The sequence below is a fragment of the Neorhizobium sp. T6_25 genome, from assembly GCF_002968555.1.
GTDB lineage: Bacteria > Pseudomonadota > Alphaproteobacteria > Rhizobiales > Rhizobiaceae > Neorhizobium.
The window spans coordinates 226,504-283,287 of sequence record NZ_PVBL01000005.1 but is presented as its reverse complement, the minus strand read 5'-3'; the positions used below and the strand labels follow the sequence as shown (position 1 = coordinate 283,287).

Below are 56,784 nucleotides of genomic sequence, written 5' to 3'. Positions count from 1 at the left end.
CGCCGCATCCTTGACCTTGCCCTTGGCCTGCTGCGCATGGCCCTTGGCTTCCTGGCCCGCACCCTTTGCCTTGAGCTTGGGATTGTCGGTCATGTCGCCGGCCGCCTGCTTGACCTTGCCGGTCATTTCGTTGGCCTTGCCGGCCATCTTGTCGCTGGTGCTGCCCATAGTGCTTCTCCTCGGTGAGGACGCCTATCGTCCTGCTGGGAAAAGAACTCCGGGCTGCAGGCTTCGTTCCGGAAATCTTTTAAAATTGGACGATCAGGCGTGGCCGGCTTCGCTGGAGAGCATTTCCGGGCTGACGCCGAGAAGCGCCAGGGCGCGTTCGTATTTGCCTTCCAGCGCGCGGTCGAAGACCAGCGCGTCGCTGGCAGGGCAGTTCAGCCAGCCGTTGTTGGCGATCTCGAGTTCCAGCTGGCCGGCGCCCCAGCCGGCGTAACCGAGCAGCATCGTGGCACGCGCCGGTCCCCGCCCGTCGCAGATGGCGCGGATGATATCCAGCGTGGCGGTGAGCGAGATGTCGTCACTCACCGGAATGGAGGACTCGCTGACGAAATCGTCTGAATGCAGCACGAAACCGCGGCCTGTCTCGACCGGACCGCCGGAAAGGATCGGCAGATCACGGGTCTGCGCCGGCAGCATGATCGCATCGGCCTGATCCATGATCTTCAGGTGGAGGAGAACGTCCGTGAACGAAATCTGCTGCGCGCGGTTGATGATGAAGCCCATCGCGCCAGCCGGCGAATGGGCGCAGATATAAACGACGGCGCGCGTGAAATTGCTGTCCTGCATGCCCGGCATGGCAATCAGGAACTGCCCGTCCAGGAAGCCCCGTTCGCTCTTGTCCCCAAGGGTCGAGAAAGACATGATGCCTCCAGCCTGCCTTCCGGCCCGGCCAAACGGGCAGGAGAGCGTCAATTGCAATTCCATCAAGATGGGGCAGTCGTCCGGATCAATCAACCGAAAATGATCAGTTTGCGTGGGCTCGTGACTGGTTCGGGCAAGGCCAATCGGATAAACGCTTGGTCGATGAAGAGAATTTTGCCGAGCAGCATTCCGTCCCGCGCGCCCGTAGCGCTCGCCGCCTGCATCACTGCAGGCGCAGTCCTGGGCATTGCCACGATGAGCTGCGCCGAGACCACGCCTTGGGCGAGCAACGAGGGCGGCCGGATGCGGGTGGTGGCGATGCCGCCCGAGCCCGACGGCACGGTGCGCGGCGCGCTGCAGATCGAACCGAAGGCCGGCTGGATCACCTATTGGAAGGAGCCGGGCGATGCAGGCATTCCGCCGCAGATGGTGTTTTCCAAGGCAAGCGGCGTGACGCTCAACAGCATGAGCTATCCCGTGCCGAAGCGGATCGACAACGGCAAGCTGCGCGATATTGGCTACGACCATGCGGTCACCCTGCCCTTCGAGCTGAAGATGGAGGATCCCGGCAAGCCGCTGAACCTCGGCGCTTCCGCCTTCGTCGGCCTATGCCGCAATATCTGCATTCCGTTCCAGGCGGAATTCTCGCTGCAGCTCGGTGCCAACAAGGGCACGCCCGTCGAAGAGGCGATGATCCTCAACGCCGCGGCCTCGAAACTCCCGGAACCGCCTTCAGACGATTTCGCCGTCACCTACTACGCGATGACGCAGGGGCGCGACAAGCTGGCCCTGAAGCTGAAATTGCCACCCGAGGCCTCGGCACCGCCGCAGGTGATCGTCACCGGTCCGCAGGGCCACGTGCTCTTCGACGGCGTCAACGGCCGGCGCGACGGCGACGCTTACGCGCTCGACATGCCGGTCGGCAAATTGCCGAAGAATTACGACATCAAGGGCAAGCGCTGGGGCATCCTGGTGATCGCCGGCAACCGCGCCATGGAAACCTCGCTCGCCTTCGAGTGACGTCACGTCCTGTTGATCGGACCTGCCTCCGGCGGCGTGTTGCATTGCGGCCTTTCCCTTGTCTTGCGCCAAGTGCGCTCTATAGTGCGCCGCGAATGGCGGGCCTGAAACAGGCGCTCGCCCAACCGAGGAGAGCCCCATGACGATTGCCATCGGCGACAAACTTCCCCCAGCCAAGTTCAAGGAAAAGACCGCGGACGGTCCGGTGGAGATCACCACCGAACAGCTGTTCGACGGCAAGAAGGTGGTTGTCTTCGCCGTGCCGGGCGCCTTTACGCCCACCTGCACGCTGAACCACCTGCCGGGATATCTCGAAAACCGCGACGCGATCCTCTCCAAGGGGGTCGACGACATTGCCGTTCTCGCCGTCAACGACTGGCACGTGATGGGTGCCTGGGCGACCCAGACCGGCGGCCTCGGCAAGATTCACTTCCTGGCCGACTGGGACGGCGCCTTCACCAAGGCGCTCGGCCTCGACGCCGACCTTTCGGCCGGCGGCCTCGGCATGCGCTCGAAGCGTTATTCGATGCTGGTCGAAAACGGCGTCGTCAAATCGCTCAACGTCGAGGAAAGCCCCGGCCAGGCCACCGTCTCCGGCGCCGCCGCGATGCTGGAACAGCTCTGAGCCATCATTGATTTTGCTTCCAAAGGACGCCTGCGGGCGTCCTTTTTGTTTGCGGCAAAGTTCGGAACTTCGAGCAGGTCTTCCGGTTACGCTCTTGAATAACATCGAGAGGATATCGCAATGGAAAACGCCATGTGGTTATTCGTCGTTGCGGGCGGCGCGACAATTCTGGGACTGGCCCTCGCCTTCGGGATCATCAAGCAGAACCCGGCCAGGGGGATCGGCGCGATCGCCGGCGCATTCATCGTCGCGATTGGCGCTGTGGGACTGGGATATCTGGTTTCCAGCCAGACCGAGACCGCACCGTCCAAACCATCGGATGCGCAAGGCAGCCAATATGAAGCTCCCGCAAGACCTTCCGATCAGAACGCGCTACCGGGGTTGAACCAGCAGAACCGCTGACATTCTCAATCGCGGCCGACGACACCGCGCCTATCCGGCGGTTTGATGGGGGCCTGCACGGCGACGGAGCGCTTTGCTCGGGGGCCCTCCGGCGATCACTGAATATAGACACCCGCCCTCTTTCCGCCATATTCGTTATAACATAACGGTAATGTTATTACATAAATGGCGACAACGATGGCACGACTTCCTCACTCCTCCAGCCTGATCGGCAGTTCGGCCCTTGGCCGCCTCGTCCACGTCGCGCTGCTCCTTGGCCTTCTCTGGCTGGCAATCGCCTGGGCGGCGATGCTTCGGTGAACGCCCTCCTCACGCTCGATAACCTGACGGTCACCTACGACCGCCATCCCGCCGTCCATCACGTCTCGGGTTTCTTCCGGGCAGGCAGCCTGACCGCGATTGCCGGGCCGAACGGCGCCGGCAAATCGACGCTGATGAAGGCGATCATGGGCGAATTGAGGCCGGCGGAAGGGCGGCTGCAACATCAGCTCGTCCGCAGCGATTTCGGCTATCTGCCGCAGGCGGCGGACATCAACCGGCGTTTCCCGATTTCGGTCCTCGATACGGTGCTGCTCGGCGCGTGGCGGCATACGGGAGCCTTCAGGGCGAACGGAGCGAAGGAACATGCCCGAGCGGCCGGGACGCTCGCCGCCGTCGGCCTCCGCGGGTTCGAACGGCGGCCGATCGGCTCGCTATCGGCCGGCCAGTTCCAGCGGGTGCTGTTTGCGCGCCTCCTGCTTCAGAATGCGAAAGTCATCCTGCTCGACGAGCCCTTCACCGCAATCGACGCCCGCACGACACAGGATCTGCTCGACATCGTCGCGCAGTGGCATGGCGAGGGTCGCACCGTGATCGCCGTGCTGCACGACCTCGAGCAGGTTCGGACGCACTTTCCCGAGACCTTGCTTCTCGCCCGCGAATGCATCGCCTGGGGACCGACGGCGGAGGTGATGTCGGCCGGCAATCTGCTCAAGGCGCGGATGATGGCTGAGCGATGGGACGACGACGCAGGGATTTGCGAGAGCCCAAGCGGAAAGGCCCCGAGCAACGGGATTGTCGCATGAGCGCCTATGATGTGCTGATCGCGCCGTTTGCCGATTACGGCTTCATGCGCCGGGCGCTGGTCGCCTGCCTGTGCCTGGCGCTCGGCTCCGGACCGATCGGCGTCTTCCTGATGCTGCGGCGCATGAGCCTGATGGGCGACGCGATGAGCCATGCGGTGTTGCCCGGTGCGGCGATCGGTTATCTCGTCGCCGGCTCGCTGTCGCTGACGGCCATGGGGATCGGCGGGCTGGTTGCGGGACTTTCCGTGGCGCTGCTCTCCGGCATCGTCAGCCGGGCCACAGTGCTGCAGGAAGATGCGAGCTTTGCAAGCTTCTACCTGACCTCGCTGGCCCTGGGCGTGCTGATCGTCTCGCTGCGCGGATCCAATATCGACCTGCTGCACGTGCTGTTCGGCACCATTCTCGCAATCGACGGCCCCGCACTCGTCCTCATCGGCTCGATCACGTCGGTAACGCTCATCGCCCTCGCCCTGGTCTACCGGCCGCTGGTGGCGGAGTGTTTCGATCCGGGCTTCCTGCGCACCGTCGGTGGTCGCGGGCCGGTCTATCACGCGCTGTTCCTGCTGCTCGTGGTGCTGAACATGGTCGCCAGCTTCCAGGCGCTCGGTACGCTGATGGCGGTCGGGCTGATGATGCTGCCGGCGGCGGTGGCGCAGCTCTGGGGCCGCAGCCTGACCGCGATGATAGCTCTTGCCGCCGGCACGGCGGCCGTCTCCGGCTATGTCGGGCTGGTCGCCTCCTATCACCTCGAACTCGCCTCCGGCCCGACGATCATCATGACGGCGGCGGTGATCTACGGCCTTTCCATTCTCTTCTCGCCGTCGGGCTTTGCCCGGCGGCTGTTTCCCAGCCCACATCTGAAGGGCTGATACCGCCGGTCAATCTCAAGGAGACCTCGATGATATCCCGCAGACTGCTTCTCTCCGCCGCCATTCCCGCCCTCATGGCCTTTTCCGCCGTGCCGGCCCTCGCCGACACGCTCAAGGTCGTCGCCTCGTTCACGGTGCTCGGCGATGTCGTCTCCCAAGTGGGCGGCAAACATGTGAAGGTGACGAACCTCGTCGGCCCGAGCGGCGATCCCCATGAATTCGAGCCATCGCCGACGGACGCCCGGAACCTCAAGGCGGCGCAGGTGGCCTTCGTCAGCGGCGAAGGCCTGGAAGGCTGGATGGACCGGCTGATCACCGCCTCGGGCTACAAGGGCAAGCCGGTCGTGGTATCTGAAGGGGTGAACACGCGCACCATGGACGAAGACGGCAAGACGGTGACCGATCCGCATGTCTGGAACAGCCCGGTCAATGTGAAGGTCTGGGTCGCCAATATCGAAAAGGCGCTGTCGGAGGCAGATCCGGTCGATGCGGGCGCCTTCAAGGCAAATGCCGAAGCCTATCTCCAGAAGCTCGACGCGATGAATGCCTACGCGCATTCCAAGTTCGACGCGGTGCCGGCCGACCGCCGCAAGGTGCTGACCAGCCACGATGCCTTCGGTTATTTCGGCCGCGAATACAATGTCAGCTTCCTGGCGCCGCTCGGCCTCTCGACCGAGACCGAAGCCTCAGCCGCCGACGTCGCAAAGCTGATCCAGCAGATCAAGGCGGAAGGCGTAAAGACCTACTTCCTTGAAAACTCCAACGATCCGCGGCTGGTCAAGCAGATCGCCAAGGCGACCGCTGCCCAGCCAGGCGGCGAGCTTTATGTCGAAGCGCTCTCGGATGCCAAGGGGCCGGCGCCGACGTATGAAAAGATGTTCCGCTACAATGTCGACCAGATCGCCGCGGCGATGGCGAAGTCGAGCTGACCCCGCAATAGTAGGCTGCGGGCAAACGCCCGCGGCCTTTGCTCAAACAGCCATGTCGAAAACCAGAAGCCCCGACAGACCGCCGTCCGCAGAGCCGATGATCCGGTCGCCGACAGCTATATGGTCCGGATGGACGAGATAGGCGTCGCGCGCCTCGGGGCTCTCGAAGGTCACGATGAAACCGTCAAGAAAGCCGCCGTTCAGGCCTTCCGGCGAAACGTTCTGGCCGAATTTCACGTCGAGGATGCCGGGCGTGACATCCTTCAGCGCGGCGACAGCATCGTAGATCGACTGCTTGTCGGCCTGCTGGATGGCCGCCTTGAACCGAACGAATACGCAATGCAGGATCATGAGCGGACCTCCACGGGTTGTTGGCGGCAGAATAGTGACTGACGCTGCGAGCGCAACAGCGGCTCACGCGATTTCCAGAAGAAGCGCGCGGTGGTCGGAAACTTCCGGCTCGGCGACCACATCAAAGTTCTCGACCTTCACATCCGGCGTCACCAGCAGATAATCCGCATAACGGCTGTCCTTCGGATACCAGGAGGTGCGGGTGTCGGTGAAGCCGCGGGTGGTGACGAGATCGGTGAGGCCGAGTTTTCCGATAATGGCGAAGGTTTCGCTGCCGGGCAGAAGATTGAGATCGCCGCAGACGACCAGCGGCTCACCCGGCTGCCAGGCCTTTTGGATCAGCGCGACGAGAGCATGGGCTTGAGCCAGCCGGGCCGGCGTATCGCCCTTGCCGGCAAGATCCCGCAGCCCGTGCATCTGCACGATGGTCACCGCCGAGCCTATCTCGTAGCGATGGATACGGACGGCGTGGGCGTTGCGCGAGCGCGGATGCTCGCCCCAGCCGCCGGCCGAAAACTCTCCATGCACGAAACCAAGCTGCTGGCCGATGATGGGCAAAGAACCGCGCACGAACGTGGCAAGGCCGAATTCGGAGCCTACCTCCCGCTCACCCTCGAACAGCGTGCCACGGGCGACCGGAGCGTACATCGCCTCATGGCCGGGCAGAACCGCCTTCACATCCTCATAGAGGCTGGCGCGCTGCGGCAGTTCGAAAGCGCCGTCGCGGTAGACCAGCCAGTCGGCGGCCGCATCCGGCGTGCGGGTGACTTCCTGCAGGCAGAGCACGTCCGGGTCAGCCGTCTTGAGATACTGCATCAGCGGCGCGTGGACTCGGCCGCCCCAGGCGTTGAGGGAGATCAGGCGCAAGGTCATCGCTCGGCGCTCCGGTTATCTCTTCTTGAACGGCGCCATGCCGAGGCGTGCGAGCTCGTCGGCGCGCTCGTTTTCCGGATGGCCGGCATGGCCCTTCACCCAGTGGAGCGTCACCTTGTGCTTGTTGCGCGCTTCCTCAAGCTGCTGCCAGAGCTCGGCATTCTTCACCGGCTTCTTGTCGGCGGTCTTCCAGCCGTTCTTCTTCCAGCCGAAGATCCACTTGGAAATGCCGTCCACCACATATTTGCTGTCGGTGTGAAGGTTGACTTCGCACGGAGTTTTCAGCGCGTTCAGCGCGGAGATCGCCGCCATCAGCTCCATGCGGTTGTTGGTCGTCTCGGCCTCGCCGCCGAACATTTCCTTTTCCGTGTCGCCATAACGCAGGATGGCGCCCCAGCCACCCGGACCGGGATTGCCGGAACAGGCGCCGTCGGTGAAAATCTCTACCTGCTTCATGATGCGGACAGTCTTTCTTCAGTCAGCCCGTATTCGGTGGCCGATGTAATTTGGCGGTGGAAGCGCAGCTTGCGCAGGTATTCGAGCGGGTCCTTCTTGACAACCAGCGCGCCGGCCGGCGTCGTCAGCCAGTCGTAAAGCCGGGTCAGGAAGAACCGCAGCGCCGAACCGCGGGCGAGGATCGGCAGGGCCTCGATTTCGGGCCTCTCGAGGGGGCGGACGCTCTGGTAACCTTCGAGCAGCGCCTGGCCCTTGGTGAGGTTGTAGGCGCCGTCCTTTTCGAAACACCAGGCATTCAGGCAGATCGAGACATCATAGGCGAGCAGGTCGTTGCAGGCGAAATAGAAGTCGATCAGGCCGGACAGCTCGTCGCCGAGGAAGAAGACATTGTCCTGGAAGAGATCCGCGTGGATGACGCCGGCGGCCAGATCCTTCGGCCAGTTCCGGTCCAGGTGACCGAGTTCCGAGGAGATTTCGTCCTGCAGGCCGATTTCGACTTCGTCGGCGCGCTCGGCGGATTTTTCCCAAAGCGTCTTCCAGCCCTCCACGGAAAGCGAGTTCGGGCGTGTCAGCTCGAAATCCTGGCCGGAGAGGTGCATCCGGGCGAGCGCCTTGCCCACCTCGCGGCAATGTTTCGCCTCCGGCTTCCTCAGCCACATGCCTTCGAGGAAGGAGATGAGGGCGGCGGGCCGGCCGGACAGGGTGCCGTAGAGATTTCCGTCGTTGCGCGGCAGGGGCAGCGGGCAGGACAGGCCGCCGGCCGCCAGATGCTGCATCAGGCCGAGGAAAAACGGCAGATCACGCTCGTCCGTCCGCTTTTCGTAGAGCGTCAGGATCAGCGGATCGCGGGTCGTGTGCAACAGGAAGTTCGAATTCTCGACGCCCTCGGCAATCCCCTTGTAGGAGGTCAGCTCGCCGACATCGTATTCCGTCAGGAACTGCTTCAGGTCGTCTTCGGTGATGTCGGTGTAAACGGCCAAGGTGTCATCCCGCTTGATTCTGCCGCGCAGATAGGTGATGGGGCTTTCCTAGCGGCTCGCCCGGCCCTTCGCTAGAGGCCGGGGCGTCCGAACCCGAAATCGGACCACTCTATCGATTTTTCCGGCTTCGCCGGATGGCTCCTCACCCGTTCACCCATGCCATGTCCTCAACCGTCAAAGGCACGCCGCGCAGCTCGCGGTTGACGAGGAAGTTTTCGGTTTCTTCCGCGGTGATCGCGAGCTCGATCTCGGCCTCGAAACGCTCCTTGAAGGCGGCGATGATCTCGTCGACGATGACTTCCGGGGCGGAGGCGCCGGCGGAAAGGCCGAGCGTGCCGATGCGACCGATCTCGTCCCAGTTCAATTCGGAGGCGCGCTGCACCAGGAGGGAGCGCTTGGCCCCTGCTCTCAGCGCCACTTCGACAAGCCGCTTGGAATTCGACGAATTCGGAGCACCGACGACGATGAAAAGGTCGCAGCCGGGCGCGGCTTCCTTGACCGCTTCCTGACGGTTGGTGGTGGCGTAGCAGATGCTGTCGGCGGAAGGCGCCGTGAGGTTCGGGAAACGCTCCTGCAGCTTGGCGATGACGCCTGCGGTGTCGTCCACCGAGAGCGTCGTCTGGGTGACGTAGCCGAGATTGTCCGGATCTTCGGGGACATAGGCTTCCGCGTCGGCGATCGTGTCGATGAGCGACACCGTGCCTGGCGGCAGCTGGCCCATCGTACCGATCACTTCCGGATGGCCGGCATGGCCGATCAGCACCACATGGCGGCCGAGGCGCTGGTGGCGCATCGCCTGCTTGTGGACTTTCGACACCAGCGGGCAGGTCGCGTCGAGATAGAAGAGATTGCGGGCCTCGGCATCCTCGGGCACGGATTTCGGTACGCCATGTGCGGAGAAGACTACCGGCTGCTCGCGATGTTCGGCCGGGATCTCGTCCAGTTCCTCGACGAAAACGGCGCCCTTCGCTTCGAGACCCTCGACCACATAGCGGTTGTGGACGATCTCGTGGCGGACATAGACCGGCGCGCCATAGGCTTTCAGCGCCAGCACGACGATCTGGATCGCCCTGTCGACGCCGGCGCAGAAACCGCGCGGGCCGCAGAGACGAATCTTGAGTGGGCTTTTTTCAGGTATGGATGATGCCATCAAATCAGGACGCCAGGACTGTCAGCACGAGAGCGAAAATGGCCGGACCGCCCTGGATGAACAGGATGCGCGGCTTGACCGACCACGCGCCATATATAGCGGCAATGGTCACGCACACAAGAAAGAAGAGCTTCAATCGGAAGGCCAAGGCGGGATCGCGGCGCCGGCCGTGTCGTCGAAGCGCACGGGAAATCACGCCTGCCCTCCAGGCCTTTAGAGCTCCGAGCGTCTCTTTAAGACATTACGGAAGCGCGTCGTAGCCCGGGCCGAAGCCGGTGAGTTCGATCGGAATGCCGACCCGGTCCTGATCTGCGGATTCGCGCAGAGCAAAGACGGCAGCCTTGCCGGCGCGCAAGATGCGCATCAGTTCCTCGTCGATCTCCACTTCCACATAACAGCCCTCGGAGAAGCAGCGGGTGAAATAGGCGCGGCCGATATTGTTGTTGTCGACATAGAGTTCCATGCCGTCCTTCAGGAGCACGCCGAGCGGCGCGAGGATGCGCAGGATGCGTGCCTTTCGGTCGGCGGTCTTCAGCACCACCACCGACAGGCCGACTTCCGGCCGGTCCTCGGCGATGACGTTCTGCATCAGCGCGCACTGGTCGGCGGAAGCGCCGGCCGGCCGGTCGCAGATGATCGACCATGCGCCATGGTTCTCGCGCACGTTGCCGGGGGGCTGCGCCTGCTGCCCCGGAGGCTGCTGGGCCTGCCCGCCGTTCGGCGCCGGCCGGGGTGCCTGCGGTCCCGGCTTGGCGCCCTGTGCCGGAACGGGGGCCGGCTGGGGTGCAGCGGGCCGCGGGCCGGGTTGCGGCTGCTGCGCGAACGCGGGAAGCGAAACGGCGGCTGCAAGCATCACGGCTAGACCGGCGCAGATCAGGGAGGGACGACCCATGGAAACCTCTGGAAGACGAATCAGTGCGGCTATTCTTGTCGTTCACTAGACGAAATGAAAAGCCCTGACCTCTTTCCAGTGGAGTACGGCGAAAGTGGGACCCGCCAGGCCGCGTGGCCCAGCCGTCACTTTTATCAGGAAAAAGCCGGATTTTGGCCGTCGTACGGTCTATAATGACGCGGCCGGAGGTGTGGAAGGCCTTTGAAATAAGACCTCGGCCCGGTCGAAAAAGCCGGTTACAGCCCCTGATTATCGCGGGATTCCAAGCTTATCCCCGAGGCGCAAAATGCCGCACGGGCTTTTCCCGCCAGATATTGCGGCGGCAGGCAAACTGTGATTGAAGCAGACCATATAGCTTGGATTCTGCGTTCGGTTTGATCGAGATCAGACGCATGGGGAGATATGTAGTGATGAACAGGGCTTTTGCAGTGATGACGGCGCTCATCTGTCTGCTCTTTGCTTCCGCAGGTTTTGCGGACCAGCCGCATCCGTGGCAGATTGACTTCCAGGCGGCAGCAACGCCGATCATGCACCAGATCCGCTGGTTCAACCACTATACGCTGTGGTTCATCGTGCCGACCACGCTTTTGGTTCTGGCCCTGCTGGTCGTCGTCGTCGTGAAGTTCCGCGCCAGCGCCAATCCGGTGCCGTCGCGGACCAGCCACAATACGGCGATCGAGATCATCTGGACGCTTGGCCCGGTTCTCATCCTCTTCTTCCTCGCCATTCCCTCCTTCAATCTCCTGAATGCCCAGCTCGAAATTCCGGAATCGGACATGACGGTCAAGGCCACCGCCACCCAGTGGCAGTGGAACTATGAATATGAAGGCACGCCGGCGCCGGTGGCCTTCGACAGCTTCATGCTGAAGGAACAGGACCGCGCCGCCGCCGGCAAGACAGATCCTGCCGTCTATCCGCGTCTTCTGGCCGTCGACAACGAAATGATCATCCCGGTCAACAAGACCGTGCGCGTGCTGGTGACCGCCGCTCCGTCCGACGTCATCCACGCCTTCGCAATGCCGGCTTTCGGGCTCAAGATCGACGCCGTTCCGGGCCGCCTGAACGAGACCTGGTTCAAGGCAGAGAAGGAAGGCCTCTATTACGGTCAGTGCTCCGAACTGTGCGGCAAGGACCACGCGTACATGCCGATCGCCATCCGCGTCGTCTCGGAAGACAAGTACAAGACCTGGCTCGCAGCTGCTGCGACCGACCTGCCGGGGGCCTACAAGGCTCTCGTGGCTGCGGTCGACAAGCCTGCCGGCAATTTTGCCGTCGCGGCAAATGAATCCAAGTAATACAGAGGAGTGAGGACAATGGCTGGACATTCCGCTCACGACGATCACGCTCATGCTCGCACCTCTCACGATGATGCGCATGCCCACGACGATCATCATGATCATTCGCACACGCCGACCTTTGCTCAGCGTTGGCTGTTTTCGACCAACCACAAGGACATCGGCACGCTCTACCTGATCTTCGCGATCTTCGCGGGCATCGTCGGCGGGCTTCTCTCCGTCGCCATGCGCATGGAGCTGCAGGAACCGGGCATTCAGATCTTCCATGGTCTGGCCTCGATGGTCTACGGCTTCCAGGGCGACGCCGCGATCGACGGCGGCAAGCACATGTTCAACGTGTTCACCACCGGCCACGCGCTTATCATGATCTTCTTCATGGTCATGCCGGCGATGATCGGCGGTTTCGCCAACTGGATGGTGCCGATCATGATCGGCGCGCCGGACATGGCCTTCCCGCGCCTGAACAACATCTCCTTCTGGCTGATCGTGCCGGCCTTCCTGCTTCTGCTGCTTTCGATGTTCGTCGAAGGTCCTGCGGGCGCTTACGGTGTCGGCGGTGGCTGGACCATGTATCCGCCGCTCGCGACCATGGGGCATCCGGGTCCGGCCGTCGACCTGGCGATCTTCTCGCTGCACGTCGCCGGCGCATCCTCGATCCTCGGTGCGATCAACTTCATCACCACGATCCTCAACATGCGCGCTCCGGGCATGACGCTGCACAAGATGCCGCTGTTTGCCTGGGCCGTGCTGGTCACCGCCTTCCTGCTGCTGCTCTCGCTGCCGGTTCTGGCGGGCGCTATCACCATGCTTCTGACCGACCGCAACTTCGGCACTACCTTCTTCTCGCCGGAAGGCGGCGGTGACCCGATCCTCTACCAGCACCTGTTCTGGTTCTTCGGCCACCCGGAAGTGTACATTCTGATCCTGCCCGGTTTCGGCATCGTCAGCCACATCGTCTCGACCTTCTCCAAGAAGCCGGTCTTCGGTTATCTCGGCATGGCTTACGCCATGGTCGCGATCGGCGCCGTCGGCTTCATCGTCTGGGCCCACCATATGTACACGGTCGGCATGTCGCTTGATGCGCAGCGTTACTTCGTCTTCGCGACGATGGTCATCGCGGTCCCGACAGGCATCAAGATCTTCTCCTGGATCGCCACGATGTGGGGCGGGTCGCTGACCTTCTCGACGCCGATGATCTGGGCGATCGGTTTCATCTTCCTGTTCACCGTCGGCGGCGTCACGGGCGTCCAGCTCGCCAATGCCGGCCTCGACCGCTCGCTGCATGACACCTATTACGTCGTGGCCCACTTCCACTACGTTCTGTCGCTCGGCGCGGTCTTCGCCATCTTCGCGGCCTGGTACTACTGGTTCCCGAAAATGTTCGGCTACATGTACAGCCAGCGGATCGGCAACCTGCATTTCTGGGTCATGTTCATCGGCGTCAACCTGGTGTTCTTCCCCCAGCACTTCCTGGGTCTCGCCGGCATGCCGCGCCGTTACATCGACTATCCGGATGCGTTTGCCGGCTGGAACTATGTTTCCTCCATCGGCTCCTACATCTCCTTCGTCGGCGTTCTGATCTTCCTCTATGGCGTCTGGGAAGCCTTCGCAAAGAAGCGCATCGCCGGCGACAATCCGTGGGGCGAAGGTGCGACCACGCTGGAATGGCAGCTTTCTTCGCCGCCGCCGTACCACCAGTGGGAACAGCTACCGCGCATCAAGTAAGCGCTCGATCCTTGAAAAAGGGCATCGCGGCAACGCGATGCCTTGAAATACCAAGCAGGACGGTTCAATGACGGTTATGGACAATCACGACGCTCTCGGCACCGATGGAGGCTCACGCCTCTCGGAAGCGAGTGCGCGCGATTTCTTCGAGCTCCTGAAGCCGCGGGTGATGTCGCTCGTGGTCTTCACCGCATTCGCCGGTCTCATCCTGGCGCCAGGGCAGATCAATCCGGTCCTCGGCGTGATTTCCATTCTCTGCATCGCCGTCGGCGCCGGTGCCTCCGGGGCGCTGAACATGTGGTATGACGCCGATATCGATGCCGTCATGACCCGCACCGCCAAACGCCCGATCCCGGCCGGTCGCATCCTGCCCCAGGAAGCGCTCGCCTTCGGCTTGACGCTCTCGGTCTTTTCGGTCGTCATCCTCGGTCTTGCGGTCAACTGGTTCTCGGCCGGCCTGCTCGCCTTCACCATCTTTTTCTATGCCGTTGTCTACACGATGTGGCTGAAGCGCTCGACGCCGCAGAACATCGTCATCGGCGGCGCTTCCGGTGCCTTCCCCCCGATGATCGGCTGGGCCTGCGTCACGGGCGGCGTATCGCTCGACAGCATCCTGCTTTTCCTGATCATCTTCCTGTGGACGCCGGCGCATTTCTGGGCACTCGCGCTCTTCAAGATGCGCGATTACGGCTCGGTCGGCGTGCCGATGATGCCGAATGTCGCAGGCGAGGCCTCGACCAAGAACCAGATCATCGTCTATGCGGTCCTGACTGCGCTGATCGCGGTCACCCCCACCCTCACCGGACTTGCCGGCCTCGGTTACGGCATCTTCGCCGCCTTGCTCGGTGCGATCTTCGTCATCTGTTCCATCGCCGTCCGGCGTATGCCCGACGGCGATGAGAAGATGATGCCGGCGAAGAAGATGTTCGCCTATTCGATTTTCTATCTCTTTGCGATCTTCTCGGCCCTGCTGGCCGACCGGCTGCTCGCGGGACTGCCGCACCTCGTGGGAGGTCTGCTGTGAGGGAAAAAATCACGCTCAGCGAAGCCCAGAGGAAGTCCCGCCGCAACCGCAATGTCGCGCTCGGCATCGTTCTCGCCGGGCTCGTGGTCCTCTTCTACATCATGACGCTGGTGAAAATCGGCGGAGTCGGGAACTAGGGTGGAGCGATGACGGACGTCAATCAGAGCGGTCAGGCAAAGCGGGTCAGCAACAGCGCGATCTTCGCCGGCTGCGCCGTTTTCGTGGCCGGCATGGTCGGCGCCGCCTATGCTTCCGTGCCGCTCTACCGGCTGTTCTGCCAGGTCACCGGCTATAACGGCACCACCCAGCGCGTCGAGCAGTATTCCGACAAGATCCTGAACAAGCCTATCCAGGTGACGTTCGACGCCAACATCTCGCCGGGCCTGAACTGGGAGTTCAAGCCCGCCAAGTCGGTCAGTCCGAAGATTGGGGAGACCGTGCAGATCGAATACACTGCGACCAACCGGTCGTCCAAGCCGACGACTGGCAGTGCCGTGTTCAACGTGACACCGATGGAAGCGGGCGCCTATTTCAACAAGGTCGAGTGCTTCTGCTTTACCGAGCAGACGCTGCAGCCTGGCCAGTCGGTTCAGATGCCGGTGGTGTTCTTCGTTGACCCGGAGCTCGCCACGGCCCAAGAGACCAAGAACATCAAGACGATCACCCTGTCCTACACCTTCTATCCGAGCGAGCCGGGCAAACCGGTTGCGGCTCTGCCGGAAGGCCCGAAGGCAGGCGCCCCGAAGACGGGCGCCCAGAACGCAGGCGTGGGGAAACTTTAAGAGGGTTCGCCGGTTTTCCGGCGGAGCAGGCATTCATCCGGGGATTCTGACATGGCCGACGCGCATCAGAAAAATCACGACTACCACATCATCGATCCGAGCCCGTGGCCGATCCTGGCTTCGCTCGGCGCCTTCGTCATGACCTTCGGCGGCGTCGCCTACATGCGCTATCTGAAGGGCGGCGAGTTCCATCTTTTCGGCCTTAACTGGGCGAGCCCATGGTGGTTCTACGGCGGCCTGGCGATCATCATCTACACGATGATCGGCTGGTGGACGGACACGGTCAAGGAAGGCAATTCGGGCGCCCATACGCGCGTCGTCTCGCTGCATCTGCGCTACGGCATGATCATGTTCATCGCTTCGGAAGTGATGTTCTTTGTCGCCTGGTTCTGGGCCTTTTTCGATGCCAGCCTCTACGCCAACGAGGCGATCCAGGCGACCCGCGTCGAGTTCCTCGGCGGTCAGTGGCCGCCGAAGGGCGTCGAGGTGCTCGACCCCTGGCACCTGCCGATCTACAACACGGTCATCCTGCTTCTGTCCGGCACCTGCGTCACCTGGGCTCACCATGCGCTGCTGCACGGCGACCGCAAGGGCCTGATCAGCGGCCTGGCGCTCACCGTCGCACTCGGCATCCTGTTCTCCTGCGTCCAGGCTTACGAGTATATCCACGCTCCGTTCGCGTTCTCGAACTCGATCTACGGCGCGACCTTCTTCATGGCGACCGGCTTCCACGGTTTCCACGTCCTGGTCGGCACGATCTTCCTGGCTGTCTGCCTGCTGCGCGCCATCAACGGCGGTTTCACGCCCACCCAGCATTTCGGCTTCGAAGCCGCCGCCTGGTACTGGCATTTCGTCGACGTGGTGTGGCTGTTCCTGTTCTTCGCCATCTACATCTGGGGTGGCTGGGGCGCACCGCTCGCCCATTGAGCGAGGGGACATGAATTCCGGGAGGGCGGCGACAAGCCGCCCTTCTGCTTTTTGAGGACTGGAACGAATGGCAACCAAGGCTCCCTCGCAAACCGCATCGGATAAAACGCCCGCCCGCGGACGTGGCCGGGTGATCGCGACCGTCGTCGTGGTGCTGGCGGCGCTCGCCATCCTGCTGTCGCTCGGCACCTGGCAGGTGGAGCGGCTGCATTGGAAGGAACGCCTGCTCGCCGATATCGCCCAGCGGCGGGCGGCGGCACCTGTCGCGCTTTCCGATATCGAGGCGATCCGGAAATCCGGCGGCGATATCGAATACCGCCGAGTATCGGTCACCGGCACGTTCGACCATGCCAGGGAGCGACATTTCTTCGCGACCTTCGGAGGCCAGACCGGCTTTTACGTCTACACCCCGATGACGCTTGCCGACGGCCGCATCCTGTTCGTCAACCGCGGTTTCGTGCCCTATGAGATGAAGGACCCGAAAACCCGTACCGCCGGGGAGGTTGCCGACCAGCAGACCGTCATCGGTTATGCGCGGGTACGGCTTGGCGAAAAACCGTCCTCGATCGTCCCGGACAACGATCTCGCCAAGAACATCTTCTACTGGAAGGATCTCGACGCCATGGCCTCGACCACCGGTATCGATGCGTCGAAGGTCGTGCAGTTCTTCGTGGATGCCGATGGCTCGATCGTCAATCCGGGCGGCTGGCCCAAAGGCGGCGTCACCCAGTTCGACCTTCCGAACAGCCACCTCCAATATGCCGTGACCTGGTACGGCCTGGCCGTGGCCCTCGTTGCCGTGGTCGTCGGCATGATCTTCCGCCGCAAACACGCCTGAGCCCGCAGGATAGGCTTGCTTCGGCCCCTCCCCGGACCTACATCGGTTGGAACAGAGCGCGCGTCTTCATAGGGCAGCGCCGAAGGAGCACCCATGAACACCGACCTTCTCAACCTTTTCGACTGCGACGAGACCAAGCTGCGCTCGATCCTCTCAGAGGTGCTTACCGGCGCCGATGACGGCGAGCTTTTCGTGGAACATGCCCAGGCGGAATCGCTGACCTTCGACAACGGCCGCCTGAAGGGCGGTTCGTTCAACACCGACCAAGGGTTCGGGCTGCGCTCGGTCGCCGGCGAAGCGGTTGGTTATGCCCATGCAGGCGAGCTTTCGGCAGCGGCGCTGTCCCGTGCTTCGGATGCGGTGCGTGCCGTCACCGCTGGTTATTCCGGTTCCTACGCTGCCGCTCCCCAGCGCACCAACAAGAAATATTACGGTGACGAGAACCCGATCGGCAGCCCCAGCTTCGAGGAGAAGGTCAAGCTGCTCACCGATATCGACGCCTATCTGCGCTCCAAGGACGACAAGGTACGGCAGGTAACGGCAACGGTGTCCGCAAGCTGGCAGGTGGTCGACATCCTGCGCGCTGATGGCCACCGGGTGCAGGACATCCGCCCGATGACGCGCATCAACATTTCCGTCGTCGTCGGTGACGGCGACCGGCAGGAGAGCGGTTCGTTCGGCACTGGCGGCCGTATCGGCTTCGGCGATTTCGTGACGGAAGGCAACTGGCAGACCGGCGCCGACGAGGCGCTGCGCCAGGCGCTCGTCAACCTGACCGCCATCGACGCTCCGGCCGGCACGATGGATGTCGTGCTCGGCTCCGGCTGGCCGGGCGTGATGCTGCATGAGGCGGTCGGCCACGGGCTGGAAGGCGATTTCAACCGCAAAAAGACCTCGGCCTTTGCCGGACTTCTCGGCGAGATGGTCGCCGCCCCCGGCGTCACGGTCGTCGACGACGGCACGATCGACAACCGCCGCGGCTCGCTCACCATAGACGACGAAGGCACGCCGTCGGCCTACAACGTGCTGATCGAGAACGGCAAACTGGTCGGTTACATGCAGGATCGCCAGAACGCCCGGCTGATGGGCGTCCAACCGACCGGCAACGGCCGCCGCCAGGGTTATGCCTATACGCCGATGCCGCGGATGACCAATACCTACATGCTCGGCGGCGACAAATCGCCCGAAGAAATCATCGCCTCGGTCAAGAAAGGCATCTACGCCGTCTCCTTCGGCGGCGGCCAGGTGGACATCACCTCGGGCAAATTCGTGTTCGGCTGCACCGAAGCCTACATGATCGAGAACGGCAAAATCGGCCCCGCCATCAAGGGCGCCATGCTGATCGGCAACGGCCCGGATGCGATGCGCCGCGTCTCGATGGTCGGCAACGACATGAAGCTCGACACCGGCATCGGCAATTGCGGCAAGGGCGGCCAATGGGTCCCCGTCGGCGTCGGCCAGCCGCATCTGCGAATGGACCAGGTGACGGTGGGCGGGACGAAGGCGTAAAGCGGAGCAATTTGCCTGACGATAGGAGGATCCTTCCCTGCTCGCCTGCCTCGATGTCTACACGCCAAATTGATATCGAACGGAGAGAAATAACCAGTGATTGACGACCTTATGATAACTGTGGCCGTCCTTTATGCTTTGGTGGCCGGGGAAACAGATGGTCGATAGTGCCAGCTCGGAGCATGCCGAGTTCGAATTCTTTCATTCGGTGCGCGTGTTTTATGTTCTCGCCGTCGCCTGCGGCATCGCCTTGTGTTATTGTCTGTTTCAGCTGGTGGAGATCTTTTTTGCTGGCCGTGAGGGTCTCGCACCGCTCACCCGAGCCGCCATCCTCATCCCACTTGTGGTCGGTTGCAGCAGCTTGGCGATGTTTTGCGTGTCCCGGATGAACCTCCAAAAGGCGGTCCTTATTATATCTCCGGCTGGAATCTGGATGCCCGCCACGATGCCGCAATTATTGCCTTGGACGTCGGTCTCGCAAATCATGCTTTTTGGGGAATATGGCTCCCCCAAAAATATCGCGGTGATTTTACGCGACAGCCTCGACCCCGGGACACATCCCCAGGTCACAAAAGTGAGCCCCGGACGCTCAGGCCCTCAGAGCTTGGTACTATCTCCCGCTTTGCTGAGGAATACCAAAACCGACGATCTATTGGTGCTGATGAAACGCTACCACAAAAAGTTTGGCAGGACGCCGGATGCGGATTCAGGCGCCCCAGACCAACCCACTTTTCATTCCTCGGGCTGGACCGGTATCGAGGAATAAGCTGTGCGTCTGGCCATCGTCGCCGGACCCAGCCTTGACACCCTCATCCAAATCCCGGCAGGTGCGGGCTACTCGATCCCATCTGCATACGGCATTTTCCATGGATTCCGCCAACCCGATTTCCGCTTTGCTGGATGCATGGATTCCGGGTCACGGGCCGGCCCAGCTCGTCTTTCTTTTCCTCTCGGCGCTGATCGCCGGGCTGGCGCGCGGGTTTTCCGGGTTTGGCGGCGCGCTGATCTTCGTTCCGCTCGCCGGTGCCGCCGTCGGGCCGAAGATCGCCCCTGCCCTGCTGCTCGTCATCGACGGGGTGACGACGCTCGGCATGGTGCCGGACGGCTGGAAGCGCGCCAACCGCCGCGAGGTGGGCACGATGCTGATCGGGACACTGATCGGCGTGCCGGCCGGAACGACGCTGCTGGCGGTGATCGATCCGACGGCGCTGCGCTGGCTGATCTCGGTCGTTGTGCTCTTTCTGCTGGTCTTCCTGATTTCCGGTTGGCGTTACCATGGCAAACCGAAGACGACGCTGACGATCGGCGTCGGCGCGCTTGCCGGCCTGTTCGGCGGTGCCGCACAACTCTCCGGTCCGCCGGTCGTCGCCTACTGGCTCGGCGGCGCCATCCCGCCGCTCACCGTGCGCGCCAATCTCATCCTCTATTTCGCGCTTGCGACGGTGATCTCCGCCACCGCCTATATCGTCGGTCACCTTTTGACCCTCGACGTCCTTGCACTCGCACTGATCGCCGGGCCGGGTTACGGCCTCGGTGTGCTCGCCGGTTCGAAACTGTTCGGCTTTGCCTCCGAAGGCACCTTTCGGCGCATCTGCTTCACGCTGATCGCCATGGCGGCGATCGTCAGCCTGCCGCTTTTCGACGCGCTGCGGCCCTGAGCAGGATTCAGCACAGCATTATTCAGCAAGGCTTAACCCGTACGGCAGTAGGGTCGCGCACTACGAAGTAACGTGGGCGTGATCGCGGTGGGGAATACCAGGGAGAGGTTTCAGGCGCTTTGGCGCCGGGATGTCAAACGCCGGCTTGTCGCCGGTGGCCTCGACATGGCTGCCGCACTTGCGCGTGCCGGAATGATGCCCAATGCGCGTGGCCACGGCGCCATATTCACGCTCCACCATGTGCGACCGAAACAGAGCCGGTCGCTGCAGCCGAGCGGTCATCTGGAAGTGACGCCGGACTTCCTCGGCGAAGCGATCGAGCGGCTTTCGGCCGAAGGTTACGAATTCATCCCCTTGAGCAACGTGCCGGCACGGCTTGCCGCGCCGACCAAGCAGCCGTTCGCGACCTTCACGCTCGATGACGGCTACCGCAACAATGCCGAATACGCGTTGCCCGTGTTTGCCCGCTACGGCGTGCCCTTCACCATTTTCGTCACCCGCGGATTTGCCGAGCGGACCCATTCGCTCTGGTGGGAGACGGTTGCCGAGCTGCTCGGCCGCGAACGGGAAGTGACGTTCGATTTCGGCGGCGGGTCCGAGGTTCTCGATCTCACTTCCGAGGCCCGCAAGTTCGACGCCTTTGACCGGTTTTCCAGCTATGTCCTGGAGGTCGAGGAATCCACCGCCGTCTCGCGGATCGATGCGCTGGCGAAAAAACATGGCGTTGATCCGCTGAAGATCACCGCCGACCTGACCATGAATGCCGAGGAGCTCCGCTCGGTCGCTGCCCATCCGCTGGCTTCGCTCGGCGCCCACACGACCAGCCACCGGGCCGTCGCCCGGCTTTCGGCGGAAGACGCCGGGGCGGAAATGAAGCAGTCCGCCGACTGGATCGAGGCTTTGACCGGCGAACGGCCGGCCACGATCGCCTATCCCTATGGCAGCCGCGCCGCGGTCTCCGAGCGCGACTGCGCGATTGCCAAGGAACTCGGCTTTTCGGTCGCGGTGACGACGCAGCCCGGCACGCTCTGCGCCAAATCCATGAACCGGCTCACCGGCCTGCCGCGCATCTCGCTCAATGGCTATTACCAGCAGCCGCGCTACGTCTCGGCCCTTGCCTCAGGCATCCCGTTCGCGATCGGGCGGTGAAAGCCACCTCCCCTTTACGGATACATCCGCACCTTTTCCCACGGCCCGTCTGCGACGGCGCGGCGGAATTCGATGCGGTCGTGCAGGCGGAACGGGCGGTCGTGCCAGAACTCGATCGACAGCGGCTTGATGCGGAACCCGGACCAGTGGGGCGGGCGCGGAATGTCGCCGATCGCGTAGCGGGCGGTGTACTCGGCCACCGATTTTTCGAGCGCGAAGCGGGTTTCGAGCGGGCGGGACTGTTTCGACGCCCAGGCGCCGATACGGCTGCCGCGGGGGCGCGAGGCGTAGTAGGCGTCCGCCTCGGCGTCGCTCACAACCTCCACCTCGCCGCGCAGACGAACCTGGCGACGCAGCGATTTCCAATGGAAGCACATCGCCGCCTTTTTCTGACCGAGGATCTCGCGGCCCTTCTGGCTTTCGAAATTGGTATAGAAGACGAAACCGTTTTCGTCATACCCCTTCAACAGGACCATGCGAACGTTCGGCATGCCGTTTTCGTCGACGGTCGCAACCGCAACGGCATTCGGATCGTTGGGTTCTGAGCTCTCGGCATCCTTCAGCCAGGAACCGAAAAGCGCGAAAGGTTCGTTCTCGGCGGTGAAGTCACCAGTTGTTAACCCGCTCTCAGACATATTGAATAAAATACTCCCAATCTTTTGAAAAATGCCCGAGTTTTTCAGTCGGACAGGACGCACGGTGGTAGTGATAGCAAAGTCGAAGAGCCGCACAAAGAGGTCGTTTCTCCTCGGCAGACGGGCAGCCGCCCTCTGCCTTGCAGGGCTTTCGCTTGCCGGTTGTACCAGCAGCCTCGATCTCTTCGGAAGCGCGCCCAAGGTCGACCGCTCGATCGCGACCGGCACCGTGCCTAGCGCGTCTCAGCCTACCGGTGCGACGCTTTCCGACGAGGCGACGGTGCGTAACGCCGTCTCCTCGGCCGATCTTGCCAAGGTCGGAGCGGCCTCGGTTCCGTGGGCGAATACCACGACCGGCAGCGCCGGCGTCGTCTCGCAAATCCGCGAGGCCCGCAACGGCGAGCAGATCTGCCGCGCCTTCACCACCACGCGGCATTCCTACGAGGGTATCGCCATGTTCTCCGGCCAGACCTGCCTGACCGGCAGCGGCGACTGGATGCTGACAGCCTTCGACCGCCAGTAGTCGCGGTCGTCCCTCCCCCAAAGCCGACCCTGCAAAATCCGTTTCGGGCGTTTTCGTGAAATCGCGCCGGAAACCATTCGTTTACCTTAATGACCACGACTGGCGGCCGCGTAACCACTGATTCACAAGTCCTAACATAGGCTCGCCTGATGTAAGCAGTAATCTGCCCGGAACATGAGGAACCGGCCGATGGCTGTCGGAGTTGTGACGAGTATCGGGGGTCCAATGATCAAGCGGGGGCCTGCCGTTTCAAGTAACCGGTGGTCCCACAATGCGTGATCCCTATTCTCTTCTCGGCGTGAAGCGCAATGCCGAGCCCGACGAAATCAAGGCAGCCTGGCGCGCCAAGGCCAAGACCGTTCATCCCGACCAGAACCAGGACGATCCGTCTGCGACGAGCCGTTTCGCAGAGATCGGCCAGGCCTACGAGGTCCTGAAGGATCCCGAGCGCCGCAAGCGATACGACAGGGCCGCCGAGATGCACCAGACCATCATGCAGCAGCGCAATGCCGCCCGCGAAGCCGCTGAGCGCGCCAAGGCCGCAAAGGCCAACGCCGAAAAGGTCATGGAAGAACTCGCCAAGACCAATGCGGAAAGCGCCAAAGCACAGGCGCAGGCTCGCGGCCAATCCCAATCCCAGGCTCATCCTCAGAACCAGTCCGGCCCGGCAGGCGAAACGCCTGAGGACATGATCGAGCGTATCTTCGGCGCCACGGCAGCCGACCAGGCAAAACCTCACACTGGCGGCTCGGCGCAGGCGAGCGGCGATTCGGCGGAAACGACCAAGGCAGATGTATCCGGCGGCGAAAGACCGCCCCTGCCCGCCCTTGCCATCGACCTGATCGCCTCCATCGTGCGCCGCTTCCGCGGCACGACGCCTGCTCCCGAAAAGGCTCCGGATATTTCCGTCGAGGCAACGGTGACCTTGGAGGACCTCCTGAAACTCAACGCGGTCACGCTGAAGATGGCCGACGACCGCGAAGTCCGCCTTGTGCTGGAAAAAGGCATGACGGAAGGCCATGTGGCGCGGCTGAAGGGCCAGGGCCTCAAGCTCGCCGGCATGAAATCCGGCGATCTTCTCGCCTCGATCAAAGTTTCCCGCGACAGCCGCTTCCGCGTCGAAGGTTTCGATCTTCACACGACCTTGTCGATTTCGCTCGAAGACGCGGTGCTTGGCGGCGACGCGTCGGTCGAGACGCCGGAAGGCAACCGCAACATCAGCATTCCGGCATGGTCCGGCTCCGACCAGACGGTCCGGCTGAACGGCCTTGGCCTTCATGACGATGCCGGAGGCCGCGGCGATCTCGTCGTCGAACTGCGCGTCGTCCTGTGGGAAAAACCGAACGAAAAGGTCACCGACCTGATGCGGCACATGCGTCACGGGCTGTATGTCTGACGGCATCGTCTAGTATGACGGTTTTGCGTCGGTATTCACCGCTAAGCACCCTTTGTTACGGCTACTAACACGAGATGATCCAAGTCTGCTTGAACCCTTGAGCTGCCTATGTCATAGGCAGCGTTCATCTAAGGTATCAGGGGACTATGAATGGTTCAGGCTTCCGGCCTCATGGCAGGCAAACGCGGTCTCATCATGGGCGTTGCCAACAATCGTTCGATCGCGTGGGGCATTGCCAAGGCCATCCACCAGCATGGCGGGGAAGTTGCATTCACCTACCAAGGCGACGCACTCAAGAAGCGGGTTGAGCCGCTGGCCGCAGAACTGGGCGCCTACATGGCCGGCCATTGCGACGTCGGCGACGAATCGACCATCGATGAAGTCTTCGCCAATCTCGAAAAGCACTGGGGCAAGATCGACTTCCTCGTGCATGCGATTGGCTTTTCCGACAAGGACGAGCTGACCGGCCGTTACGTCGACACCTCGGCTGACAATTTCGCCAAGACGATGCAGATCTCGGTCTATTCCTTTACGTCGGTAGCAAGGCGGGCGGAAAAGCTGATGACCGACGGCGGTTCGATGCTGACCCTCACCTATTACGGTGCCGAAAAGGTCATGCCGAACTACAACGTCATGGGCGTTGCCAAGGCGGCACTCGAAGCCAGCGTCAAATATCTCGCCGTCGATCTGGGTCCGAAGAACATCCGCGTCAACGCGATCTCGGCCGGGCCGATCAAGACGCTTGCCGCTTCCGGCATCGGCGACTTCCGCTACATCCTCAAATGGAACGAATACAATGCGCCGCTGCGCCGTACCGTCACCATCGAGGAAGTGGGCGATGTCGGCCTCTACATGCTGTCCGACCTGTCGCGCTCCGTCACCGGCGAAACCCATCACGCCGATAGCGGTTACCATGTCGTCGGCATGAAGGCTGTCGATGCGCCGGACATTTCGGTCATCAAGGACTGATGCTGTTCCAGGGACGTCTGCCGTGCTCATCTACATGATCCGCCACGGGCAGACGGACTGGAATGCGGAAGGCCGGCTGCAGGGCCAGCAGGACATTCCGCTCAATGCGCTCGGCCGTTCTCAGGCAACGCGGAACGGCGAGCGGCTGCGCGAGATGATCGGCGCGGCGGACGGATTCCGCTTCATCGCCAGCCCCCTGTCGCGTACCCGCGAAACCATGGAACGGCTGCGCACCGCCATGGGCCTCGATCCCGTTGCCTACGGAACCGACGAACGGCTGATCGAAGTCTCCTTCGGCGACTGGGAGGGCCGTACGCTCGAGGAAATCAGCCATGTTTCTCCGGAGCGATTGAGAGCGCGCGCCGAGCAGAAGTGGAGTTTCATCCCGCCGGGGGCGTCTGCCGAGAGCTATGAGATTCTCTGCTGGCGGATCGGCGCCTGGCTGCAATCCCTCGACGGTCCGACCGTCTGCGTCAGCCATGGCGGGGTGATCCGCTCGCTCTTCCGGCTGATCGGCAACCTCGACGAAGACGAGGCCGCCACCGTCCCGACCCCGCAGGATCGCATCCTCGAGGTCGACACCCGCGACAACCGGATACAATGGCTCTGATCTGCGCTAACCCCGCGCATCGGATATTCTAAATTATACTTCGCTGAATCTTCAGTCTTACTGGACGATCTGGAGGTCGTCGACGACGCGGTTGCCGTCGACAACCGTGTAGAAGACCAGCACTTTGACGCCTGCCTTCAAGCCCTCGAAATTGAATTCCTCGGGCACCTTGTAGGTCTTTCCGTCGTCCAGCGTGAAGTTGAGCGCCTTGGCATCCACGGCCTTGATCGTGGCTTCGACGTCGGCACTTTGCGCCCAGCTGTTGAGGGGCGAAAAGACGCTGGCCGTGGCAAGCAGAGCAGCAATCAGGATGCGCATGGTCGGAAGCCTTGATGAGGTCGATGATGTCTCGTTTCGACGCACAGATAGCCTGCCGATTGTGGCGAAAATCGCCCGGCACCATGACATTTTCCGTATAAGTAATGAGCTGATAGTTAACGCTTTTCGAGAACCGGAGGCCGCCTTGCGGCCGAGCCGGTCACGCCCGCGAAATTGTTCAAAGTATTCGTACAATAAATCGCGCCAAAGTTTGTAGGGTGGGATGAAAGCGTAAATTAACCCCCGCCCCATAGGCTGTTCCGTCATGCCACAGGGGTTAATAAGAAGGTTCGCGCGCGTGAAATTCTGGCCGTCGTCCGGTTCCAAGTCACTGCGCCTGGCGCGCAGCACCAAGACCCCGACGGCAATCGCGTTCATTATCGCCCTTACGGTGATCTCGACCGCCGTGATCGTCGACCAGCGTTACACCGAGGGTTTTCGCAGTGATCTTCGGGCGACGACGGAAAACGTTGCCAGCCTGTTGGCACGGCGCCTCATTGCACGCGTGGAGACCGACACCGCCGCCGCTGCCCATCTGGCTCACGCCCTGAGGGAGGACGCCGAGGGCTCGGTTGATGAGTTCAAACATTACGTCGACAGGGAACTTGGCGAGACGACGCATTTTTCCGGCGTCGCGGTCGCGCCCAATTTCGAGTTTCCCCAGGTCATCACGCGCGACGGCATTGCCGGCGGTACGCCACGCAAGATCGGCAAGATCGATGTGCCGCGCCTTGCAGACGACCTGAAATCCGTCAGCGGCCGGAACCGTGTGTCGCTGCTCAGCGGCAGCCAGGAGGGACACCTGACCCTGGTCGTGCCGGTGCCGAAGGAAGAGGACGGCACCGACCTGTGGGGCGCCATCGCAGTGCTGATCGACAAGCAGGGCCTGATGGAGGCTTCCGGCGTCACCTTCTCCCCCGCCACGGCGACGAAACCGAACCTGATCAACCTCGAGTGGCTGAACGTCGTGCTGCGGGACGTGGACCGGCCGGAATATTTCGCCTTTTTCGGCAATGATTCCATTGAAGACCAGTCTCCGATGAAATGGACGGTGCCGATCAGCGGTGCGAACTGGACGCTCCTTGCCGCCCCTCGTTCCGGCTGGGACATCGTGCCGCCCAATCAGCTTGGGATCCGCCTCGCTCTCGTGATTGCCGCACTCGCGGTGATCGTGCCGATCTTCATCGCCACCTCGCTGATCTCGGAACGCAACCGTAACATCGACGCGCTGAAGGCGCGTGAACTCAATCTCATCGAGCTGTCGCAGCGCTTCAACCTTGCCATGGAAGCCTCCAATATCGGCATCTGGGAGGTGACCGGTAACAGCAACAGTCTCTTCTGGGACAACCGAGCCGCAGGGTTGCACGACAAGCCGGCAGCCAGCGAAGGCAATCGTCTCTACGACTGGCTCGGATCGATCTATCCGCCCGATCGGACGGCGGCGGAGACACATTTCCTCAACTGCGCCTCCAGCAACACGCCTTGCAGCGAGACCTATCGGGTGCAGTTGCCGGACGGCACATTGCGATACCTGAGGTCGGCGGGTGCGAACTATCGCAATGCCGACGGTACACTGCGCACCACCGGGATTGTCTGGGACGTCACCGGCGACGTCGTGATGACCCAGACGCTGCGCAACGCCAAGGAAAACACCGACATCAAGAACGCCGAACTGGAGCTGGCGCTCGATGAACTGTCGAACCGCGAGCAGGACCTGGAAGAGCTGTCGACCAAGCTCGATCTCGCACTCGACTCCTATAATTGCGGCATCTGGGAATCGAACCCGGCAACCCGGGTCGATACCTGGGATGCCCGCATGTGCCAGCTGCACGGCATCCCCTTCACCGACGGCTTCGTCCGGGTCGATGACTGGATCGAGCTCATCCATCCCGACGACCGGGAACTCGCCAAGCTCAGCTCCTATCATTTCACGGAGAACTTCCGGCCGGATCCGCTGGTCGTGCGCGTGCCCCAGCCGGATGGCTCGATCCGCTACATCCGCTCCATCGGCAAGATGCATCAGACGCGCGACGGATCCAAGAAGGTGGTGGGCATCGCCTTCGACGTCACCCAGGACGCCATCCTGACTAGGGAACTCAAGGCTGCCAAGGACGAGGCCGACGCGAAGAACGCAGAACTCGAACTCGCCAAAAGCCGGATCGAGCACAACTCCCTGCACGACCCGCTGACACTGCTGGCCAACCGCCGCAAGCTCGACATGGAACTCGACCGGCTGTCGCGCTCCAGCCATACCGAGCGCCAGAAATTCTCGATCCTGCATCTCGATCTCGACCGCTTCAAGCAGATCAACGACACGCTCGGCCATGCGGCGGGCGACGCGATGCTCGTGCACGCCTCGCGCATCCTGTCGCGCAACGTCCGCGGCAGCGATATCGTCGCACGTATCGGCGGCGACGAATTCGTGATCCTCGCCACCGGCAATTCCAGTGCCGAAGAGATGGGCCAGCTCGCCCAGCGCATCATCGCCGAATTTCACCAGCCGATCGATTTCGAAGGTTTCGCCTGCCGCTGCGGCGTATCCATCGGCATCGCCCAGGCAAGCGGCATGAACGTCGATGCGCGCCGTACTCTCGTCAATGCCGATATCGCGCTCTACCGGGCGAAGGGCATGGGCCGCAACCGATATGAATTCTTCACGCAGAACCTGCAGGCCGAGATCGTCAGCCACAAGCGTACCGCCGACGAGGTGCTGGCGGGCATCGACAACGACGAATTCATCGCCTTCTACCAGCCGCAGTTCGATGCCCGTACCAACCAGCTGACCGGTGTCGAGGCGCTGATCCGCTGGAACCATCCGCATCACGGGATTCTTGCGCCGGACCGGTTCCTGAAGATTGCCGAGGATTTGAACGTTTCGGCAGCGCTCGACCACATCGTGCTCCAGACGGTCTTGAAGGACAAGATGCGCTGGGCCGCGCTCGGCATCCGGATACCGAAGGTTTCCGTCAACGTCTCTTCGAAGCGGCTGCATGACGAGGCACTGATCGACACGCTGCAGACGCTGGCGATCGTGCCCGGCGAGATCTCATTCGAACTGGTGGAATCGATCTTCCTCGACGAGAGCGAAGCATCGGCGGCCGGCAATCTCCAGCGGATCAAGGAGCTCGGCATCGATATCGAGATCGACGATTTCGGCACCGGCCATACGTCGATCGTCAGCCTTCTGAAGCTGAAGCCGAAGCGGCTGAAGATCGACCGCCAGCTCGTCATGCCGATCCTGACCTCGCCTCAGGAACGGGCGCTGGTGCGCTCGATCATCGACATCGCCCGTTCGCTCGGCGTCGAAACGGTGGCGGAGGGGGTCGAGACCATGCAACATGCGAGCCTTCTGCGCGAACTCGGCTGCGACCTGCTCCAGGGTTATGCCTTCGCCCGGCCGCTTTCGTTCGACGATTTCACCGCAGCCGCGCATGCGGGCTGGCGCAAGGCCGCGGCCTAGAGCCACCATTGTTCACCAATGCCGCCACGACTGTTCTGCCAAGAAACACTTGTCGCCCGGCAACCTTTTCCATATGACAACCGCGTCAGAAGTTGGCGGAAGGCCAGCTCCGCCACAGCTGGTCCTGTAACGCCATGTCGCACAACACTTTCGGTCACCTTTTCCGCGTCACCACCTGGGGTGAAAGTCATGGCCCGGCACTCGGCTGCGTGGTCGACGGCTGCCCGCCCGGCATCCGCTTCACGCTTGCGGAAATCCAGGCCTGGATGGACAAGCGCAAGCCCGGACAGTCGCGCTTCGTGACGCAACGGCGCGAGGACGACATCGTCAAGGTGCTCTCCGGCGTGATGCTGGACGCTGATGGCGAGACGATGATCTCGACCGGCACACCGATCTCCATGCTGATCGAGAATACAGACCAGCGCTCCAAGGACTACGGCGAGATCGCCCGCCGCTACCGTCCCGGCCATGCGGACTATACCTATGACGTGAAATACGGCATCCGCGACTATCGCGGCGGCGGCCGTTCTTCGGCCCGCGAGACGGCAGCCCGCGTTGCCGCCGGCGCGCTCGCCCGCAGGATCGTGCCAGGCGTCCAAGTCCGCGCCGCGCTGATCCAGATCGGCAAGCACAGAATAGACCGCGCCAACTGGGACTGGGATCAGGTCGGCCAGAACCCGTTCTTCTGCCCAGATGCAGCGATGGTGCCCGTCTGGGAAGACTATCTGGACGGCATCCGCAAAGCGGGTTCCTCGATCGGCGCCGTGGTGGAGGTGATCGCCGAAGGCGTGCCCGCCGGTCTCGGCGCTCCGGTCTATGGCAAGCTCGATCAGGATATCGCCAGCCTTCTGATGTCGATCAACGCCGTCAAGGGCGTCGAAATCGGCGACGGTTTCGGCGTCGCAGAACTTTCCGGCGAGGAAGACGCCGACGAGATGCGCATGGGCAATGACGGCAAGCCCATCTTCCTCTCCAACCATGCAGGCGGCATTCTCGGCGGCATCTCGACCGGCGAGGCGGTGGTCGCCCGCTTCGCGATCAAGCCGACCTCCTCCATTCTCACCGAGCAGCGCTCGATCGACGTCGACGGCAACAATGTCGAGGTCCGTACCAAGGGCCGCCACGACCCCTGCGTCGGCATCCGCGCCGTGCCGATCGGCGAGGCGATGGTTGCATGCGCGATTGCCGATCACTATCTCCGCGACCGGGCCCAGACGGGGCGAAATCTGTAGGAAACAACACCCATGGCCTATGATCAGAAGCACGTCGTCGACGCCCTCCGCGCATTCGAGGCCGGCGAAATCGTCGTCGTCACCGATGACGACGATCGCGAGAACGAAGGCGATCTCATCGTCGCCGCAGTCCACTGCACGCCCGACAAGATGGCCTTCATCGTGCGCCACACGTCGGGCATCGTCTGCGCCCCGATGCCGCGCGAGGAGGCCAAGCGACTCAACCTCAACGCCATGGTGGCGGAAAACGACAGCGCCCATACGACCGCCTTCACCGTCACCGTGGACTTCAAGCACGGCACGACGACCGGCATTTCCGCCGACGACCGGACGCTGACCGTGCGCAACCTTGCTAATCCGAATGCCGGACCTGCCGATTTCGTTCGGCCCGGCCATATCTTCCCGCTGATCGCCCGCGAAGGCGGCGTGCTGATGCGCTCCGGTCATACGGAAGCAGCCGTCGACCTCTGCAGGCTCGCCGGCCTTCCGCCGATCGGTGTCATCAGCGAACTCGTCAACGACGACGGCACCGTGACGCGAGGCCAGCAGGTGAGCGACTTTGCCGTCAAACACGGATTGAAGCAGGTTTCCGTCGCCGACCTGATCGCCTATCGCCAGCGCAAGGAAACGCTGATCGAACTGCAGACCTCGTTCGATGTCGAGACGCCGCACGGCAAGGCGAAGGCGCATGCCTATTCGCTGCCTTGGGACCCGATGCAGCATGTGGCTGTGGTCTTCGGCGACATTCGCGACGGCGTCGATATTCCGGTCCGCCTGCATCTCGAAAACGTCACCCGTGACGTGTTCGGCACGCAGCGCTCGGTCGATCGTTACATGGCGAAAATCGAGGAAGAGGGTCGCGGCGTGATCATCTACCTGCGCGAGGGTTCGGTCGGTGTCGGCCAGAAGGATCATGGCCGCAAGCTGCGCCAGGACCAGGAGGGCCATGCCGAAGCCCAGGCTCGCGAGAGCGAATGGCTGGAAATCGGCCTCGGCGCCCAAATCCTCAAGGATCTCGGCGTCACCTCGATCAAGCTGCTCACCCGCAGCGAGCGCCACTATGTCGGCCTCGAAGGTTTCGGCATCAAGATCGCCGAAACGGTGATCTGCTGATCGCCCTCAATCCTTAGGGTTGCAAAAGGTTTCGCACCGTTCCATCGTCGCTCGTTGTCGGGCGGCGATTTTTCGTGTACGGTTAATAGTTGAAGATCATTTGGGACGAGACGAAGCGGATAGTGAATCTCGAGAAGCACGGTCTCGATTTCGCTGATCTTTATTTCGAATTTTTCGCCACGGCGGTTACCACGCCCGCCAGAAAGGCGAGATCCAAAGCTGTTGGCCGCCTCAAGGATGGAACGATCGTCGTGATATTCCTGGCGCTTGGCTCGGAAGCAATCTCGGTCATTTCGATGCGCCCTGCCCGGAAAGATGAGAGGAGCATGATCGAATGAACATCAAGCACGAAAAACAGAAAGAATTTCGCCCTGGTCGCGGATACACCAAAGAGGACTGGGACGCTGTCGACAGTCCGCCACTGACCGCCGAAGAGATGGCGAGCATGCGGCCCTTCAGGGAAGTGTTTCCCGAGATGGCCGCAAAAATGGAACAGGCGATCGCCGCTCGCGGCCGGCCGAAGGTCGAGGCGCCGAAGGTGGCCGTCACGCTGAGGCTCGACCCGGACGTGCTCGAAAAATTCAAGACGTCCGGCAAAGACTGGCGCGCCAAAATGGCCGAGGAACTGCGCAAGGCAGCCGGTCTCTGAGGCGGTCTATCGGCCGGCAGCCAGGATCTGCTCGATGAAGTGGTGCGCCTTGAGCGCATCTTCGCCGGTGACCCGCAGAGGGGCGCCGTTGCGGATGGCATCGATGAAATTCCCGATCAGAGCCCGGTGCATCTCGTGGCCGAAGGCCATCGGGTTGGCCCCTGCCCCGCTGCCGGAATTCTGGCCGCCCTCGGTGACGCTGGTGCCGTCCATGAAGGCCGCCTTCAGCGTATCGCCGCTGAAAACGGCCGAACCTTTGGTGCCGAGCAGCTCGATGCGTTCCGGCAGGCCGGGATAGGCACAGGTGGTGGCGTTCAGCGTCCCGATCGCACCGTTTTCGAACGCGAAGGTCGCCGTCACCAGATCCTCGGTTTCCATCGCATGGATAGGGCTGGTGCGGACGAAGGACGAGACGTCTTTCGGGGTACCCGCAAAGCTCAGCAGCAGGTCGATCGTGTGGATGCCCTGGGTCAGCAGCACGCCGCCGCCATCACGTGCCATCGTCCCGCGGCCTTCGACGTCATAATAACTCTGCGGGCGCCAGTTACGGATCGCAACGGAGGCCTCGATCAGTTGCCCCAACCGCTCGGACTTGACGATCTCGTCGAGTTTCAGCGCCGCAGCGCGGAACCGGTTTTGCAACACCATGGCCAGCAGCACGCCCGCTTGCTCCGCAGCCCGGACGATCGCTTCCGAGCGCTCGAACGAGATATCGAGCGGCTTTTCCAGCAGGATATGCTTTTTCGCCGCTACGCAGCGCTCTACGAGTTCCAGGTGGCTGCTCGGCGGGGTGAGGATCAGCACCGCCTCGATCGTCTTGTCCGCGAAGATCGCATCGAGATCGCCGGTCGTCCGGATCGGGTATTGGGCGGCAAATGCTTCACGCCGGGCTGCCGTCTGGCTGAAAGCCGCAACGCATTCGATCCTGTCGGATAAATCGAGCAGGGCGCGGGCATGGTGCCCCGCCGCCATGCCGAGCCCGATCATCGCCACTTTCAGTTTGGTCATCGTCCCTCCTCCTCAAGATCCGTTTCAGCCGAGAACTTCAAGCGTGCGCATGATGCCGCGCAATTCCGCCAGGCCTTTCAGTCGGCCGATGCAGGAATAGCCGGGATTGACGCGTCTGCCTATGTCGTCGACGATCGCGTGGCCATGGTCGGGTCGCATCGGGATCTGCCAATCCGCCCTGCCTTCGGCCTTGCGGCGCTTTTCCTCGGCCATCAGGGCCATCACGACACGCACCATGTCCGTATCCCCCTCCAGGTGCTCGGCCTCATGGAAGGAGCCATCGCCTTCCTTGGCCACGTTGCGCAGGTGGGCGAAATGAATGTCGCTCGCGAACTCCTTGGTCATCGCCACCAGATCGTTTTCCGGATTGGCGCCGTAGGAACCAGTGCAGAGCGTGATGCCGTTCGACGGTGACTTGATCGCGGCGAGCAGAGCGCGGGCATCGGAAGCCCTGCAGATGACGCGCGGCAGGCCGAACAGCGGGAACGGCGGATCGTCCGGATGGATCGCCATCCTGACGCCCGCCTCTTCGGCGACGGGGATGATCTCGTTCAGGAACGTGAAGAGGTTTTCACGGAAACCAGTCTCCGACAGTTCCTTGTAGATATCCAGCATGCGGTTGAGGCTCTGCCGGTCATAGACGAATTCGCGGGCCGGCACCCATTCGATCAGGTTGCGTTCCAGCCGGGCGAGATCGCTTTCGCTTGCGGTTTTCAGCCAGGCTTGAGCCTTGGCGACGCGCTCGGCGGGATGATCGACCTCGGCGCCGGGGCGTTTCAGGATGAAGACGTCATAGGCACAGAATTCGACGATATCGAAACGCAGCGCCGTGCCGCCATGCGGCATCTCGTATTCGAGATCGGTGCGCGTCCAGTCGGTGATCGCCATGAAATTGTAGCAGACCGTCTTGATGCCGGCCTTGGCGACGGCGCGGATCGAGGCCTTGTAGTTGTCGATCAGCTCGCGATAACGGCCGGTGCGGGTCTTGATGTCCTCGTGGACGATGATGCTTTCCACCGCCGACCAGGTGAGCCCTGCCTCCTCGATGATCGCCTTGCGCCTGGCAATCTCGTCGTCGGGCCAGATGCGGCCGTCGTTGAGGTGATGCAGCGCACTGACGATGCCTGTCGCGCCGGCCTGTTTCACATGCGAAAGCTTAACCGTGTCATCCGGCCCAAACCAGCGCCAAGTCTGTTCCATCCCATTTTACCTTATGCTTGTCAGCCGAGCCGCATGCCGGTGGCGGCGTCGAAGATGTGGCTGTTGGTGGGCGCGAGCGCCAGATTGAGCACTTCGCCGGTCTTGATGAAAAGCCGCTCGCGCAGCTGCGCCGAGAATTTCTGGCCGTCGACCGTGCCCTGCACGAAGGTTTCCGAACCGGTCGGCTCGATATTCGTCACGGTCATCGGAATGCCCTCGTTCCCGGCGGCTATGGCGAGATGTTCGGGGCGGATGCCGTAGGTGACAGCGGTGCCGGAGGAAGCGGAAGCCTCCGGTCCAAGCCGCAGGCGAACGCCGTTTCCGGTCAGCACGGACTTACCGTCATCAGTCACCGTGCCGGAGAGGAAATTCATCGAGGGCGAGCCGATGAAGCTCGCGACGAACATGTTGACCGGCTTGTCGTAAAGCTCCAGCGGCGCGCCGACCTGCTCGACAATGCCGTCCCTCATCACCACGATCCGGTCGGCCATGGTCATCGCCTCGATCTGGTCGTGGGTCACGTAGACGGTGGTGGTCTTGATGCGGGCGTGGATGTCCTTGAGCTCCGCGCGCATCTGCACGCGCAGCTTGGCATCGAGGTTGGAGAGAGGTTCGTCGAACAGGAAGACCTTGGGGTTGCGGACGATGGCCCGGCCCATGGCGACGCGCTGGCGTTGGCCGCCGGAGAGCTGTTTCGGGTAACGCTTGAGGTAATCGGTAAGTCCAAGGATACGCGCGGCATCGTTGACCCGCTCAGCGATCTCTTCCCTGGATTTCTTGGCGAGCCGCAGCGAGAAGCCCATGTTCTCGGCAATCGTCATATGCGGATAGAGCGCATAGTTCTGGAAGACCATGGCGATATCGCGGTTCTTCGGCTCGACCTCGTTGATGACGCGACCGTCGATACGGATCGTACCGCCGGAGATGTCTTCAAGCCCGGCGATCATCCGCAGCAGCGTGGACTTGCCGCAGCCTGAGGGGCCGACAAGGACGACGAAGGCGCCATCCGGCACATCGACCGACACGCCCTTGATGGTCTCGAAGTCGCCATAGGCCTTGCGGACGTTCTGGATTTCAACGGAAGCCATGTACTTATCCTGAAACTGTTCGGGTTCGGGGCTTCAGCCGATCTGCGGCGCGGATGGCTGCGAGCAGGCTGAGGCCGGTGTGGTAGCCCGGATCGAGATCCGGCGTGGCGGGCACGAAATCGACGGGGCCGTCCCTGGTCATCGTCTGGTAGGCGATCGGCGGCGTGCCGCGCCAGTAGCGCTCGAAGAACGCGGCGTGGGCGACCTTCCCGACATCGAGGCTCTCGGCACTGCCGGTGCGTTCATGAACAAGGGCGGCGGAACGGATGGTCTCCGGCAGCGACCACCAGGGACAATAGGGGCTCTGCGCCTCGCCGTTCTTGATGGAGACGGCGAGCGTGATGCCCGGCCCGACGAAGCCCTTGCGGAAGGACGAGACGAGGATGCGTTCCAGGGTTTCGATCAGCGCCGGATCGGCGGTGTCGTCGAGATAGTCGAGCGCGAAGCCGACGAACTCGATCCCGTGGCCGACATTGCATAGATCCTCGCCCGGCACGTTGCGCAACAAGCCGGTCGCGGCATCGTAATGCCTGTCGATGACGTGGGTGATGAACCGGTCGGCAAAGGTGAGATGTGCCGTGTGGCCGGCGCGCTTCAGCGGGCCTGCGGCACCGAGCAGGATCATCCGTGGGCCGAAATCATCGGCCTGTGCGGCAAGGCTGTCGAGCGAGAGCGGCCGGCGTTCGTCCATCTGGAAACGGCCGGTTTCAACGGCGGTTATCACACGGTCGAAATAGGCGAGGTGACCGGCGATATCCGGCAGGCCGTAGCGGCTTGCGGCTGCCACCAGTCCCTTGGCCACGAAGGCGTCCGAATAGGTGTAGATCAGCGCCGGCTTTTCCTGAGCGTGGAGCACGTCGGACTGATCCGCATAGACGGCCTGCATATCGCGGTCGTAGCAGAAATAGGCGTGACCATTCGGCTTGTGCAGGGCAGCCAGAAGCTCGTAGAGGCGGCGGCCGGCGGTATCGAGCTTTTTCGCGAGGGGCAGCAGCTCGTCTTCGAAGAACTCCGCATGTCCGACCAAGGCTTCCAGCCCCCGCCCCTGGATCCAGCCGTAGGTGTAGTCCGGGCCACGGATGCCATCCTCCGAACCGTAATCCTTCAGCGTCAGGCTGTTCTGCTTGGTGTTCAGAAACCCGCCGCCGAGCATCGGCCGCTGCAGCATCCAGTAAAGCGTCCCGGCATTGGCGGCGGCATAGGTGATGCGGGTCTCCTCGATGAAATCCATCGCCATCGTCACTCCTTGAGCCCGGTGCTGGCAACGCCCTGCACGAAATTTCGGCGCAGGATGACGAAGAGCAGGATGGACGGAATGAGGACCGTGGCGGAGGCGGCGCTGAGGCGGCCGAGATCGACGGTGAAGCCGGTCTGGAACAGCGCCAGCCCGACCTCGATCGTATAGCTGGTGCGGGTCGTGGTGACGATCATCGGCCAGGCGAAGGCGGTCCAGGCCTGGAAGAAGGCGAGCACCGCGAGTGCGCCGAGCGCGCCGCGCAGCAGCGGCAGGACGATGTGCAGGAAAATCCAGAACTCGCCGGCACCGTCGATGCGGGCCGCTTCCAGCAGTTCGTCAGGGATGGAGTGGATGACGTTCTGGCGGATCAGAAAAATGCCGAAACTCATCACCAGATAACCGAGCAGCAGGCCCCAGACGGAGTTGAGGATGCCGAGGCTCTTGGCCTGGAAATAGAGCGGGATCATGTAGACCTCGAACGGCACGATGGCAGTTGCGAGGAACAGCGCGAAGAGGATGTTCAACGTCCGGAAGCGGAATTTTCCGAAGATGTAGCCGGCGATCGCCGAGGTGGCGACGATGGCGATCGTCGACATCACCGCAAAGGCGATGCTGTTGGCGATCCAGCGCAGGAGCGGCGTTTCGCCGAGCACGGCGGAGAAATTGGCGATCGTCGGGTCGCGCGGGATGATGGTCGGCGGCCACGAGAGCATTTCGGCCGGCGTCTTGAAGGCGTTGGCGACCAGGAAGACCAGCGGCAGGAGCATCAGGATCGAGACGACGATCAGGAAGACGTCGATCGCGAAGTTCATCACCCGCTTCTTGCGGCGCAGACGCACGCCTTCGGAAAGTTCTTCGGTGGTGGGCTCGATATAGTTCACGGGATTGGTGGTCATGCCTTGCCCCTTTCCCGCAGCGTCGAGAACTGGATGAGCGTCAGCCCCAGCACGATGACCAGAAGCACGACGGCTTCGGATGCCGCGTAGCCGACGCGGTAATTGCGAAAGCTGTTTTCCAGCATGTCGAGAACTAGAACCCGCACCTGCCTTCCGGGCGCCCCTTGCGCATCGGAAGCGAGCACGAAGGCCTGGGCGTAGACGTTGAAACCGGAAACCAGCGTCACGACCGAGACGTAAAGGGTAATCGGTTTCAGCATCGGGATCGACAGATACCAGAAGCTCTGCGGGCCGGAGGCGCCGTCGAGCTTGGCCGCTTCGTAAAGCGAGACCGGCAGGTTCTTGAAACCGACGATATAGATCAGCACCGCGTACCCCAGTGCCTGCCAGGAGCAGAGCACGATGATGCAGATGACCGACAGGACCGGATCGAACAGCCAGGATTGCGCCGGGATGCCGAAGAAGGTCAAAAGCGCATTCAGCGGCCCCAGCCGAGCGTCAAAAATCCATTTCCAGGCCATGGCGGCGGGAACCAGCGAGACGACATGCGGAATGAAGATCGCCGTCTCGTAAAAACCGGCCATCCGCGAGCGGGTCCGATGGAAGATCAGCGCGGCGATGACCAGCGCCATCGGGATGGTCAGGATCAAGACGCCGAAGGCGATGATCGTGGTGTTGACCAGCGCATCGATGAACAGGTGGTCGCCCATCAGCTCGCGGAAATTGGCGAGGCCGACGAAGGGCTTGTTCTTCGACAGGATGTCCCACTTGAAAAGGCTGAGCCTCAGCGTGTCGGCGATCGGATAAAGCCGGACATAGGCAAAGACTGCCAGGGTCGGCAAAATCGCAAGGATCGCAAAAATCCATCTTTTGCGCTTCAGCATAGAGTTTTGGCCTGTAGACAGCAGGGTTCGGCCGCGGCGCGGGTCGGACCCTGGATCCCCGTTTAAGTGCCCGGAGCGATGATGCCCCGGGCCCATGCGATTGGCGAGTGGTGCCGGCGATTATTTCGCTGCCAAGCCTTCGCGGGTGAGGATGGTGTTCACTTCGTCGCTGGCCTTCTTGAGGAAGGCATCGATCTTGGCATCGTCGCCGGCCATGGGCGCGTCGCCGAAGGCAACGACGAGCTGCGCGGCAACGCGGGTCAGGATCTCCTCGATCGGGCCGATCGACGGCAGCGTGAAGAACTCGTAGCCCTTCGGATACTCTACGAAGGCGGCGAAGGCCGGCTGCTTGGAGGTGATGGCCGAATAATCGACGCCCGAACGGTTCGGCAGCCAGCCGACGTTCTGGAGCAGCCAGACGAGGTTTTCCGGCGAATTGGCCGCCTTGGCGAATTCCCAGCCGGCCTTGGCATCGGCACCCTTGCCGGCGACGTAGAGGTTGGTCGGCAGCGCGATCGATCCCTTCGGCAGCGGCGCGGTGGCGTATTTCAGATCCGGCGCCTTCTTGGCGATATCGCCGATCACCCAGGATTCGCGGATGAACATTGCGGTCTGGCCACGCTCGAAGGCATCGGCGTCCGCCGGCATTTCCGGGGAGACCGTCTTGGTGGTGAAGATGTTGGTGAGATATTGCTTCAGCGCCTTGCGGCCCGCTTCATTGGCGAAATTGGGCTTCCACTTGCCGTCGCCGGCGGGGACGAGGATCGCGCCGCCATATTGATGCATGTTGATCCAGAATTTCTCCGCAATGCCCTGGCCGCCGCCCGAGAGGCGCATGCTCCAGCCGGAGACGGTTGCCTTGCCGGATGCATCGCGCTTGGTCAGCTTCTCGGCATAGGCGGAATAGTCCTCCATGGTCTTCGGCGGGGCGGTCAGGCCGGCGGCCTTGAACATGTCGGTGTTGTAGTAGAGGGCGCCCTGGCCGCGGAAGAGCGGCACGCCGTAAATCTTGCCGCCCTTGCCTGCCGTATCGCTAAAGAACTTGTCGAAGTTCTTCGGATCCTTCACGAAGGTCGAGATATCCGCCGGGGCTTCCGGCAGAAGATCGTTTTCAAGGTAGCGGGTGGCGGTCGAACCGGAGAGCTCGATGACCGTCGTGCCGTCCTGGCCTCCGGTGAGGCCAAGCGCGACGCGCTTTTCATGCTCGCGAAGGGCGATCGCCTCGACCTTCACCTCGAGTTTCGGATAGGCGGCCTTCATGCCCTGCGCGACATGTTCATAGAACGGCGCCATTTCCGGATAACCGCTCCAGACCGTCAGCGTTTCGGCCGAAACGGCGGACGCGCCCGAGAGAAGGGCTGCACCGAATGCCGCGCTCATAAGCAGCGCGCGGGTCGAAATCCTCGTCTTTGCTGATCTGTTTTTCATGTCCCTGTTCCCTTGTTGTTGTTAACAAAAAGCTCTCATGCAACCGGTTGCGTGTCAAGCATCGGATCGTTTCCGGCGGTCCATTGGCTCATGCGGCGCCGCGTCCGCCGGAGGTCTCGCTGGCGAGCCGGATGGCGCAGGCCGCCAGCGTTTCCGCCGAGCCCGGCGCGAAGGTCGCGGCCATGCCGTAATAGCGATGCGCTTCGTCGATTTCGTAGCCGCCGAACTGGAATTCGTTGGCCGGCGGGATGTAGCCGGGATTGTCGTCGGCAAAACCGATGACGAAAGCCGGCTTGTCCGCGCCGAGGCTCGTACGGATGGTCAGCGCCGTCTCCGCAAAAATCTCGCCCGGCAGCGACACGATCGGTACACCGCCCCAATCGAGCACGGTCACCCGGGCTGCAAGCGGCTCGGGTTTAAGCGGCGCGATATCGCGTGCCCAATCCGCCCAATAGCCGAGCAGGCTTTTGCGGGCGGGTTCGGCGTTCAGGGCCTCTTCCCGCCAGCGGTTTTCGAGAAAGTCGGGGGCTTCGGTCTCGCGGCGCGCGAAGACGAGACTGACGGTGCCGTTGCGGGCGCTTGATGTCTCCGAAACCGGGTGTTCGGCAGCGCCGAGCGCTGCTTCGGCAACCGCGCGGCCGATCCGTTCGGCGGCAGCAAAGCTGCGGTCCGGGTTTTCGGCAAGCGAGATCGAGGCATGCGCGGAGTGGCCGGTATTGGCGTCGCCGACGCAGCCGGTCATGAACAGCGCGACCGCGCCCGGATAGGCCTCCTCCAGCGCCTGCCGCACGAAATGCGGATAATCGGCCGTCCAGAGGAGATTGTCGGCCGCCAGCACCACCGGATGGCAGGCATAGGCGGTGACGACGGCGATCATGCTACCATCCGCAGCGCGGATGCGAAGATGTGGCAGGGAAGTGTCCACGGGTCCGCCGGGATGGCGCCGATTGCGCGCAATCCCCGGATCACTTCCCTGCCCCACAGTAACCGTTGCCGGCCGGCGTGCCGCGGCGGCCTTGTCGATGGCGGCGATACAGGCGTCTTCCAGCCGCTCCAGATAGGTTGGATCGGCAGCGACGCTGAGCCGTCCGGCCATGGAAACCGGGCCACCGTGATTGTGGAGCGCTGCGACCACGACATTGTCCGCCGGCAGGACGCAGCGCTGCCGGATCCGGGCGCTCGTCGCAGCATCGATGCCGATGACATCGGCGACGACGAGGGCCGTATCGCCGACCACCATGGCACGCGCCGTCAGGGCGTCATGGGCGCCCCTGGCCGGCAGAGTGCGGGCCGCAAAGCCGGACATCGCAAGGCCCGGCGGCGGGGTGATATCGACGATGGCAACTCCGGCCCGGATCATGCGCAGGACGCCTTTTCACCGTGGACCCAGGTTTCGCGGACAGACAATTCCCGCTCGCCTTCCGACCATTCGAAGCGGATGAGATCGGCCCGCGCGCCGACTTCCAGCCGCCCCCGTCCACCGACGAAACGGCCTGGATTTGCGGTCGCGAAGAGAAGCGTATCGGCAAGTGGAAGGCCCGCCATCTGCGACGCGATCGCGACATTGGCCGACAGCGGCAGGCTGGCGCCGGCGAGGTAGGGCGTGCCGGCGACGCTGATGCGACCTTCGGCAGACACTTCGACGCGGCCGCCGACCGGCTGGTCATAGATGCCTGGCGGCATGCCGGCGAGCGCCACCATGTCGGACACGAGGATCGCCCGATCCAGGCCCTTGGCGCGCAGCATGGCCTTGAACGTGTCGGCCGGCAGATGCCAGCCGTCTGCGATGAAGCTCGCCGCCAGCCGGTCGTCGGCAAGCTGCGCCCAGATGAAATTGGGATGACGCGGCAGCATGGCGGCGGCGCCGTTGCCGAGATGGGTAGAGAGAACCGCGCCGGCCTCTGCAGCCGCATGGATCTGCTCCGGCGTCGCGGCTGTATGGCCGAGCGCCACGTGGACACCTCTGGCCGTAAGAGCGCGGATATAATCGACGCTGCCCTCATGTTCCGGCGCAAGCGTCACCATCGAGACCAGATTGCCGGATGCGTGCTGCCAACGGTCGAACTCTTCGATCGACGGCGGACGGACATGCGCCAGCGGATGCGCGCCGCGCGGGCCGTCCTTGTCCGATATCGAGGAACCTTCGACATGTATGCCCGGGACCATTTCGGTGATCAGCCGGTGGCCGGCGCGGATTTTTGCGATATCGGCGAGGGCCTGAAGGAGGGAGGCCTCTGAGGCCGTGATAAGGGTCGGCAGCCAGGTTGTGACGCCGACGCTCAGCAGTTCCTCGCAGAGCGAGAGGAGGATGTTGGCGGTGACTTCGCCATTGTTCAGGTCGAAGCCGCGATAACCGTTGACCTGCAGGTCGATCAGGCCGGCGGAGAGGTAGCGTGGACTGGTATTTTCCGCCGGGCGGATGGCGGCAATCCTGCCGTCGGCGATTTCGATCGCAAAACCTTTGCCGGTGCGGGGATCGATACCGTCGACGACCATGGTCAGAGCGCCCTCACCCGGCTTTGGAAATTGGCGATGAAGCGGCCGTTCGCCTCGTCGCCTCCCGGCGCATTGCCGCTGCGCCAGACCGGCGGCTCCGTGCCCCGTTCGACAAGCTTCGCCACCGTGCGGATCACCAGGCAGTTCAGCGTGAATGCGTTGGCAAAAGTGGAAATCGCGGCGATGTTTTCGCCCATGCCGGGTACCTTCACGACCGCATCGCCGATCGGCACCTTGCAGTCGATGGCGATGTCGACGATGTCGTGGAGGTTTTGCCTGGTCGGGTGGCGGGCCGGATGGTCCGGCGAGGTTTTCGAGGCGTGTTCGCGCGAACTGACGCCGATCAGGAAGGCGCCGCGGCGTTTGGCCTCCAGCGCCGCATCGATCAGCGCGGCATTGATGCCGTAGGCGTTGACGAGGATCAGCAGGTCGGTATCTCCCAGCCGCTGGTTTGATATCACCACCTTGCCGTAACCGGGCGTACGCTCGATCGCCATGGAGCGCAGCGCACCGTTCGAGAGCAGCGTGCCTTCGTCGAGAATGGCGCTGATATGCATCAGCCCGCCGGCGCGGAAAAAGACCTCCTGCGAGGCGAGATTGGAGTGACCGCCGGGGCCGTAGATATGCACCAGCCGATCGGCGGCGATCTGGTCGGCGAGTTTTGCCGCGGCCTGGTCGAGAGAGGTCTTCTCCTCCTCCAGAACCCGGCGCATCAGGGCATGCGTCGAGGCAAGATAACCTTCGCAGAGCGCGTCCGCATCGATGACGGGGTGATCAGGCATCGGGGTCGGAGTCCTTGTCGATGTAAAGAGTGCAGGCAGCGTGGAAACGCAGGACGCTGGCCGGGCATTCGGTGGTCAGCGGGCCGTAGAGCGTCTTCGAAACTGCATCGCGTTTGACGGCGCCCGGCACGACGCAGAACATCCGGTCGGCCCTGAGCAGGCGCGGCACGGTCAGCGTGATCGCTTCGTGCGGCACCGAAGCAAGATCGGAAAAACAGTCGTCATCGACCTGCTGCTGGCGGCAGATATCATCCAGTTCGACGATCTTGACGTCCAGCGGGTCGTTGAAATCGGCGACCGGCGGATCGTTGAAGGCGATATGGCCGTTGACGCCGATGCCGAGGCAGACGAAATCGATCGGCGCCTCGTTCAGCAGGCCAGAATAACGGCGCACTTCGGCACCCGCATCCGGCTCGGGAGTGATGCGGTGCACGGCGGCGAACGGCAGCTTGCCGAACACATGTTCGTCCAGCCAGTTGACGAAACGCGCCGGCGAGGACGGCGACAGGCCGATATATTCATCCATGTGGAAGGCGGTGACGCGGCCCCAGTCGATGCCCGGCGCGGCACAGAGCGCCTTCAGCATGTCGGCCTGGCTGGGGGCTGCAGCGAAGATCATTCTGACACCGGCCTGACCGGCGAGGCGCTCGGCCAAGGCGGCGGCAATGTCGGCGGCGGCAGCGGCACCCATCTCGGCCCGTGTTGCAAAGCTTTCGACCGTGAGGCGGTCGAAAGTCCGCCGCGTTTCCGGCGAAGGACGATGGGCGGTGGCGATGGTCAACGCAGTCTCCATGTTCATGCCATGGGAAGCCTGCGGCGCGCAGCCCTGTAGAATGGCCGCATCCGTTGCAGTTCCCCTTGTTCTTATTGACCGAAGACTTCCATGCAACCGGTTGCATGTCAAGTGGATGAATGTCAGTGTTCGGGCCAGAATTGATAGCGCCTCGGACTTCATGCTAAGTGCCAGGGCCAAACGGGCGAGTTCTCAATTTCCACGATCAAGCGGGGCCGATGATCAAGCGGACCAAAGGCGTCACCATCAGCCAGGTCGCGGATGCGGCAGGCGTTGCCCGTTCCAGCGTCTCGCGCGCCTTCACGCGGCCGGACATGCTCTCCCCGGAAACCGTGACGCGGATCATGAAGGCGGCGGAAGCGCTCGGTTATGTGCCGAACCACACCGCGCGGGCGCTCAGCACCGGGCGGCACGGCAATGTCGGTCTGATCGTGCCCGATATCGCCAACCCGTTCTTTCCGCCGCTGATCCAGGCGGCCCAGCTCGAAGCTGACAGGTCCGATTTCTGCATCTTCCTCGGCAATACCGAAGAGAACCCGAAGCAGGAAGACAAGCTGGTCGGCCGGTTCGCCGGCCAGGTGGAAGGCCTGGTGCTCGCCTCCTCACGCCTTTCGGACGAGCGCATCCGCGCCCATGCGGGCCAGTTGCCGCTGGTGCTGATCAACCGCGATATCGACGGCATTCCGCGGGTGCTGATCGACAGCGGCTCGGGCGTCCGCGAGGCTGTCGAACATCTTGCCAAGCTCGGCCACCGCCGGATCGTCTATGTCAGCGGTCCCTCGAACTCCTGGTCGAACAAGCAGCGCCGCACCGCCATCAAGGCCGCGGCATCGAGGCTTGATATCGTGGTCGAAACCGTGCCGGCGGTGCTCGCAAGCTACAATTCCGGCCGCAACGCGGTGAGCGCGATCCTCGCCACCGGCGCGACGGCTGCGGTTGCGTTCGATGACCTGACGGCGCAGGGCGTGCTGGCCGGGCTTTCCGAAAAGCAGGTCTCGGTGCCCGGCGATTTCAGCCTGATCGGCTGCGACGACGTGCTCGGGGCCGTCACCTATCCCGCGCTGACATCCGTCTCCAACCGATCGACGGAGGCTGGCCGGGTCGCCGTCTCGCTGCTCCTCGACATGCTGCAGTCGCGCGCCATCCGCGACGTGCGCTACGTGCTGGAAACGCATCTCGTGGTGCGCAATACGACGACTGCTGCGCGATAGACGCGGGAACCTTGCCGGGAGCGACCGGTTCGGGAGGATATCCAATCTTCCAGGGGAGGTTCCCATGCCGAAGAAGAACAAGAAGAAATGGTCGAAGGACGTAGCCGAACACAGCGATGCAATGGACCTGAAGGATGGCGTGTTCAAATCGCGCAGCCCGAAAAAGATCGCCGATTCCCTCAATCACTCCGCCGAAACAAGCGACCGGCGCAAGTCGAGCCCGTTCCAGTCGGCCATGTCGATGCTGAATTTCTACATCAACCGCGCCGGCGAACAGCTTTCGAAATCGCGCCGCACCACCCTGGAAAAGGCCAAGGATGAGCTTCGCAAGGATTTCGGCCGTGGACCGAAGCATTAAGATCACGCCACCGAGCCTCGATGCCATGACCTCAACCGCCGACTTCACCTTCGAAACCATTGTCTTCGAGCCCAGCGACTGGGTGCCGAACAATCCCGGTCTGCCGGTGCTGGTCTGTCGCCAAGCCATCGCGGCGGAAGGCGAGATGGCGCTGAAATTCGAAAGCCGGTTCCGGGAAAATGGCTGGGAGGGGATCTGGCGCAATGGCGTCTTCGACTATCAGCATTATCACACCGGCGCCCACGAGGTGCTGGGCATCGCCGGCGGCCGGGCACGGCTGCTGATCGGCGGGCCTGACGGCACGGAACTCAGCGTCCATGCCGGAGACTGCCTGATTCTGCCCGCCGGCACCGGTCACATGCGGATCGATGCCAGCCGGGATTTCCTGGTGATCGGCGCCTACCCGCCCGGGCACGAAGCGGATATCCAGACGGGGCCGGCAAGCGACGCGCAGCTTGCCCGGATCGCCAGCCTGCCGCTGCCAAAGACCGACCCTCTGGGAGGTGCCGACGGCGCCCTTCTTCGCGCTTGGTCGCCACGGCGATCTTAAAACCTCCTCACACTCCAGGCGTCGCGCGAAATGACGGCCTTCAATTCGGCTTCCGGAGTGGCACAATCTCGTGTTTTGCGCCTCGAAATCGCCCGGAAATCAGGCATCGAGACGCCTCGGCATAAGCGCGGCCATCGCGCCCATTAGATTTTGACCGGAAGCCCATTTCACACCGGCGCGGCATTTGACGCCCCCCAAAATGTATGGCTACCTTATATTTTAGCGCGAGCGGGAGGAGACTGTTCGCGTCATCACACTCCGGCCTCGCCCGCGATGTTCCGGACTGACTCTAGGAGGAGAGTGCAGTGAAGAAATTTTTAGCAGGCGCCTTGGCGCTGATGTTTTCCGCATGCGTTCCGGGAGGTATGGCCACCGCCGCCGACGACAATTACCCAAGCCGGCAGATCACCCTGCTCGCCGGTTTCCCAGCCGGCAGCGGCGCGGACGTCTATGCGCGCTTCTTCGCCAAGAAGCTCGAAGAACAGCTGAAGCAGACCGTCATCGTCGACAACAAGCCGGGCGGTCTCGGAAGCCTTTCGGTCGTGGCGCTCAAGAACGCCAAGCCGGACGGTTACACGATGCTGATCGGCTCGGCCGACCAGTTTACCGCCGCGCCCTACGTCTTCAACGCTCCGCCCTATGATCCGCTCAAGGATTTCGATTATGTCGCGCCGGTGTTCAGCCAGGCATTCATGATGCTGGTCAACGCCAAGTCGCCCTACCAGAAGATTTCCGACCTGACCAAGGCGATGAAGGAAAAGGGCGCCAAGGGCTCCTACGCCACGTCGAACTTCCCGTCGGTGATCCTGGCCGAAATGTACAAGGCCAATACCGGCGTGCCGGACACGCTTCAGGTTCGCTACAAGACCAGCGCGGACTCGCTCAACGACTTTGCAAGCGGCGCCATCGACTACATGGTCGGCGACCCGGTCTTCGGCCTTGCCCGCTCGCGTGACGGAACGCTGCGGGTGCTGGCCGTCAGCACGGCGAAGCGCATTTCCTCTGTCCCGGATATTCCGACCTTCGCCGAAGAAGGCGTGCCGAATGTCGACGTCCGCATCTGGTGGGTTCTCGCCGCGCCCAAGGGCACGCCGAAGGATATTGTCGACAAGATGCACAAGGTGATGACGCAGGTCACCACCAGCGAGGAAGCCCGCAAGTTCGTCGGCACCAATGGCGGCGAGCCGATGACGCTCGACAGCCCGAAGGCGACCCTCGACTATGCGACGATGGACACCAAGCGCTGGGAAGAGTGGGCCAAGATCGGCAAGATCGAAAAGCAGTAGGCTTCCGGAAGCATGACCGCACCAGCAAGGCCGGAGCGATCTCCGGCCTTTTCTGTTTCAGCTTGTCGGAAAATAAGGCCTGTGAGGCGCCCTCGGGGACAACTGCGGATTGATCATCCGCTTCAATGACTTCCGTCAAGATGCATGTCCGGAGAGCGTGAAAACTGGCGGCCATCAGGACTTTTATCGGAACAAGCGCCGCCGCCCGACAGTTAGACCGCAAATTCGACGGCTCTAATCTGCGGCGAGGAAAAACCGATGAACACGCGCCCCCAATTCATCGCCGGGACATCCCTCGCACAACTCCCCCCACAGATCTACTACGTTCATCCCCTGATGCTAAGAGGGCTCGACGCCTGGCGGGAGGTTTTCACGCATGCCAGGGATCTCGGTTTCGATACGGTGCTGACGGCGCCGCTTTTCGAACGCGGCCGCAATGCCAGCGTCTTCGTGACGAAGGATTTCGATCGGCTCGACCCGGAACTTCAGCTCGGGTCCTCCGTCGAGGATGGCACCAAGGCGCTGATCCGGGCGGCGGGCGAAAGCAAGGTCAAGCTGATGCTCGACCTCGTGGTCGACCGGGTCGCGGTGGATGCGGAACATGCCGGGCCGATCCTCGCCGATCCGCGTGTCGCCCCGCGCGACAGCTGCAGCCGCGGCATCGACTTTATGAGCGAAGCCCGTCATATCGAAGATTGGCGCAACCGCATGGCGCGGCTTGCCGGCCTCGGGATTGCCGGTTTCCGCTGCCTCGGCATCGGCCGCCTGGCGCCGGAAGCCTGGTACGACCTGATCGTCTCGACCCGCAAGACCACGCCGGAAACCACCTTTCTGGCATGGACGCCCGGCACCTCTTTCGAGGATCGGAGGGCGCTCGAGGGCGCCGGTTTCGACGGCAGCTTCTCGTCGCTTGCCTGGTGGAACCTGGAGGAGCGCTGGATCCTCGACGAATACCAGATCCAACGCCAGCTCGGTTATCAGGTCACGTTTCCGGAAGCGCCTTTCGGCAAGCGCATCGCCCATGGCACAGACAGTTGCGAAGTGCTGCAAAGGAAGGCGGTCCGGTCGCTGAAGCTCGCCTCGACCTTCGCAAGCGGGCTGATGATCCCGATGGGTTTCGAATTCGGCGCGTCTATGCCGCTCGATCCGCTGCATGGCGATGGAATGGGGCTCAGGGGCCTGCGCGAACAGGGCTCGTTTGATCTCTCGGCCGATATACGCAGCGTCAACGCCGGTACCAACAAGACCGCTGCCGGGTTCGCCCGCCAGCCGCTCCGTCTCATCTCCACCAGCCAGACGCCCGCCGTAGCGCTGATGCAGACCGACCGGGAAGATGTGCGTTCAGCGCAGAAGGTGCGGGTCGTGGTTCTGAACCGCGATTTGCGCCGTGCCGTGGCTGCGCCCTTCAACGCGCTCCGCGAGGCTGCGTCGCCGTTCCTGCCGCTCGAAGCGCCGGAGGCGGATGGCGAAGCCTTTGCCGCACAGCTCAAGCTGAAACCCGGCGAGATCAGGATATTCGAAGGCCGGTCATCGGTGCCGATCGTCGATGCCGCGCCGGTGCCCTCGGTGGACAAGGCGACTGCCTCCCCCCGGCTGGCAATCGAGAGGATAACGCCTTCCGTCGATGACGGCCGTTTCGTGGTCAAACGGGTGGTCGGAGAGACGGTGAAGGTCGAGGCGGACATTTTCGGTGATGGCCATGATCCGTTGGCGGCGGCGCTGCTCTGGCGCGCAGCCGACGAGACGGAATGGACCGAGGAGCGCATGCAGCTCGTCCTGAACGATCGCTGGAACGCGGAATTTACCCTGAAGCGGATGGGCCGCCATGAGTTCCTGATCGAGGCCTGGCGCAATCCTTTCGCGATCTTCCGGTATGAGTTCGTCAAGAAGCACGAGGCGCGGCTCGATCTGCGGCTGGAAATCCAGGAGGGCATCAACCTCGTTCTCGATGCGCTGGACAACTCGTCGGGCAGGATCAAGACCCGGCTTAAAACCCTATTCGACAAGCTGACCGAGGTGCAGGACCCGCAGCGCACGGAAATCCTGCTGGCGCCGGAGACAGCCGAACTGATGGCGGAAGCCGACCGTCGGCCGTTCAAGGCCCGCTCGCAAGCAATCCCGGTCGACGCAGAACGTATCGCTGCCGGTTTTGCCAGCTGGTACCAGATTTTTCCCCGCTCGCAGAGTGGCGATCCGAACCGGCACGGCACCTTCGACGACGTCATCAAGCGGCTGCCCGCCATCCGCGACATGGGTTTCGACGTTCTCTATTTCCCGCCCATCCACCCGATCGGCAAGACCAACCGCAAGGGCAAGAACAATTCGCTGAGCCCCGCACCGGAGGATCCGGGCAGCCCCTATGCGATCGGCTCGGAAGAAGGCGGTCATGACGCAATCCATCCAGAACTCGGCACGTTCGAGGATTTCCGCCGGCTGGTGGATGCCGCCAAGGACGAGGGCCTCGAAATCGCGCTCGACCTGGCGATCCAGGCCTCGCCTGACCATCCGTGGCTGAAATCACATCCGGGCTGGTTCGACTGGCGGCCGGACGGCACGATCCGTTATGCGGAAAACCCGCCGAAGAAATACGAGGACATCGTCAACGTCGATTTCTACGCCCATGACGCGGTCCCCTCGCTCTGGGTCGAGCTTCGCGACATCGTGCAGAAATGGGTCGACAACGGCGTAAAGCTGTTCCGCGTCGACAATCCGCACACCAAACCCTTCCCGTTCTGGGAATGGCTGATCGCCGACATCCGTGCGCGGCATCCGGACGTCGTCTTCCTGTCGGAGGCCTTCACCAAGCCGAAAGTGATGTACCGCCTCGCCAAGGTGGGCTTCTCGCAGTCCTATACCTATTTCACCTGGCGCAATGCCAAGTGGGAGCTCGAGCAGTATATGCGCGAGATCACCACCGAAGAGCCGAAGGAGTTCTTCCGGCCGCATTTCTTCGTCAACACCCACGACATCAACCCGGACTTCCTGCAGAACGCGCCGCGCCCTGCCTATCTGATCCGCGCGGCACTTGCCGCGACGCTGTCCGGTCTCTGGGGCGTCTATAACGGTTTCGAGCTCTGCGAAGGACGGCCGGACGCCAAGCGCAAGGAATATGCGGATTCGGAGAAATACGAGATCCGCGCCTGGGATTACGATCGCCCAGGCAACATCAAGGGCGAGATCACGCTTCTCAACCGGCTGCGCCGGGAGAACCCGGCGCTGCATTCGCATCTCGGCCTGCAGCTTCTCACCGCCTGGAACGACAACATCATGTTCTTCGAGAAGGCGAGCGCCGGCCGGGAGAACGTGCTGCTGATCGCGATCAACCTCGATCCCAACAACGCGCAGGAGGCGGATGTCGAAATACCGCTCTGGTCATGGAACCTCCCCGACTATGGCGCACTTGACGTCGAAGACCTGATCACCGGCCAGAAATTCACCTGGGCCGGAAAGGTGCAGAGGCTACGTCTCGATCCCCATTGGAGCCTGCCTTTCGGGATCTGGCGCGTGCGATAGGGAGGAAAGCAAAAAATGGATATGACGAGCGCGAACCGGGGCCAGGGGCAGAACCAGGCACAGACGAATGAGGGCGATCCGCTATGGTATAAGGACGCCATCATCTACCAGCTCCACATCAAATCGTTCTTCGATGCCAATGGCGACGGGATCGGCGACTTTCAGGGCCTGCACGAAAAGCTCGACCATATCGCTTCGCTCGGCGCCAATGCGATCTGGCTGCTGCCCTTCTTCCCCTCGCCGCGCCGGGACGACGGCTACGACATTGCAGACTATGGCAGCGTCAGCCCGGATTACGGCACGGTCGACGAGTTCAAGGCTTTCGTCGAGGCGGCACACCAGCGCGGCATCCGGGTCATCATAGAGCTCGTCATCAACCACACGTCCGACCAGCATCCGTGGTTCCAGCGCGCGCGCCATGCGCCGGCCGGCTCTCCCGAACGGGACTTCTACGTCTGGTCGGATACGGACCAGAAATTCCCCGAAACCCGGATCATCTTCCTCGACACGGAAAAATCGAACTGGACCTGGGACCCGGTCGCCGGCGCCTATTACTGGCATCGCTTCTATTCCCACCAGCCGGACCTCAACTTCGACAATCCGCAGGTGCTGGAGGAACTGCTCGGCGTCATGCGCTTCTGGGCGGATACCGGCATCGACGGGTTCCGGCTGGATGCGATCCCCTATCTCGTCGAGCGCGAAGGGACGAACAACGAGAACCTGCCCGAGACGCACGAAATCCTGAAGAAGATCCGCGCCTCGCTCGATTCCACCCATCCCGGAAAGATGCTGCTCGCCGAGGCCAATCAGTGGCCGGAGGACACGAATGAATATTTCGGCAATGGCGACGAATGCAACATGGCGTTCCACTTCCCGCTGATGCCGCGCATGTACATGGCGATCGCCAAGGAAGACCGTTTTCCGATCACCGACATCATGCGCCAGACGCCGGAGATTCCGGAAAACTGCCAGTGGGCGATCTTCCTGCGCAATCACGACGAGCTGACGCTCGAAATGGTGACCGACGAGGAGCGCGACTACCTCTGGAACATCTATGCCGCCGACCGCCGCGCCCGCATCAACCTCGGCATCCGCCGCCGCCTTGCACCGCTGATGGAGCGCGACCGTCGCCGCATCGAGCTGATGAACGCGCTGCTTCTGTCCATGCCCGGAACCCCGGTTCTCTATTACGGCGACGAGATCGGCATGGGCGACAACATCTATCTCGGCGACCGCGACGGGGTGCGCACCCCGATGCAGTGGTCGCCGGACCGCAATGGCGGGTTTTCCAAGGCCGACCCGGCTCGGCTGGTGCTGCCGCCGGTGATGGACCCGCTCTACGGATACGAGGCGGTGAACGTCGAGGCGCAGGGGGGCGACGCTCACTCGCTGCTCAACTGGACACGGCGGATGCTGGCCTTGCGCAACAAACATTCCGCCTTCGGGCGCGGTTCGCTGAGATTCCTGGCCCCGGGCAACCGCAAGATCCTTGCCTATCTGCGTGAATATAACGGCGACACGATCCTCTGCGTCGCCAATCTCTCGCGCCTGCCGCAGGCGGTCGAGCTCGACCTGGCACAGTTTGCCGGGCGCGTGCCGATCGAGCTTTCTGGCATGTCGCCCTTCCCGCCGATCGGACAGCTGACCTATCTGCTCACCCTGCAGCCCTTCGGCTTTTTCTGGTTCCAGCTGGTGGCCGAAGCCGACGGCCCGGTCTGGCGCAAGGAGCCGCCGGAACAGATGCAGGACATGGTGACCATGGTGGTACGCCGCGACCTTCAGGAACTGGTCGACCAGCCGAGGCTTTCGGCGACGTTGTCGAACGAAGTCCTGCCCGCCTATCTCGGCAAGCGCCGCTGGTTCGGAGGGAAAGGCGAGGTGCTGAGCGGTGCTTCGCTGGTCGCCGCGATGCCGATCGCATTTGCCAACAACATCCTGCTTGGAGAGCTCGAAGCCGAGGTGAACGGTCGCAAGGACACCTACCTTCTGCCGCTCGCCGTCTCCTGGGATGACGCCCAGCCGACGGCGCTCGCCCAGCAGCTCGCGCTCGCCCGCATCCGCCAGGGCCGCCGCGTCGGCTTCCTGACCGACGGGTTCGCGATGGAAGGACTGGCGCGCGGGGTGATCCGCGGCCTCTGCGAGCGGTCGGTGATCTCCGGTCGCGCCGGCACGCTTGAATTCATTGGCACCGAGAAGCTCGACTGCCTGACCATCAACGACGAGATGGCCGTCCACTGGCTGTCCGCCGAGCAATCCAACAGTTCGCTTATTCTGGGCGACATGGCGATGGTGAAGCTCATCCGCCACGTCTTCCCCGGCATGCATCCCGAAGTCGAAATGACGAGGTATCTGACCAATGTCGGCTACCAGAACACCGCCCAACTGCTCGGCGAGGTCGCCCGGACGGCTCCGGACGGCAACCGCTACACGCTGATCATCGTCCAGAGCGCGATCCGCAACCAGGGCGACGCCTGGAACTGGATGCTCAGCAACCTGCGCCGGGCCATCGACGAAATCGTGGTGACCGGCCTTGAGGGCGAAGTAGTGGACGAGCACTTCAAGCCGCTGGTGAATTTCGTCGCGGCGATCGGTAAACGGCTCGGCGAGCTGCATGTTGCCCTCGCCCAGGCGACCGAGGACACGGACTTCCAGCCGATCCGGGCAACGACGGCGGATGCCGAAAAATGGCGCGACGCTGTCACTGGGCAGATATCCCACAGCCTGTCGATCCTCGAAAAGACGGTGGAAGGGATCGATTCGGATATCGCCCGCGAGGTAAAGGCGCTGCTCGATCGCCGCGACGACCTCCTCGGCCTTGCCATCCATCTGGCAAGCGAGGTGGAAGGCACGCTGATGACCCGCAATCACGGCGACTTCCATCTCGGCCAAATCCTGGTCGCGGAAGGCGATGCCTATATCATCGACTTCGAGGGCGAGCCGACCCGCGATCTTGAAGAACGCCGTGCCAAGACCAATCCGCTGCGCGACGTTGCAGGGCTGCTGCGGTCGCTGAGCTATCTTGCTGCCTCGGCCGATCTCGACCGGGAAATCGTCAGCGAGGTGGACGATGCGCGCCACAAGGCACTGGTCGGGCGTTTCATGGAGATGGCGGAACCGGCCTTCCTCGACGCCTATTTCGAAGCCGTCAGCGAGTCACAGGAGCTGCGCATCGCGCCGGAGGCCCGCGGGCGCATTCTCGATCTCTTCCTGCTCGAAAAGGCGGCCTACGAGATCGCCTACGAGGTGCGCAGCCGCCCCCATTGGCTTCCACTACCGCTTGCCGGCTTCTCGGCGATCGCGTCCCGACTTCTGGAGAACGTTTCATGAGATACGAGCGCACCGATTTGATGATCGGCACCGTCCAGGAGGGGCTGCAGGCCCTGGTCGAAGGGCGGCACGGGGACCCGTTCTCGATCCTCGGACGCCATCAATACGGCAACCTTACCGTGGTCCGGGCCCTGCTGCCGGGTGCGCTGTCGGTCGAAGTGGTGGAGGCCGATTCCGGCAAGGTGCTGGCCGAACTCGAAATCATCCATGAGGGCGGGCTGTTTGCCGGGGTGACCGGCAGCACGGCGCCATATTTCTTCCGGATCCGCTGGCCGGATGCCATACAGGAGATGGAAGACCCCTACTCCTTCCCGCTGCTGCTCGGCGATCTCGACCTGCATCTGATCGGCCAGGGCACGCACTACGATCTCGGCCGGACGCTCGGCGCCATTCCGATGGAGGTCGAAGGGGTCGAGGGCGTGCGCTTTTCCGTCTGGGCGCCGAATGCCCGGCGCGTCTCGGTCGTCGGCGATTTCAATTCCTGGGATGGGCGACGTTATCCGATGCGGCTTCGCACGCAGGCGGGCATCTGGGAGCTGTTCCTTCCGCGCCTCACCCATGGCGAGCGCTACAAGTTCGAGATCCTCGACGGCAACGGCAATCTGCTGCCGCAAAAGGCCGATCCGGTTGCGCGCGCCAGCGAAGCGGCCCCGTCGACGGCTTCGATCGTCGCCTCCTCGAAACCGTTCCGCTGGAGCGACGAGGAGTGGATGCGCAGGCAGCGCGCCGACCGTGCCCGCGAAGGCGCGATGTCGATCTACGAGGTGCATCTGGGCTCGTGGCTGCGGATCGCCGAGGAAGGCAACCGCCATCTCGACTGGGTCGAACTCAGTCAGCGGCTGATCCCCTATGTGCAGAATCTCGGCTTCACCCATATCGAGATGCTGCCGATCATGGAACATCCGTTCGGTGGTTCCTGGGGTTACCAGCCGCTCGGGCTGTTCGCGCCCACCGGCCGTCACGGCACGCCGGAGGACTTTGCCTATTTCATCGATCGCTGCCATCAGGCCGGCATCGGCGTCATCCTCGACTGGGTGCCGGCGCATTTCCCGACCGACGTCTGGGGGCTTGCCCAATTCGACGGGACGCCGCTCTACGAGCATGCCGATCCGCGCGAAGGGTTCCACAGGGACTGGAATACGCTGATCTACAATCTCGGCCGCAACGAGGTGAAGGGGTTCCTGATCGCTTCAGCACTCGAATGGCTGGAGCATTACCATGTCGACGCTTTGCGCGTCGATGCGGTCGCCTCGATGCTCTACCGGGACTACAGCCGCAACGAAGGCGAATGGATTCCGAACAAATACGGCGGGCGCGAGAACCTTGAGGCGGTCGAGTTCTTCAAGCACCTGAACAGCATCGTCCACAACCGCTGCCCGCATGCCTTCACCGCGGCAGAGGAATCGACGGCCTGGCCGGGCGTCACCAGGAAGATCGAAGAAGGCGGCCTCGGCTTCGATTTCAAATGGAACATGGGCTGGATGCACGACACGCTGCATTACATGCAGGACGATCCGGTCTACCGGAAATACCACCATGGCGCCATGAGCTTCGGGATGATCTATGCCTATTCCGAGCGCTTCATCCTGCCGCTCTCCCATGACGAAGTGGTGCACGGCAAGGGCTCGCTGATGGCCAAGATGCCGGGCGACCGCTGGCAGAAACTTGCGAACTTGCGCGCCTACTACGGCTTCATGTGGGGCCATCCCGGCAAGAAGCTCTTGTTCATGGGCGGCGAACTGGCGCAGGAGAGCGAATGGAACCACGACGGCTCGGTCGTCTGGGACCTGCTCGACAGCCGGGACCACGCGGGGGTCCAGCGTCTGATCCGCGACCTGAACACCCTCTATGCCCAGGAACCGGCGCTGCAGTTCGGCGACCTGCATCACGAGGGGTTCGAATGGGCGGTGGCCGACGACGCGGCGAATTCCGTCTACGGCATGCTGAGAAGCAGCCAGGACCGATCCTCGCATGTGCTGGTCGCCTCCAACCTCACCCCAATGCCGCGGCAAGGCTACCGCATCGGCGTGCCGGCGGAGGGCCGTTGGGAGGTGGTGCTGAACACCGACGCCGCGCTTTACGGCGGGTCCAACCTGGGACAGACGGAAGCCTGGACAGAACGGCAGGCGGCGCATGGGAAGGAATTTTCCGTACAAGTCGTGCTGCCGCCGCTGGCGACGGTGTTCTTGCGGTGGCGGGGGTAGAACCTGACGTGAGGCAAACGGTGCGGCCTAAGGTTTCTCGCCGGCCGCGCTTATTCGCCCCGCCAGCCGGCCTGATAGGTAATCTTGTCCGCACCCGCAAACCGGCCGACCCGAAGCAGTTCCGCGTCCAGCTTCTCCAACCTGCCCGCCGAAGCCCGCACGCCCTTTTCCAGCCATAACCGCTTCACATCCAGCGTCCCCGCCTTGCGGTCGGCCTTCATGTCGATGCGGCC

At 62.8% G+C, this 56,784-nt stretch carries 57 protein-coding genes (2 of these 57 cut by a window edge); 34 read left to right on the top strand and 23 right to left on the bottom strand.

Annotated features, from left to right (window positions below; genetic code table 11):
• Together C5L10_RS09580 and C5L10_RS09575 are read right to left on the bottom strand one after the other, a co-directional pair.
• Positions 1-168: the 5' portion of a CsbD family protein gene (locus C5L10_RS09580; RefSeq protein WP_046631166.1), read on the bottom strand. Its footprint begins 24 nt before the window's first position; the window shows 168 of its 192 coding nt (coding positions 1-168); it begins with the start codon at positions 166-168; its stop codon lies off the left edge, out of view.
• 93 nt (positions 169-261) lie between these two features.
• A complete protein-coding gene (locus tag C5L10_RS09575; protein ID WP_046664518.1) occupies positions 262-867 on the bottom strand; it encodes a YqgE/AlgH family protein in 606 nt (201 codons plus the stop codon).
• Between the two features lie 162 nt (positions 868-1,029).
• Here C5L10_RS09575 and C5L10_RS09570 point away from each other — a divergent pair, with 162 nt between their 5' ends.
• The 7 genes from C5L10_RS09570 (at position 1,030) to C5L10_RS09545 (ending at position 5,776) form a co-directional block, all read left to right on the top strand.
• Positions 1,030-1,887, top strand: coding sequence for a protein-disulfide reductase DsbD domain-containing protein (locus tag C5L10_RS09570; RefSeq protein ID WP_245447962.1), 858 nt, complete (start codon positions 1,030-1,032; stop codon positions 1,885-1,887).
• A 139-nt stretch (positions 1,888-2,026) separates the two neighbouring features.
• On the top strand, positions 2,027-2,512 hold the full coding sequence (locus C5L10_RS09565) for a peroxiredoxin (protein ID WP_105429441.1): 486 nt from the start codon (positions 2,027-2,029) through the stop codon (positions 2,510-2,512).
• 120 nt (positions 2,513-2,632) lie between these two features.
• Positions 2,633-2,914: a hypothetical protein gene (locus C5L10_RS09560; RefSeq protein WP_105429440.1), complete on the top strand. Its 282-nt coding sequence runs from the start codon at positions 2,633-2,635 to the stop codon at positions 2,912-2,914.
• 177 nt (positions 2,915-3,091) lie between these two features.
• A complete protein-coding gene (locus tag C5L10_RS34720; RefSeq protein ID WP_256384675.1) occupies positions 3,092-3,214 on the top strand; it encodes a hypothetical protein in 123 nt (40 codons plus the stop codon).
• A complete protein-coding gene (locus C5L10_RS09555; protein ID WP_105429439.1) occupies positions 3,211-3,978 on the top strand; it encodes a metal ABC transporter ATP-binding protein in 768 nt (255 codons plus the stop codon). The genes C5L10_RS34720 and C5L10_RS09555 overlap by 4 nt, the downstream gene beginning before the upstream one ends.
• Positions 3,975-4,847 carry a metal ABC transporter permease gene (locus C5L10_RS09550; protein WP_046631158.1) on the top strand — a complete coding sequence of 291 codons (873 nt, stop codon included), beginning with the start codon at positions 3,975-3,977 and terminating at the stop codon, positions 4,845-4,847. Before C5L10_RS09555 ends, C5L10_RS09550 begins: the two co-directional genes overlap by 4 nt.
• Before the next feature lie 29 nt (positions 4,848-4,876).
• A complete protein-coding gene (locus C5L10_RS09545) occupies positions 4,877-5,776 on the top strand; it encodes a metal ABC transporter solute-binding protein, Zn/Mn family (protein ID WP_105429438.1) in 900 nt (299 codons plus the stop codon).
• A 42-nt stretch (positions 5,777-5,818) separates the two neighbouring features.
• Here the strand turns inward: C5L10_RS09545 and C5L10_RS09540 are convergent, their stop codons facing one another.
• From C5L10_RS09540 to C5L10_RS09510, 7 genes are all read right to left on the bottom strand, one after another.
• A complete protein-coding gene (locus C5L10_RS09540; RefSeq protein WP_105429437.1) occupies positions 5,819-6,127 on the bottom strand; it encodes a Dabb family protein in 309 nt (102 codons plus the stop codon).
• A 63-nt stretch (positions 6,128-6,190) separates the two neighbouring features.
• Positions 6,191-7,000: an endonuclease/exonuclease/phosphatase family protein gene (locus tag C5L10_RS09535; RefSeq protein ID WP_205837034.1), complete on the bottom strand. Its 810-nt coding sequence runs from the start codon at positions 6,998-7,000 to the stop codon at positions 6,191-6,193.
• A gap of 15 nt (positions 7,001-7,015) precedes the next feature.
• The gene (rnhA, locus tag C5L10_RS09530) at positions 7,016-7,456 is read right to left on the bottom strand and encodes a ribonuclease HI (protein WP_105429436.1); all 441 of its coding nucleotides are present in this window, start codon (positions 7,454-7,456) and stop codon (positions 7,016-7,018) included.
• Entirely contained in the window at positions 7,453-8,436 is a 984-nt protein-coding gene (locus C5L10_RS09525; protein ID WP_105429435.1) for a homoserine kinase, read from the bottom strand. The genes rnhA and C5L10_RS09525 overlap by 4 nt, the downstream gene beginning before the upstream one ends.
• A 142-nt stretch (positions 8,437-8,578) precedes the next feature.
• Complete coding sequence (gene ispH, locus C5L10_RS09520) at positions 8,579-9,586, bottom strand: 4-hydroxy-3-methylbut-2-enyl diphosphate reductase (RefSeq protein WP_046664524.1); 1,008 nt, start codon at positions 9,584-9,586, stop codon at positions 8,579-8,581.
• 4 nt (positions 9,587-9,590) lie between these two features.
• On the bottom strand, positions 9,591-9,782 hold the full coding sequence (locus C5L10_RS09515) for a DUF1304 family protein (RefSeq protein ID WP_245447961.1): 192 nt from the start codon (positions 9,780-9,782) through the stop codon (positions 9,591-9,593).
• A 45-nt stretch (positions 9,783-9,827) separates the two neighbouring features.
• Positions 9,828-10,478 (bottom strand): invasion associated locus B family protein, encoded by a 651-nt coding sequence (locus C5L10_RS09510; RefSeq protein ID WP_105429434.1) that lies wholly within the window; start codon positions 10,476-10,478, stop codon positions 9,828-9,830.
• Between the two features lie 410 nt (positions 10,479-10,888).
• On the opposite strand from C5L10_RS09510, the gene coxB reads away from it, so the two are divergent.
• From coxB to C5L10_RS09460, 11 genes are all read left to right on the top strand, one after another.
• Positions 10,889-11,773, top strand: a complete 885-nt coding sequence (gene coxB, locus C5L10_RS09505) for a cytochrome c oxidase subunit II (RefSeq protein WP_105429433.1) — start codon at positions 10,889-10,891, stop codon at positions 11,771-11,773.
• A gap of 18 nt (positions 11,774-11,791) precedes the next feature.
• On the top strand, positions 11,792-13,498 hold the full coding sequence (gene ctaD / locus C5L10_RS09500; protein ID WP_046664526.1) for a cytochrome c oxidase subunit I: 1,707 nt from the start codon (positions 11,792-11,794) through the stop codon (positions 13,496-13,498).
• Positions 13,499-13,565: 67 nt separating this feature from the next.
• On the top strand, positions 13,566-14,522 hold the full coding sequence (locus tag C5L10_RS09495) for a heme o synthase (RefSeq protein WP_105429432.1): 957 nt from the start codon (positions 13,566-13,568) through the stop codon (positions 14,520-14,522).
• Positions 14,519-14,659, top strand: a complete 141-nt coding sequence (locus tag C5L10_RS33580; RefSeq protein WP_172716962.1) for a hypothetical protein — start codon at positions 14,519-14,521, stop codon at positions 14,657-14,659. Before C5L10_RS09495 ends, C5L10_RS33580 begins: the two co-directional genes overlap by 4 nt.
• A gap of 9 nt (positions 14,660-14,668) precedes the next feature.
• Positions 14,669-15,304 carry a cytochrome c oxidase assembly protein gene (locus C5L10_RS09490; RefSeq protein ID WP_105429431.1) on the top strand — a complete coding sequence of 212 codons (636 nt, stop codon included), beginning with the start codon at positions 14,669-14,671 and terminating at the stop codon, positions 15,302-15,304.
• A 51-nt stretch (positions 15,305-15,355) separates the two neighbouring features.
• Positions 15,356-16,231, top strand: coding sequence for a cytochrome c oxidase subunit 3 (locus tag C5L10_RS09485; RefSeq protein WP_046664530.1), 876 nt, complete (start codon positions 15,356-15,358; stop codon positions 16,229-16,231).
• Between the two features lie 67 nt (positions 16,232-16,298).
• Positions 16,299-17,069: an SURF1 family protein gene (locus C5L10_RS09480; protein ID WP_205837033.1), complete on the top strand. Its 771-nt coding sequence runs from the start codon at positions 16,299-16,301 to the stop codon at positions 17,067-17,069.
• Between the two features lie 93 nt (positions 17,070-17,162).
• On the top strand, positions 17,163-18,578 hold the full coding sequence (gene tldD, locus C5L10_RS09475) for a metalloprotease TldD (protein WP_105429430.1): 1,416 nt from the start codon (positions 17,163-17,165) through the stop codon (positions 18,576-18,578).
• Between the two features lie 157 nt (positions 18,579-18,735).
• Positions 18,736-19,344, top strand: a complete 609-nt coding sequence (locus C5L10_RS09470; protein WP_172716961.1) for a hypothetical protein — start codon at positions 18,736-18,738, stop codon at positions 19,342-19,344.
• Between the two features lie 100 nt (positions 19,345-19,444).
• On the top strand, positions 19,445-20,236 hold the full coding sequence (locus C5L10_RS09465) for a sulfite exporter TauE/SafE family protein (protein WP_105429428.1): 792 nt from the start codon (positions 19,445-19,447) through the stop codon (positions 20,234-20,236).
• 165 nt (positions 20,237-20,401) lie between these two features.
• A complete protein-coding gene (locus tag C5L10_RS09460; RefSeq protein ID WP_172716960.1) occupies positions 20,402-21,385 on the top strand; it encodes a polysaccharide deacetylase family protein in 984 nt (327 codons plus the stop codon).
• Positions 21,386-21,399: 14 nt separating this feature from the next.
• On the opposite strand, the gene pdxH is transcribed toward C5L10_RS09460, so the two are convergent.
• Complete coding sequence (gene pdxH, locus C5L10_RS09455; protein WP_105429426.1) at positions 21,400-22,020, bottom strand: pyridoxamine 5'-phosphate oxidase; 621 nt, start codon at positions 22,018-22,020, stop codon at positions 21,400-21,402.
• 64 nt (positions 22,021-22,084) lie between these two features.
• Here pdxH and C5L10_RS09450 point away from each other — a divergent pair, with 64 nt between their 5' ends.
• The 4 genes from C5L10_RS09450 to C5L10_RS09435 all read left to right on the top strand — a co-directional run bounded on the left by C5L10_RS09450 (position 22,085) and on the right by C5L10_RS09435 (position 25,518).
• Positions 22,085-22,543: an RT0821/Lpp0805 family surface protein gene (locus C5L10_RS09450; RefSeq protein ID WP_046664537.1), complete on the top strand. Its 459-nt coding sequence runs from the start codon at positions 22,085-22,087 to the stop codon at positions 22,541-22,543.
• Between the two features lie 271 nt (positions 22,544-22,814).
• Positions 22,815-23,939: a DnaJ C-terminal domain-containing protein gene (locus tag C5L10_RS09445; RefSeq protein WP_105429425.1), complete on the top strand. Its 1,125-nt coding sequence runs from the start codon at positions 22,815-22,817 to the stop codon at positions 23,937-23,939.
• A gap of 150 nt (positions 23,940-24,089) precedes the next feature.
• The gene (fabI, locus tag C5L10_RS09440) at positions 24,090-24,908 is read left to right on the top strand and encodes an enoyl-ACP reductase FabI (RefSeq protein WP_038584258.1); all 819 of its coding nucleotides are present in this window, start codon (positions 24,090-24,092) and stop codon (positions 24,906-24,908) included.
• Positions 24,909-24,930: 22 nt separating this feature from the next.
• Positions 24,931-25,518 (top strand): histidine phosphatase family protein, encoded by a 588-nt coding sequence (locus C5L10_RS09435; protein ID WP_105429424.1) that lies wholly within the window; start codon positions 24,931-24,933, stop codon positions 25,516-25,518.
• A gap of 57 nt (positions 25,519-25,575) precedes the next feature.
• Here C5L10_RS09435 and C5L10_RS09430 read toward each other — a convergent pair whose 3' ends face one another.
• Entirely contained in the window at positions 25,576-25,836 is a 261-nt protein-coding gene (locus C5L10_RS09430; RefSeq protein WP_037084286.1) for a DUF1344 domain-containing protein, read from the bottom strand.
• 298 nt (positions 25,837-26,134) lie between these two features.
• On the opposite strand from C5L10_RS09430, the gene C5L10_RS09425 reads away from it, so the two are divergent.
• The 5 genes from C5L10_RS09425 to C5L10_RS09405 all read left to right on the top strand — a co-directional run bounded on the left by C5L10_RS09425 (position 26,135) and on the right by C5L10_RS09405 (position 32,290).
• Positions 26,135-29,296: an EAL domain-containing protein gene (locus C5L10_RS09425; protein WP_245447960.1), complete on the top strand. Its 3,162-nt coding sequence runs from the start codon at positions 26,135-26,137 to the stop codon at positions 29,294-29,296.
• Between the two features lie 134 nt (positions 29,297-29,430).
• The gene (aroC, locus tag C5L10_RS09420; RefSeq protein ID WP_105429422.1) at positions 29,431-30,528 is read left to right on the top strand and encodes a chorismate synthase; all 1,098 of its coding nucleotides are present in this window, start codon (positions 29,431-29,433) and stop codon (positions 30,526-30,528) included.
• Between the two features lie 12 nt (positions 30,529-30,540).
• Positions 30,541-31,641, top strand: a complete 1,101-nt coding sequence (gene ribB / locus C5L10_RS09415; RefSeq protein WP_105429421.1) for a 3,4-dihydroxy-2-butanone-4-phosphate synthase — start codon at positions 30,541-30,543, stop codon at positions 31,639-31,641.
• An 89-nt stretch (positions 31,642-31,730) separates the two neighbouring features.
• Complete coding sequence (locus C5L10_RS09410) at positions 31,731-31,979, top strand: BrnT family toxin (protein WP_105429420.1); 249 nt, start codon at positions 31,731-31,733, stop codon at positions 31,977-31,979.
• Complete coding sequence (locus C5L10_RS09405) at positions 31,976-32,290, top strand: BrnA antitoxin family protein (RefSeq protein WP_105429419.1); 315 nt, start codon at positions 31,976-31,978, stop codon at positions 32,288-32,290. Before C5L10_RS09410 ends, C5L10_RS09405 begins: the two co-directional genes overlap by 4 nt.
• A gap of 6 nt (positions 32,291-32,296) precedes the next feature.
• Here the strand turns inward: C5L10_RS09405 and C5L10_RS09400 are convergent, their stop codons facing one another.
• The 11 genes from C5L10_RS09400 to C5L10_RS09350 form a co-directional block, all read right to left on the bottom strand.
• Positions 32,297-33,298: a Gfo/Idh/MocA family protein gene (locus C5L10_RS09400; RefSeq protein WP_105429418.1), complete on the bottom strand. Its 1,002-nt coding sequence runs from the start codon at positions 33,296-33,298 to the stop codon at positions 32,297-32,299.
• 24 nt (positions 33,299-33,322) lie between these two features.
• Entirely contained in the window at positions 33,323-34,498 is a 1,176-nt protein-coding gene (gene uxuA, locus C5L10_RS09395) for a mannonate dehydratase (RefSeq protein WP_105429417.1), read from the bottom strand.
• Positions 34,499-34,518: 20 nt separating this feature from the next.
• Positions 34,519-35,586, bottom strand: coding sequence for an ABC transporter ATP-binding protein (locus C5L10_RS09390; RefSeq protein ID WP_105429416.1), 1,068 nt, complete (start codon positions 35,584-35,586; stop codon positions 34,519-34,521).
• A gap of 4 nt (positions 35,587-35,590) precedes the next feature.
• On the bottom strand, positions 35,591-36,823 hold the full coding sequence (locus C5L10_RS09385) for a hypothetical protein (protein WP_245447959.1): 1,233 nt from the start codon (positions 36,821-36,823) through the stop codon (positions 35,591-35,593).
• Positions 36,824-36,825: 2 nt separating this feature from the next.
• On the bottom strand, positions 36,826-37,719 hold the full coding sequence (locus C5L10_RS09380; RefSeq protein ID WP_205837032.1) for a carbohydrate ABC transporter permease: 894 nt from the start codon (positions 37,717-37,719) through the stop codon (positions 36,826-36,828).
• Positions 37,716-38,603: a carbohydrate ABC transporter permease gene (locus C5L10_RS09375; protein WP_046631098.1), complete on the bottom strand. Its 888-nt coding sequence runs from the start codon at positions 38,601-38,603 to the stop codon at positions 37,716-37,718. The genes C5L10_RS09380 and C5L10_RS09375 overlap by 4 nt, the downstream gene beginning before the upstream one ends.
• Positions 38,604-38,723: 120 nt before the next feature.
• On the bottom strand, positions 38,724-40,031 hold the full coding sequence (locus C5L10_RS09370; RefSeq protein ID WP_105429415.1) for an ABC transporter substrate-binding protein: 1,308 nt from the start codon (positions 40,029-40,031) through the stop codon (positions 38,724-38,726).
• 88 nt (positions 40,032-40,119) lie between these two features.
• On the bottom strand, positions 40,120-41,391 hold the full coding sequence (locus C5L10_RS09365; protein ID WP_105429414.1) for a neutral/alkaline non-lysosomal ceramidase N-terminal domain-containing protein: 1,272 nt from the start codon (positions 41,389-41,391) through the stop codon (positions 40,120-40,122).
• Entirely contained in the window at positions 41,388-42,527 is a 1,140-nt protein-coding gene (locus tag C5L10_RS09360) for an N-acetylglucosamine-6-phosphate deacetylase (RefSeq protein ID WP_105429413.1), read from the bottom strand. Before C5L10_RS09360 ends, C5L10_RS09365 begins: the two co-directional genes overlap by 4 nt.
• Before the next feature lie 2 nt (positions 42,528-42,529).
• Entirely contained in the window at positions 42,530-43,309 is a 780-nt protein-coding gene (locus C5L10_RS09355; protein ID WP_080954972.1) for a sugar isomerase domain-containing protein, read from the bottom strand.
• The gene (locus C5L10_RS09350) at positions 43,302-44,090 is read right to left on the bottom strand and encodes a 6-phosphogluconolactonase (RefSeq protein ID WP_245447958.1); all 789 of its coding nucleotides are present in this window, start codon (positions 44,088-44,090) and stop codon (positions 43,302-43,304) included. Before C5L10_RS09350 ends, C5L10_RS09355 begins: the two co-directional genes overlap by 8 nt.
• Positions 44,091-44,320: 230 nt before the next feature.
• On the opposite strand from C5L10_RS09350, the gene C5L10_RS09345 reads away from it, so the two are divergent.
• The 7 genes from C5L10_RS09345 (at position 44,321) to glgB (ending at position 56,551) form a co-directional block, all read left to right on the top strand.
• A complete protein-coding gene (locus C5L10_RS09345) occupies positions 44,321-45,313 on the top strand; it encodes a LacI family DNA-binding transcriptional regulator (RefSeq protein WP_105429412.1) in 993 nt (330 codons plus the stop codon).
• A 64-nt stretch (positions 45,314-45,377) separates the two neighbouring features.
• Positions 45,378-45,671: a DUF3175 domain-containing protein gene (locus C5L10_RS09340; protein WP_105429411.1), complete on the top strand. Its 294-nt coding sequence runs from the start codon at positions 45,378-45,380 to the stop codon at positions 45,669-45,671.
• A gap of 25 nt (positions 45,672-45,696) precedes the next feature.
• Entirely contained in the window at positions 45,697-46,221 is a 525-nt protein-coding gene (locus C5L10_RS09335) for a cupin (protein ID WP_172716974.1), read from the top strand.
• A 305-nt stretch (positions 46,222-46,526) separates the two neighbouring features.
• Positions 46,527-47,507 carry a tripartite tricarboxylate transporter substrate binding protein gene (locus C5L10_RS09330; protein ID WP_172716959.1) on the top strand — a complete coding sequence of 327 codons (981 nt, stop codon included), beginning with the start codon at positions 46,527-46,529 and terminating at the stop codon, positions 47,505-47,507.
• Positions 47,508-47,765: 258 nt separating this feature from the next.
• Complete coding sequence (locus C5L10_RS09325) at positions 47,766-51,020, top strand: maltotransferase domain-containing protein (protein WP_105429408.1); 3,255 nt, start codon at positions 47,766-47,768, stop codon at positions 51,018-51,020.
• Positions 51,021-51,041: 21 nt separating this feature from the next.
• Positions 51,042-54,347: a maltose alpha-D-glucosyltransferase gene (treS, locus tag C5L10_RS09320; RefSeq protein WP_105429491.1), complete on the top strand. Its 3,306-nt coding sequence runs from the start codon at positions 51,042-51,044 to the stop codon at positions 54,345-54,347.
• Positions 54,344-56,551, top strand: a complete 2,208-nt coding sequence (gene glgB, locus C5L10_RS09315) for a 1,4-alpha-glucan branching protein GlgB (protein ID WP_105429407.1) — start codon at positions 54,344-54,346, stop codon at positions 56,549-56,551. The genes treS and glgB overlap by 4 nt, the downstream gene beginning before the upstream one ends.
• A gap of 50 nt (positions 56,552-56,601) precedes the next feature.
• On the opposite strand, the gene C5L10_RS09310 is transcribed toward glgB, so the two are convergent.
• Positions 56,602-56,784, bottom strand: partial view of a winged helix-turn-helix domain-containing protein gene (locus tag C5L10_RS09310; RefSeq protein WP_105429406.1) — the end only. Its footprint extends 1,011 nt past the window's final position; only the last 183 of its 1,194 coding nucleotides appear in the window; its start codon lies beyond the right edge, outside the window — the gene reads right to left on this strand; its stop codon occupies positions 56,602-56,604.

Excerpts from the sequence above, each read along its gene's own strand:
- C5L10_RS09535 (WP_205837034.1), bottom strand. The coding sequence starts at position 7,000 with ATGACCTTGCGCCTGATCTCCCTCAACGCCTGGGGCGGCCGAGTCCAC.
- C5L10_RS09570 (WP_245447962.1), top strand. The coding sequence starts at position 1,030 with ATGAAGAGAATTTTGCCGAGCAGCATTCCGTCCCGCGCGCCCGTAGCG.
- C5L10_RS09460 (WP_172716960.1), top strand. The coding sequence starts at position 20,402 with ATGGCTGCCGCACTTGCGCGTGCCGGAATGATGCCCAATGCGCGTGGC.
- C5L10_RS09485 (WP_046664530.1), top strand. The coding sequence starts at position 15,356 with ATGGCCGACGCGCATCAGAAAAATCACGACTACCACATCATCGATCCG.
- C5L10_RS09400 (WP_105429418.1), bottom strand. The coding sequence starts at position 33,298 with ATGACCAAACTGAAAGTGGCGATGATCGGGCTCGGCATGGCGGCGGGG.
- C5L10_RS09360 (WP_105429413.1), bottom strand. The coding sequence starts at position 42,527 with ATGGTCGTCGACGGTATCGATCCCCGCACCGGCAAAGGTTTTGCGATC.
- aroC (WP_105429422.1), top strand. The coding sequence starts at position 29,431 with ATGTCGCACAACACTTTCGGTCACCTTTTCCGCGTCACCACCTGGGGT.
- C5L10_RS09540 (WP_105429437.1), bottom strand. The coding sequence starts at position 6,127 with ATGATCCTGCATTGCGTATTCGTTCGGTTCAAGGCGGCCATCCAGCAG.
- C5L10_RS09560 (WP_105429440.1), top strand. The coding sequence starts at position 2,633 with ATGGAAAACGCCATGTGGTTATTCGTCGTTGCGGGCGGCGCGACAATT.
- C5L10_RS09390 (WP_105429416.1), bottom strand. The coding sequence starts at position 35,586 with ATGGCTTCCGTTGAAATCCAGAACGTCCGCAAGGCCTATGGCGACTTC.
- C5L10_RS09470 (WP_172716961.1), top strand. The coding sequence starts at position 18,736 with ATGGTCGATAGTGCCAGCTCGGAGCATGCCGAGTTCGAATTCTTTCAT.
- C5L10_RS09365 (WP_105429414.1), bottom strand. The coding sequence starts at position 41,391 with ATGATCCGGGCCGGAGTTGCCATCGTCGATATCACCCCGCCGCCGGGC.
- glgB (WP_105429407.1), top strand. The coding sequence starts at position 54,344 with ATGAGATACGAGCGCACCGATTTGATGATCGGCACCGTCCAGGAGGGG.
- fabI (WP_038584258.1), top strand. The coding sequence starts at position 24,090 with ATGGTTCAGGCTTCCGGCCTCATGGCAGGCAAACGCGGTCTCATCATG.
- C5L10_RS09575 (WP_046664518.1), bottom strand. The coding sequence starts at position 867 with ATGTCTTTCTCGACCCTTGGGGACAAGAGCGAACGGGGCTTCCTGGAC.
- C5L10_RS09495 (WP_105429432.1), top strand. The coding sequence starts at position 13,566 with ATGACGGTTATGGACAATCACGACGCTCTCGGCACCGATGGAGGCTCA.
- C5L10_RS09355 (WP_080954972.1), bottom strand. The coding sequence starts at position 43,309 with ATGCCTGATCACCCCGTCATCGATGCGGACGCGCTCTGCGAAGGTTAT.
- ispH (WP_046664524.1), bottom strand. The coding sequence starts at position 9,586 with ATGGCATCATCCATACCTGAAAAAAGCCCACTCAAGATTCGTCTCTGC.
- ribB (WP_105429421.1), top strand. The coding sequence starts at position 30,541 with ATGGCCTATGATCAGAAGCACGTCGTCGACGCCCTCCGCGCATTCGAG.
- C5L10_RS09405 (WP_105429419.1), top strand. The coding sequence starts at position 31,976 with ATGAACATCAAGCACGAAAAACAGAAAGAATTTCGCCCTGGTCGCGGA.
- C5L10_RS09380 (WP_205837032.1), bottom strand. The coding sequence starts at position 37,719 with ATGACCACCAATCCCGTGAACTATATCGAGCCCACCACCGAAGAACTT.
- C5L10_RS09325 (WP_105429408.1), top strand. The coding sequence starts at position 47,766 with ATGAACACGCGCCCCCAATTCATCGCCGGGACATCCCTCGCACAACTC.
- C5L10_RS09370 (WP_105429415.1), bottom strand. The coding sequence starts at position 40,031 with ATGAAAAACAGATCAGCAAAGACGAGGATTTCGACCCGCGCGCTGCTT.
- C5L10_RS09550 (WP_046631158.1), top strand. The coding sequence starts at position 3,975 with ATGAGCGCCTATGATGTGCTGATCGCGCCGTTTGCCGATTACGGCTTC.
- C5L10_RS09340 (WP_105429411.1), top strand. The coding sequence starts at position 45,378 with ATGCCGAAGAAGAACAAGAAGAAATGGTCGAAGGACGTAGCCGAACAC.
- C5L10_RS09385 (WP_245447959.1), bottom strand. The coding sequence starts at position 36,823 with ATGGCGATGGATTTCATCGAGGAGACCCGCATCACCTATGCCGCCGCC.
- C5L10_RS09335 (WP_172716974.1), top strand. The coding sequence starts at position 45,697 with ATGACCTCAACCGCCGACTTCACCTTCGAAACCATTGTCTTCGAGCCC.
- C5L10_RS09375 (WP_046631098.1), bottom strand. The coding sequence starts at position 38,603 with ATGCTGAAGCGCAAAAGATGGATTTTTGCGATCCTTGCGATTTTGCCG.
- tldD (WP_105429430.1), top strand. The coding sequence starts at position 17,163 with ATGAACACCGACCTTCTCAACCTTTTCGACTGCGACGAGACCAAGCTG.
- C5L10_RS09510 (WP_105429434.1), bottom strand. The coding sequence starts at position 10,478 with ATGGGTCGTCCCTCCCTGATCTGCGCCGGTCTAGCCGTGATGCTTGCA.
- C5L10_RS09445 (WP_105429425.1), top strand. The coding sequence starts at position 22,815 with ATGCGTGATCCCTATTCTCTTCTCGGCGTGAAGCGCAATGCCGAGCCC.
- C5L10_RS09430 (WP_037084286.1), bottom strand. The coding sequence starts at position 25,836 with ATGCGCATCCTGATTGCTGCTCTGCTTGCCACGGCCAGCGTCTTTTCG.
- C5L10_RS09465 (WP_105429428.1), top strand. The coding sequence starts at position 19,445 with ATGGATTCCGCCAACCCGATTTCCGCTTTGCTGGATGCATGGATTCCG.
- coxB (WP_105429433.1), top strand. The coding sequence starts at position 10,889 with ATGAACAGGGCTTTTGCAGTGATGACGGCGCTCATCTGTCTGCTCTTT.
- C5L10_RS09480 (WP_205837033.1), top strand. The coding sequence starts at position 16,299 with ATGGCAACCAAGGCTCCCTCGCAAACCGCATCGGATAAAACGCCCGCC.
- pdxH (WP_105429426.1), bottom strand. The coding sequence starts at position 22,020 with ATGTCTGAGAGCGGGTTAACAACTGGTGACTTCACCGCCGAGAACGAA.
- ctaD (WP_046664526.1), top strand. The coding sequence starts at position 11,792 with ATGGCTGGACATTCCGCTCACGACGATCACGCTCATGCTCGCACCTCT.
- uxuA (WP_105429417.1), bottom strand. The coding sequence starts at position 34,498 with ATGGAACAGACTTGGCGCTGGTTTGGGCCGGATGACACGGTTAAGCTT.
- C5L10_RS09345 (WP_105429412.1), top strand. The coding sequence starts at position 44,321 with ATGATCAAGCGGACCAAAGGCGTCACCATCAGCCAGGTCGCGGATGCG.
- C5L10_RS09490 (WP_105429431.1), top strand. The coding sequence starts at position 14,669 with ATGACGGACGTCAATCAGAGCGGTCAGGCAAAGCGGGTCAGCAACAGC.
- C5L10_RS09545 (WP_105429438.1), top strand. The coding sequence starts at position 4,877 with ATGATATCCCGCAGACTGCTTCTCTCCGCCGCCATTCCCGCCCTCATG.
- rnhA (WP_105429436.1), bottom strand. The coding sequence starts at position 7,456 with ATGAAGCAGGTAGAGATTTTCACCGACGGCGCCTGTTCCGGCAATCCC.
- C5L10_RS09565 (WP_105429441.1), top strand. The coding sequence starts at position 2,027 with ATGACGATTGCCATCGGCGACAAACTTCCCCCAGCCAAGTTCAAGGAA.
- C5L10_RS34720 (WP_256384675.1), top strand. The coding sequence starts at position 3,092 with ATGGCACGACTTCCTCACTCCTCCAGCCTGATCGGCAGTTCGGCCCTT.
- treS (WP_105429491.1), top strand. The coding sequence starts at position 51,042 with ATGACGAGCGCGAACCGGGGCCAGGGGCAGAACCAGGCACAGACGAAT.